Below are 48504 nucleotides of genomic sequence, written 5' to 3' on the forward strand. Positions count from 1 at the left end.
ACCGCCGTGCTGCCGGCTGGGTACTGCGCTCTCCCCGCCAGCAAGACATGCGTCGTCCGAGAGAACCCTTGTCTCACCTGTTCGTTCCATGTGCCAGGCGACGGCGAATTTGACGCGTCACGGAGCACTTACCGCGCACAGCTGGAACGCCGGATCGCTGAGGCCGCAGCTTCTGGACACCATGCGATCGAGGAGATCAACACTCGGATTCTGTCTGCCCTTGATGGCTCTGGCACGCAATCGACCGGAGCTGTTCATGAGTGAAGATCGACTCGACCGAGTTTCGAGGCTCAGCCACGCTGCCAAGGAAAGATCCGACACATCGTTCGCTGCGGCTCAGCGCGCGATCACATCCCTCGACGCTCGCGGAAAGCAGGTGACCTTCACGACGGTGGCAACCGAAGCAAAGGTCTCGCTGAGCTACCTCTACAAGACCGAAGTACTCGCAGATCGCATCAGAGAGCTTCGCGGGAGCCGGCGAGCGACTCGGTCACATGCAGAGGCGCCGTCGAGCGACAAGAGCCTGTTGACCAAGCTGAATGCCGCAGCTCAACGCGTCGCCCAGCTGGAGGCAGAAAACGCCCAACTGCAACGAGAGAATAGAAGCCTATTGTCTCGGCTGATGAACAAGCCGTAGAATCAATCGAAATCGGTTCTGATCAGGGATTTGTGGAGCCACGGGGAATCGAACCCCGGACCTCCTGCTTGCAAAGCAGGCGCTCTACCAATTGAGCTATGGCCCCGTGTCATGGAAAATTCTTTGACAGCTTATCGCTGTATTTATATGGATCTCACGCTCGAACCTGAAGATAAGAATCGAACCCCGGACCTCCTGCTTGCAAAGCAGGCGCTCTACCAATTGAGCTATGGCCCCGAACCGGTTCCTCACGAGGTGAGGATCTGGTGGAGATGTAAGGCTATTCAGTACACAGTGTTTATGTCATACGTGGGGATACCGGGATTTGAACCTGGGACCTCTTCGTTATCAGCGAAGCGCTCTAACCAACTGAGCTATATCCCCCCATTGGGCAGATTTGAGACTACCGGAAACTGGCGGAAAGTCCCAATCGAGGCCGGCAGGCGACCTCGATCGGGCATCCGACGGTCAGTTGTTGGTGAATCCGACGAGCAGGCCTCCGGTGACCTTGACGCTCAGGTTGTACAAAACGGCGAAGATCGCGCCAAGGGCGGTCACGACGACGGTGTTGATGACCGCGACAACCACGGCGAAACCCATCACATTGCCGATCGACAGGATCGTCGTGAGCTCAGAGGCACTCCCGGCGATATCCGTGTACAGCGCGTCGATCTGGGTGAAGATGCCGGTTCCGTTCAGCACCGTGAAGGTGAGGAACGTGGCGACGATGGTGACCACGGCCAGGCACACGGCGATCAGGAAGGACAGTTTGACGGCCGACCAGAAGTCGATGTAGACGAGCTTCAGACGTACCTGCTTGGACGACATTGCACCTCGACTCGACTTTTTGGCCAGTTTCTCGGCAACACTACTCATCTGCTGATTCTACTTTCCCCGGATCGCTCTCGGCTGCAGCCTCAAGTTCGACTACCAGATTGCGCTCGGTGTTCTTCGCGATCGCAATGATCCTGTCTTCGGTCGCGAACTTTGCAAAAACAACGCCCATGGTGTCCCGGCCCTTGGCCGGCACTTCGGCGACGTCAGAGCGTACCACCTTGCCGCTGGCAAGAACCACAAGCACTTCGTCCTCCTCGTCGACGATGAGCGCGCCGACCAGGTCGCCGCGGTCATCGTTCAACTTGGCCACCTTGATGCCCAGACCACCGCGGTTCTGCAGGCGGTACTGGTCGGCGGAGGTGCGCTTGGCGTAGCCGCCCTCTGTGACCACGAAGACGAATCCGTCGTCCGAGACCACCGAGGCGTCCAGCAGGGTGTCCTCGCCGCGGAAGTGCATTCCGATCACGCCGGACGTGCTGCGGCCCATCGGGCGCAGCGCCTCGTCGGAGGCGGTGAACCGGATCGACATGCCCTTCTTCGATACCAGCAGCAGGTCGGAGTCCTCATCGACGAGCAGCGCGGAGACGAGTTCGTCGCCCTCGCGCAGCTTGATGGCGATGATGCCGCCGGTGCGGTTGGTGTCGTATTCGCTCAGCGCGGTCTTCTTGATCAGGCCCTCGCGGGTGGCCAGGGTCAGGTACTGGGCCACGCCGTAATCCCGGATGTCCAGGATCTGGGCGATTTCCTCACCGGGCTGCAACGCCAGCAGGTTCGCCACGTGCTGGCCCTTGGCGTCGCGGCCGGATTCCTGCGCCTCGTAGGCCTTGGCCCGGTAGACCCGGCCGGTGTTGGTGAAGAAGAGCAGCCAGTGGTGGGTCGTCGTGACGAAGAAGTGCTCGACCACGTCGTCCGCGCGCAGCTGGGCGCCCTTGACGCCCTTGCCGCCGCGGTGCTGGTTGCGGTAGTTGTCGCTGCGGGTGCGCTTGATGTAGCCGCCGCGGGTGACGGTGACCACCATCTCCTCTTCGGGGATGAGGTCCTCGATCGACATGTCACCGTCGAAGCCGAACATGATCTCGGTACGGCGGTCGTCGCCGAACTTCGCGGTGATCTCGGTGAGTTCGTCACTGACAATGCTGCGCTGACGCTCGGGGCTGGCCAGAATCGACTTGAACTCGACGATCTGCAACTCGAGTTCGGCGGCCTGGTCGATGATCTTCTGACGCTCCAGGGCGGCCAGGCGGCGCAGCTGCATGGTGAGGATGGCATCCGCCTGCAGCTTGTCGACCGTGAGCAGGTCCATCAGGCCCTCGCGGGCGTCGTCCACGGTGGGGGAGCGGCGGATCAGGGCGATGACCTCGTCCAGGGCGTCGAGCGCCTTGAGGTAACCGCGCAGGATGTGGGCATCCGCCTCGGCCTTGTTCAACCGGAACTGGGTGCGACGCACGATGACGTCGATCTGGTGGGCGACCCAGGCGCTGATGAAGCCGTCCAGGGCCAGGGTGCGCGGGATGCCGTCGACGATCGCGAGCATGTTCGCGCCGAAGTTCTCCTGCAGCGAGGTGTGCTTGTAGAGGTTGTTCAGTACGACCTTGGCCACGGCGTCGCGCTTGAGCACGATCACGAGGCGCTGGCCGGTGCGGCCGCTGGTCTCGTCGCGGATGTCGGCGATGCCGGTGATCTTGGCGTCCTTGACCAGGTCGGCGATCTTGATCGCCAGGTTGTCCGGGTTGACCTGGTAAGGCAGCTCGGTGATCACCAGGCAGGTGCGGCCCTGCAGCTCTTCGATGTTCACCACGGCGCGCATCGTGATGGAACCGCGGCCGGTGCGGTAGGCATCCTGGATGCCCTTGATGCCCAGGATCTGCGCACCGGTGGGGAAGTCGGGGCCCTTGATGCGCTGGATCAGAGCTTCGAGCAGCTCCTCGCGGGTGGCGTCGGGGTTCTCCAGGTACCAGAGGGCACCGGCGGACACCTCGCGCAGGTTGTGCGGCGGGATGTTGGTGGCCATGCCCACGGCGATGCCGACGGAACCGTTCACCAACAGGTTGGGGAACCGGGCCGGCAGCACGGTGGGTTCGAGGGTGCGGCCGTCGTAGTTGTCCTGGAAGTCGACGGTGTCTTCGTCGATGTCGCGGACCATCTCGAGGGCAAGCGGGGCCATCTTGGTCTCGGTGTATCGGGGGGCGGCGGCGCCGTCGTTGCCGGGGGAGCCGAAGTTGCCCTGGCCGAGGGCCAGCGGGTAGCGGAGGCTCCACGGCTGCACGAGGCGCACGAGGGCGTCGTAGATGGAGGAGTCACCGTGCGGGTGGAACTGGCCCATCACGTCGCCGACGACGCGGGCGCACTTGGAGAACGCCTTGTCCGGACGGTAGCCACCGTCGTACATGGCGTAGATCACCCGGCGGTGCACGGGCTTCATGCCGTCACGCACGTCGGGCAGCGCGCGCCCGACGATGACGCTCATGGCGTAATCGAGGTAGGAACGCTGCATTTCCAGCTGCAGGTCGACCTGGTCGATCTTGCCGTGCTGGGTCAGGTGCGCCGCTGCCGCAGCGAGCCCGGCGGCGTCGGGGGCGTCCGGCGTGATGCCGGTGGTGTCGTCAGATGTCAAGGAAACGCACGTCCTTCGCGTTCTTCTGGATGAAGTTGCGTCGGGATTCGACGTCTTCGCCCATCAGGGTGGAGAAAATTTCGTCGGCGGCTGCCGCGTCATCCAGGGTCACCTGGAGCAGGGTGCGGGACTCGGGGGCCATCGTGGTTTCCCACAGCTCCTTGTAGTCCATCTCGCCCAGACCCTTGTAGCGCTGGATGCCGTTGTCCTTCGGGATCCGCTTGCCGGCGGCGGCGCCGTCGGCGAGCAGGGCGTCCCGCTCCGCGTCGGAGTACACGTACTCGTGGGCCGAGTTCGCCCACTTGAGCCGGTACAGCGGCGGCTGGGCGAGGTAGACATAGCCCAGGTCGATCAGCGGGCGCATGTAGCGGAACAGCAGGGTGAGCAGCAGGGTGGTGATGTGCTGGCCGTCGACGTCGGCATCGGCCATCAGCACGATCTTGTGGTACCGCACCTTGTCCTGGTTGAAGTCCTCGCCGATGCCGGCGCCGAACGCCGTGATCATGGCCTGGACTTCGGCGTTGCCGAGGGCACGGTCGAGCCGAGCCTTCTCCACGTTGAGGATCTTGCCGCGCAGCGGCAGGATCGCCTGGGTCTCCGGGTTGCGGCCCTGCACGGCGGAGCCGCCGGCCGAGTCACCCTCGACGATGAAGATCTCGGATGCCGCGGGGTCCTTGCTCTGGCAGTCCTTGAGCTTGCCGGGCATGCCGCCGCCCTCGAGCAGGCCCTTGCGGCGGGCGGTTTCGCGCGCCTTGCGGGCTGCCATGCGGGCGGTCGCGGCCTGCAGGGACTTGCGGATGATCTCGCGAGCCTGAACCGGGTTGCGGTTGAACCAGTCGGTGAGCTGGTCGCCGACGACGCGCTGCACAAAGGCCTTGGCCTCGGTGTTGCCCAGCTTGGTCTTGGTCTGGCCTTCGAACTGCGGTTCGGCGAGCTTGATCGACACGACCGCGGTCAGGCCCTCGCGCACGTCGTCGCCGGAGAGGTTGTCGTCCTTCTCCTTCAGAATGCCCTTTTCGCGGGCGTACTTGTTCACCAAGGTGGTCAGCGCCGCGCGGAAGCCCTCTTCGTGGGTACCGCCCTCGTGGGTGTTGATCGTGTTCGCGTAGGTGTGCACACTCTCGGTGTATGCGGTGGTCCACTGCATGGCCACCTCGAGGGCGATCTTCTTCTCGGTGTCCTCGAATTCGAAGGAGATGATCTCCTCGTTGACCAGTTCGGCCTTCTTGGCCCGGTTGAGGTAGGCCACGTAGTCCATCAGGCCCTGCTCGTACATGAACGTGTTGCTGAGCGGCTTGCCCTCGGCATCGAGGTTGTCCGGGCGCTCATCGGTGAGGGTGAGGCTCAGGCCCTTATTGAGGAAGGCCATCTGCTGGAAACGCGCACGCAGGGTCTCGTAATCGAAGACGATCGTCTCGAAGGTCTCGGCGCTGGGCCAGAAGGTGATCGTGGTTCCGGTCTCGTCCGAGACCTCGTCCTTGTGCAGTGACTCATTCGGCACACCGTTGTGGAAACTCTGCCGCCAGGCGTTGCCCTGCCGGCGTACCTCGACCTCGAGGCGGCTGGAGAGCGCGTTGACGACGGAGCTGCCGACGCCGTGGAGTCCACCGGAGACGGCGTAACCGCCGCCGCCGAACTTGCCGCCGGCGTGCAGCACGGTGAGCACCACCTCGACGGTGGACTTGCCTTCGGCCTTGTGGATGTCGACGGGGATGCCACGACCGTTGTCCTGCACGCGGACGGCACCGTCAGCCAGGATGCGGATGTCGATGGTGTCGCAGTACCCGGCGAGGGCCTCGTCGACGGAGTTGTCGACGATCTCGTAGACCAGGTGGTGCAGACCGCGTGGACCGGTTGAACCGATGTACATTCCGGGTCGTTTGCGAACAGCTTCAAGGCCTTCGAGAACCTGGATGTCTTCTGCACCGTAAGCGTGCTGCTCCGGCTCAGTTTTCGGTTCAATTGTCATGTGAAATTGGGCTCCTGACCGTCGCACAGGCGACCCCTCAGCCTACCAAACCCCCCAAGCCCCATCGGCCAAAACCGCCGTTTGACGCGTTTTATTCGTGGGGTTGACCTGTTTTGGCTACCTAGCCGTAGGTATCGCGTGGACCACGCCCTGGGATTGATCTGGGACCCTTTTTCCAGGAGGGGGCGTTGGGTCCCTGAAATCGAATTGCGGCGATGCCGGCATCCGGGAACTTCTGCATGATCTGAGTCATGATTTCGACGCGCATCATTCGCAGCTGTGTGGCCCAGGCCGTCGACTCGCAGTGCACGGTCAGGATGCCCTCGTCGATGCCGGCCGGGGTGGAATGCTTCGCGGTTTCCTCACCGGCGAGTTCGATCCAGGACGCGAGCAGGTCGGACTGGGCCATTGGGGAGTTCCAGCCCAGTTGGGCGGTCAGTGAGCTGATGGTCTCACCCAGTCCGCGCGGGTCACGACCGGCACCGAACGGAACGCTCGACCCGATCTGGGGACTGGCCTTGCGCCTGGCGCGGATTCGTTTGGCATTGGGGTCGCCGAAGACGTCCTTGAACCGCAGGTACACCTTGGCGGCCTCACTGTGTTCAGCCATGCTCGGCTCCCTGTTCCGCGGCGGGGCCGTCGACGACGGCGCCGGCGTGGATGTGGATGGCGTGGGCGGCGAGCACCGCTGGCACATCTTCGAAGACGGCCGCCGTGATCAGAACCTGTTCGTAGCCGGTCACGGCCTCGGCGAGGCGTCGGCGGCGGGACTGGTCGAGTTCGGCGAAAACGTCGTCGAGGATCAGTACCGGGTCGCCGCTGGTTGAATCGCGCCTGAGTAACTCGGCCGAGGCCAGTTTGAGGGCGAGGGCGAACGACCAGGATTCGCCGTGGCTGGCGTATCCCTTGGCGGGAAGGTTGTTCAGTTCGAACACGAGGTCGTCGCGGTGCGGCCCGGCCAGGGTCATGCCACGGTCCAGTTCCTTGCGCCGGAGGCCCGCGAGCGCGGTACGGAAGGTTTCCGCGGTCTCCGAGCCGGTGCCGCCGGGCTGCCAGGCGGCAGGGGAGGGTGCGGCCTCGTCTTCGTCAGCGCCCAGAATACTCAGAGACGCCACCAGGTTAGGCCCGTGATCGGCGCCGGCCACCGACTTGTACGCGCTGTGCAGCGGCGGCAGCAGCTGAGCGACGAGATCGGCGCGCGCGTCGATCAGTTCGGAGCCGAGGGCAACCAACCGCTCATCCCAGATATCAAGGGTGCCCAGCTGGGTGGTCTTCAAGCCGGATGCCCTGGCCGACTTGAGCAGGGTGTTGCGCTGTTTGAGCACCCGGTCGTAGTCGGTCAGAACCCCGGAGAACCGGGGGTTGCGCAGCACCAACAATTGGTCGAGGAACCGTCGGCGGCCGGAAGGATCGCCGCGCACCAAAGCCAGGTCTTCCGGCGCGAAGAGCACGCTGGAAAAATAGCGGGGCAGTTCGCGGGTTTTGATGACCGACCGGTTGATCTGGGCCCGGTTGAGTCCGGACCGGTTGATCTGCACCTCGGCGAGCAGGTCGCGGCCGTTGTACTCCAGCCGGGCCCGGATGATCGCGGCATCCTGCCCTGAGCGCACCATCGCACCGGTCTGGGACACCCGGTGCGAGCTCAGGGTGCTGAGGAAACCGAGTGCCTCGACCAGGTTGGTCTTGCCCTGGCCGTTGCGGCCGACGATCAGATTGGGTCCGGCGCCGAACGGGACCTCCGCCTGGGCATAGTTGCGGAAGTCAGTGAGGGAGAGGTGTGCGACCCGCACGCGGGATCAGTCTGCCTTCTTTATGGCATGGCCGCCGAACTGGTTGCGCAGCGCGGCCACGGCCTTCATGGCCGGGGAATCGTCTTGACGGGAAGCGAAGCGCGCAAAGATCGACGCGCTGATCGCAGGTACCGGAACGGCGTTGTTGATGGCCTCTTCGATGGTCCAGCGGCCCTCGCCGGAATCCTCGACGTAGCCTTCGATATCACCCAGCTGCGGGTCGTCCTTGAGCGCGAGCACCAGCAGTTCGAGCAGCCAGGACCGCACAACAGTGCCGCGCTGCCAGGCGGTGAAGATGCCGGGGACGTCCTGGATCAGGTCGTCGCGCTTCTCGAGCAGTTCGTAACCCTCGGCGTAGGCCTGCATCAGGGCATATTCGATGCCGTTGTGCACCATCTTGGCGTAGTGGCCGGCGCCCACCTTGCCGGCGTGCACGAAGCCTTCTTCGCGCGGGCCCTCGGGGCGCAACGCGTCGAACACCGGCATCGCCCGCTCGACGTCGGCAGCCGACCCGCCGACCATGAGTCCGAAACCGTTGGTGAGACCCCAGACTCCGCCGGAAACACCGGCGTCCAGGTAGTGGATGCCCTGCTCGGCGAGCAGCGCCTCGTGGGTGAAGTCGTCTGTGAACCTGGAGTTGCCGCCGTCGATGACCAGGTCACCGGGGGAGAGCTTGGTGGCCAGGTCGGCAATCACCGAGGTCGTGATCGCCCCGGCCGGAACCATGACCCAGACCAGCCGGGGAGCCGGCAGCGCCGCCACCAGCTCGGCGGTACCGGCCACATCGGTCACATCGGCATTGCGGTCGTATCCGGTGACGGTCAGGCCGGCTGCCCGCAGCCGGTCCCGCATGTTGGCGCCCATTTTGCCGAGGCCGACGATTCCGATGTGCATGGCTGTCCTTCGTGGTCCGTGTCGTGCTGGTGGAACTGGTGTGTCTAGCGCAGCAGCAGGTTCGGCTGCAGCAGGTACCGGTAGCTGTCGGCGCCCGGCTGTTCACGGGAGGTCTGGCTCGTGATGAGCACCGGTCCCGGCTTGTTGGGGTTTTCGGTCTTGGTGAACGAGATTCGCACGAACTCGGAGTGCACAGCGCCTAGCCCGTCCAGCAGGAACTGCGGCTTGAGCGAGACCACGGTGTCGCCGCCGGCGAGGATCGCATCGATGGTCTCTGAGGCCTGGGCCTGCTCGGAGCCGATCGCTTCGAGCGTGAGGCCGTCGGCCGTGAAGCTGAACCGGAGTGCGGCTTCACGTTCGAGCACCAGCTGCACGCGGCGGGTGGCCTCGATCAGTTCGGCTGTGTTCATCACGGCGTAGTTGTCGACGTTCTCGGGGAACAGGCGACGGACGGGCGGGTAGTTGCCCTTGATCAACAGCGATGTGACGGTCTTCTTGTCGGCGGTGAAGGCGATCAGTTCCCGGTCGTCGGTGTTGGTGATGGCGACCGAGATGGTGCCGCTGTGGCCGAAGGTCTTGCCGACCTCCTGCAGGGTGCGGGCCGGCACCAGCGCGGTGATCGGTTCCTGGGCCTGGTTGGCTCCCGGGTCCCAGTCGATCTCCCGCACGGCAACGCGGTACCGGTCGGTGGCGACGAGGCTGATGCTGTTCTCGGTGATCTGCAGCTGCACCCCGGTGATCACAGGGGTGACATCGTCGCGGGAGGCGGCGACGGCGACCTGGGAGACGGCCGCGGCGAATTCCTCGGCGGGCACAAGCCCGGATTGGGCGCTGACCTGGGGAATGCTCGGATATTCCTCTACCGGCATAGACAGCAGGGTGAAGTTCGCGGTGCCACAGCTCACGGTGATCCGCGACTCGTTGGTGGAGAAACGCACCGGAGCGTTAGGCATCCGGCTGGCGATCTCGGCCAGAAGGCGACCGGAGACCAGGACCTTGCCGGTCTCTTCGACATCGGCTGCGATCTCGGTCTGTGCCGAGACTTCGTAGTCGAAGGACGACAGGATCAGGCCGGTCTCTGTCGCCTCGATCAAGACTCCGCTCAAAATGGGCAGGGTGGTGCGTTGGGGAAGGAGCTTGACAGCGAAAGAAACGGCTTCGCTGAAGACATCCCGATTGGCCTGAAATCTCACGAAGTCACTCCTGTCGGTGGAGACCTGGATACGGCCTCAATGCTAGTCGGGTTTGCCGACGGCCCATTTCTTGTGAGCCGGCGGCGAGTAAAGGTTGTTGGACCTGGAGCTAATGAAGTTAATCGTTAATCTTCTTAACCGGTGTGGAAACTGTGGATAACTCGGTGGATAGCGCTCAGCGACTGGGAACTACAAGGTTGTAACTTGTGGACGTCCTGTGAGCATTAAGCCCAATGAATGACAGGAACTACTTTCTGCAATTCGGAGTTTTCACAAGCGGCGCGTGCGTTTCTACAGGTTGACCCCAGTTGTCCGAGCAGTTTCCACAGGGTTATCCACAGGTATGAAACACAAAAAAATTTTCTCTTACTTGTAGCGGTGATCCTGTTTGATCCGGTTTGTGAGCTCCGTGACCTGGTTGTAGATGGACCGGCGTTCTTTCATCAGTTCGCTGATCTTCTTGTTCGCGTACATGACCGTGGTGTGGTCACGGTTGCCGAACAGCTGCCCGATCTTGGGCAGGGACAGATTGGTCAGCTCGCGGCACAGGTACATCGCGATCTGCCGTGCGGTGGCCACGGCCTGCGATCGGGACGAGCCGTACAGGTCGTCGACGGTGAGTTTGAAGTAATCAGCGGTGTTCGTGATGATGTCCACCGGCGCGATGACGTTGTCTTCATCAAGGGTGATCACGTCCTTGAGCACCGTTTGCACCAGGTTCATATCCACCGGTGTGCGGTTCAGGCTCGCGAACGCGGTGACCCGGATCAGGGTGCCTTCAAGTTCGCGGATGTTGGAGGACACCTTGGACGCCATGAATTCGAGGATGTCGTGCGGCACCTGCAGTTTCTCACTCTGCGCCTTCTTGCGGAGGATCGCGATGCGAGTCTCCAAGTCGGGGGCCTGCACATCCGTGATGAGGCCCCACTCGAAGCGGGACCGCATCCGGTCTTCGAACCCGGTGAGGGCCTTGGGCGGCAGATCGCTGGTGATGACGACCTGCTTGTTGTGGTCGTGCAGGGTGTTGAAGGTGTGGAAGAAGGCTTCCTGGGTCTCCGCCTTGCCCTGCAGGAACTGGATGTCGTCGATCATCAGGATGTCGATGTTGCGGTAGCGGTTCTGGAATGCGGAACCGCGGTTGTTGGCGATCGAGTTGATGAAGTCGTTGGTGAACTCCTCGCTACTGACGTAGCGCACCCGGATGCCGGGGTACAGGCTCATGGCGTAGTGGCCGATGGCGTGCAGGAGGTGGGTCTTGCCCAGTCCGGAGGAACCGTAGATGAAGAGCGGGTTGTACGCCTTGGCCGGAGCTTCGGCGACGGCGACGGCAGCGGCGTGCGCGAACCGGTTGGACTGGCCGATCACGAAGTTGTCGAAGCTGTACTTGGAATTCAACCGAGTGTCGTGCGGGCGCTCGGGGGAGGCGCTCTCGAAGACTGACTGCGGGGTAGCCGGTGTTTCGATGTCGGGCTGGCGCTCGATGGGTTCCTGCACCGGGCGCAGGGATTCCTGTTCGAGTTCTGGATTGACCACGACGTAGAAGGTGGTGACGGCGATGGACTCGCTGAGCTGGCCCATTGCGGTGAGCAGCGGCACCCGCATGCGCACGTTGAGCATGCTCGCGGTGAACTCGTTGGGCACCTCGAGGTAGAACGTGCCGGCGGCGATGCCCTTCGGCTCGACCAGGTTCAGAAAGCCGTACAACATGGGAGTGACGGTGTCGTCGGACTCCAGCAGGGTCAGGACTGACCGCCAGGTTTCGCTGATGGGCTGTTCCCCGTCTGGCATGGTTCCCCACATTCTTTTTTCTCATCCACCGGTTGCCGCGGCGTGGTCATCCATTTTGTGCACACAGGATGGCCTGTCGGGCGATTCATCCACAACGTTATCCACCGCCTGTGGGCAAATAACGACTGGATTCCCAGGGTTTACCCACAACCTGTGGATAACTTGTCCTCACGGTAGTCAATGACCGGCGGTCAGGCCAAATTAGCTTGCAGAATGCCAGCGTGTCTGTACCGGAAATGGGAATTCAATGGGCAGAATCGAGACTTTGGGCCTCGTCAGTTTGACCGCGGGCGAGCGAAGCCGTAGTTTTAATCAGTTGACCCCAGCCCGTGGGCTACCTCACTCTTTCCCGGCCGCTCGTTTAGGCCTGCGGAGATCCAATACGTGGAGATTGAACAATGAGCAAGAGAACGTTCCAGCCGAACAACCGTCGTCGCGCGAAGGTGCACGGTTTCCGTCTTCGCATGCGCACCCGCGCCGGACGCGCCATCCTCGGTGCTCGTCGTCGCAAGGGTCGCACCGAACTCTCCGCGTAAGACCTCCCGTGCTCGCTCACGCCAATCGCATCACGAGCGGGAGCGACTATAAAGCTGTCGTTCGACGGGGTGTGCGGGTCGTTGGCCCACACACCGTGGCGTACTTGCGCCGTAACCCTGACCCCACTCCGGTGCGGTTCGGTTTCATCGTCGCCAAGAACGTCGGCGGCGCGGTTGTTCGCAACCGCGTGCGGCGTCGCATGAAAGCGGCAAGTTTCGATCTCCTTCCTGGCGTTCCCGCCGGGACGGAGGTCGTTTTTCGCGCCCTGCCCCAAGCGGTGGACGCCAGCTGGCCCGATCTTCTGGCCGAGTTGTCGAATGCCCTCACCAAAGGGCAGCGCGCACGATGAACAGGGCGATACTCACTCTGTGGTTGCTTCCCCGGAATCTCGGGGTGCTGCTGCTTCGTCTGTATCGCGCAGTGATCTCACCGTTGTACGGCGATGTTTGCCGGTACTACCCGTCGTGTTCGGCGTACGCCCTTGGCGCCGTTCAAGAATATGGCCTGATCGTCGGCTCTTTTTTCGCCGCACGCCGGGTCTTGCGTTGTCATCCTTGGGCTGAGGGCGGAATCGATGATGTTCCCCTGAAACGACACCGTCGCTTTGCCGTGACGTCGTTTGGATTTGTAGTTCCTTTAGCCACGGAAAGGGCTGACCCGCACGTATGGACCTCATAGGTACTATCCTCTGGCCGCTGAAATGGGCCGTTGAACTTCTGCTCGTCGCCTTCCACTGGCTCTTCTCCAACCTGGGCATGGGCTACAACGACGGCCTCACCTGGGTGCTGTCCATCGTCGGCCTCGTCCTCGTCGTGCGTGCCGCGCTGATCCCCATCTTCGTTCGGCAGATCAAGAGCCAGCGCAAGATGCTCGAGGTCGCGCCGCAGCTCAAGAAGATCCAGGACAAGTACAAGGGCAAGAAGGACCAGTTCTCCCGCGAGGCCATGTCCCGCGAGACCATGGAGCTGTACAAGCGCACCGGGACCAACCCGCTCGCCTCCTGCCTGCCCCTGCTGCTCCAGATGCCGATCTTCTTCGCCCTCTTCTCGGTGCTCAACGACGCCCAGCGGTCCAACGCCGGTGTCGGCCCGCTCAACCAGGCCCTGGCGACGAGCTTCGGAAACGCCAACCTGTTCGGCGTCGCGCCCCTGCACGACACCTTCGCCCAGCAGTGGGCCCTCTGGACCGGCGGCTCGGACTTCAATCTCTCCGTCATGATCATCGCGGCCACCATGGTCGTCCTGATGACCGCCTCGCAGTTCATCACCCAGCTGCAGATCGTCTCCAAGAACATGTCACCGGAGACCAAGGCCAGCCCGATGTTCCGCCAGCAGAAGATCATGTTGTACCTGCTGCCGCTGGTCTTCGCCTTCTCCGGCGTGGCCTTCCCTCTCGGCGTCATGTTCTACTGGCTCACCTCGAACATCTGGACCATGGCCCAGCAGTTCCTCGTCATCCGCAACATGCCGACGCCCGGCAGTGAGGCCGCCAAGGCCCGCGAAGAGCGGCTCGCCCGCAAGGGCAAGCTCATCGCAACGGATGGCGACATCATCGTTGTCGAGGAGCCCAAGAAGCCGGCCCAGCGCCAGCAGCCTGTCGGTAAGAACCGTGCCAAGAAGCAGACCGGCCCCAAGAAGTAAGAGGGATGGACAACGTGACTGAGAACACCGACGTGATCAATGCGGATGCCGCGTCCGACGCTGCGCCCACCATCGGCCAGCTGGAGCAGGAAGGCGACATCGCCGCCGACTACATCGAGGAATTCCTCGACATCTGCGACCTGGACGGCGACATCGACATCGACGCCCGGAACGGTCGCGCGTACCTCTCGGTGAACTCGGCCGAACCGGAGAACCTCCGCCTGCTGTCCAAGCCCGACACAGTGAACGCCCTTCAGGAGCTCACCCGTCTGGCCGTGCAGAACAAGACCGGATCGTTCTCTCGGCTGATCCTCGACATCGGCGGCTCCCGCGAGGCACGTCAGGCCGAACTGACCGACCTGGTCGGCCACGCCATCGAGCGCATCGAAGGCGGCGCAACGGAGGCTTCCCTCCCCCCGATGTCGTCCTACGAGCGCAAGCTCGTGCATGACATCGTGTCGGAGCGCGGCTACGTGTCCGAGTCTCTGGGCGAGGGCCGCGACCGGCACACCGTCATCACGGCAGCGTAACCACGCCCCGCATGACTGAGACCCTCGAGGCCGAACCGGCCGTCGCCGCCGACCTCTTCGGTGACCGCATCGAGGTCGCCAGGGAGTTCACCCGGCACCTCGCTGAGCAGGGGGAGGAGCTCGGGCTGATCGGCCCGCTCGAACTTCCCCGGCTGTGGAGCCGACATATCCTCAACTGCGCCGTCGTTGCGCCGCTCCTGAGGCCTGGGCTGGTCGGCGACGTCGGATCGGGTGCCGGTCTACCCGGCCTGGTGCTGGCCATCGCGCGTCCCGATGTGTCCTTCGTGCTGATCGAGCCGATGGAGCGCAGGGTGGCCTGGCTCACCGGACAGGTCGCCGCTCTGGGCCTGACCAACACGCGCGTGTTGCGCGCGCGCGCCGAAGACATCCGGCTGGACACGCCGCTGGACCAGGTCACCGCGCGCGCTGTAAGCGCTTTCAAGACCCTCATCCCGTTGACGGCACCGCTGCTTCGCGGCGGTGGTGAACTCGTGCTGATGAAGGGCGCGGGCGCTGCGGGCGAGATCGCCAATGCTGCCAAGCCCATCGCGCGGTACCACCTGCGCAATGTGGAAGTTCTCACCCTCGGCGAGGGCGTGCTGCAGGACGTCACCCGGGTCATAAGGGCTACAGTGGACTAACCCCCGGCAACGTCCGCTCGGTTCGAGAGGACAACACCGGGGCGCCCTCACGGGTGGCTCATCAACCGTCGAACGCAAAGGTTTCACGTGAAACATCCTGGTGAAGACCAGCAGGCCGGCTCCACCGGTTCCAGCGTTGACAACAGCACCCCGTTGGCGCGGGAGATCTCAGATCTGACCCGCCGCCGTCAGGTGATCGCCGCGGAACGTCTGCCGAAACCGGACAGCACTCGCGTCATCACTATCTCCAACCAGAAGGGCGGGGTGGGTAAGACCACCACCGCCGTCAACCTGGCCGCGGCCTTGGCTCGTCAGGGCGCGCGGGTGCTGGTGATCGACCTAGACCCCCAGGGCAATGCGTCCACAGCCCTCGGTGTGGAACACCGCGCCGAGACCTCGAGCGTCTATGACGTCATCATCAACGACCTACCGATGGTGGATGTGGTGCAGAAGAGCCCGGAGTTCGGGGCCCTGTATTGCGTGCCGGCCACCATTCACCTGGCCGGGGCCGAGATCGAACTGGTCTCCCTGGTTGCTCGCGAGCAACGCCTTCGCCGGGCACTGGATCTGCACATCAAGGAGATGGCGGACCCGTACGACTACGTCTTCATTGACTGCCCACCGTCGCTCGGGCTCCTCACCATCAACGCCTTTGTCGCCGCGCGTGAGGTCCTCATCCCGATCCAGTGCGAGTACTACGCGCTCGAGGGGCTCAGTCAGCTGCTCAAGAACATCGAGCTGATCGAGAAGCACCTGAACCCCGAGTTGGTGGTTTCGACGATTCTGCTCACGATGTACGACAGCCGCACCAATCTGGCCAACCAAGTGGCGCAGGATGTACGCGATCACTTCCCGAAGCAGGTCCTGGATACGCTGATTCCGCGCTCTGTGCGGGTTTCTGAGGCGCCCAGCTATGGTCAGAGCGTTATCAGTTACGACCTGAACTCCGCAGGATCGCTCTCCTACCTCGAAGCAGCGGCCGAAATCGCCCGTCGGGGCGTTCCACGAACAGGAGATACGCAGTAATGGCGAAACGTACAGGGCTCGGTCGCGGTATCGGCTCGCTGATTCCAGTTCAGGACAACCCGTTGCAGGCGCGGCCCGTCGACGTGTTCTTCCCCTACAACGAGGTGCCGCATGCCGAGGGCACCGCCGGCGCCTCTCCGGTGGTCGGCTCGGCACAGTCCGCAGCGGCGGAGATCGCTGTGGCGCCCGCGGCCGACGATGCGCTTGAGTTGCTTCCGGTTCCCGGTGCGCGCCTTGCCCATCTGAATCCTGCCGATATCGTTCCGAACGCCGTGCAGCCCCGGAGCGTGTTCGACGAGGATGACCTGGCCGAGCTCGTTCACAGCATCCGGGAAGTCGGTGTGCTGCAGCCCATCGTGGTTCGGCCCCTGGCCGAACAGCCCGGCAAATATGAACTTGTCATGGGGGAGCGGCGACTGCGGGCGACCAAGGAAGTCGGCCTCGACAGCATCCCGGCGATCGTTCGGGATACCGCCGACATCGATATGTTGCGCGATGCGTTGCTGGAAAACCTGCACCGCGCCCAGCTGAACCCGCTCGAAGAGGCGTCGGCGTACCAGCAGCTGCTGAGCGACTTCGGGATCACGCAGGAAGAGCTGGCCAGCCGGATCGGTCGGTCGCGTCCGCAGATCACGAATACGCTGCGCCTGTTGAAGCTGCCGGAGGCCGTACAGCTTCGGGTAGCGGCTGGTGTCCTATCTGCCGGCCACGCACGCGCGGTGCTCTCGGTGGGCGACTACGAGGGCATGCTTCGCTTGGCCGACAAGATCGTGAACGAGGATCTTTCGGTGCGTGCTGCTGAGGCCGCGGCCGCGGCCGGACCCAAGCCGGCAGTTGTCAAACCGGCGGCCGGCAAGCGCCAGGGACACCTCAATGAGATCGCCGAACACCTGGGGGATCGTCTGGATACCCGCGTGAAGATCAGCCTTGGTGCAAGAAAAGGCCAGATCACGGTAGATTTCGCCACGATTGGTGATCTGAATCGAATCCTCGGCGTGCTCGGTGAGCCCGGCTTCGGAGCCAACTAGAACTCACTGTTTCACGTGAAACATCGCCGCACTGGCGGCGTGGTTACGCAACAGAAGAGCCTGCCGTACTGTGCCCGACTGCCAGTGCGTTCGACTGTTCTTGTTGCGTGTGCGGAGCACCGCCCCTGTGCACCTGATTCGGTTTGTCGAAAACCAGTGCGCCGTGGTTCTTGACAAGTTCAACCGGCGAGGCGGTGTGGGTCCGACGAGTTCGCACCCATCCCTGCTGATTGAGCCCGTCGAATCAGCTGCCCTCGGTATGTCCAGAGTCGCGACCAGCTTGGGCACCGATGTCGACAGAGACAGTCGGCCCTCCTGATAGTTCCAGGTCTTACGTGAAGGACATAGACCGAGAGTACTCGGTGCCTCATGAGCGCTGTGGGGGCGCAAAGCGCGCCCCGAGCAGTCCGAAACGGCGCCGAAATCGCTATTTTCGGTTCGTTGTACGCCATTCTCCGGGCATGTGGGCGCGCCGGGCGAAGCCGGAATGGCGCAGTGTTCGGCATGTTGACGCTCCCAACGTCATGTTTCACGTGAAACACGGCCCAAAACTCACGAATACTGATGAACACCGCGCGAGCCAGAGCGGCGTATACGGCATCAGCGATTTGCTGGAAGCGACGATGGCCTGAGGAACGAGCATCATCGCCATCCCGAAGATTGCCCTTGTCGAGATCCGGTGGCTTGGTCTCGACAAGCTCGACCGGCGTTGTGGTGAGGTGCACAGGGTTCGTGCCCGTCTCGCTGATTGAGCTTGTCGAAATCAGGTGGGTAGAGTCTCGACACCCTCGGCCGGTTGGCGGGTGCGGGTGCGGGGAGCCCGGGGGCAGGCCGCTGATTGAGCCCGTCGAGGTCATCTGATGTCACGGGCAGCGCGAGTCGCAGCGAGAGGGGGGGAACCGTCGCTGGGGGAGAGCGACGCCCAACCTGCGGGCCGGATGTTTCACGTGAAACGTGACGGCCGGGACAATCGGGCCGGTTTACCGCCATGGGCGGGCTCACGCACCAGCTCTCGAACACGAAATCGGCGTCGATTCAGCCGTTTTCTGCTTGCTGTGCGCCATTCTGTGGGCAGTCCTGCGCGCCGACTGTCGCCATATCGGGGGAGTGGAGGCCTCATTGGTCCTCATGACGCCATGTTTCACGTGAAACATGGCCACAAAACTACCGCAGGCTGGTGGAGGCCGCGCGCGCCAGAGCCGCGTAGACGGTCCCGAGGGATTCGCCCGAGGCTTCGATGGACTGCGGGGCGAGGGAGGTCTCCGTCAGGCCGGGCAACACGTTGGCCTCGAGGAACCAGGCAACACCCTCCGCATCCACGATCAGGTCGATGCGGGAGAGTTGTGCCAGGCCAAGCAGGCTGTGGATAGCGACGGCCGTGTCAGCGACCCGCTGAGCCACCTCCGGTGCGATGCGCGCGGGTGTGAAGAACAGGGTCTCCCCGGCGTTGTAGCGGGCGTCGAAGCTGAACACGCCGCTGACGGGAACGATCTCGACCGCGGGGAGGGCGACGGGCCCGGCCCCGGTGTCGATAACCGTGACGGCGAGCTCGGTGCCTTCGATCTTCGTCTCGACGAGGGCCGTCTCGTCATAGGTGTAGGCGTCCACCATGGCGCGGGGGAGTCCGGCCGGGGTGTCAACGATGGTGACACCCTGGGCGGATCCACCCTGGGCGGGCTTGACCACGAGGGGCGTGCCGAGCGCACGAACCAGATGTTCAAGCACGCTGGCGGCTCCCAGGTCGCGGAAAGTCTCTCGGGAGAGGGCGATCCACGTCGGCGTGGCGAATCCGGCGCGACGTACGAGCTCCTTCGCGGTCGGCTTCGACCAGGCCAGGCCGGCTGCGGTTCCTCGTGGGCCCACGTGCGGGATCCCGGTTGTTTCGAGCAGGGAGAGCAGGGCGCCGTCTTCGCCGGTGGCGCCGTGCAGCACGGGCCAGATGACGTCCGGCCGGCGTGCGGCCAACTCGGTGAGGAGCCCGGCCTGCGGGTCGAGTACTGTCACGGTGTGCCCGAGGCCGGTCAGCTCGTCCGCGACGCGGCGTCCGCTGCGCATGGAGACGTCGCGCTCGTGCGAGATGCCACCAGCGAGCACCACAATGTCAAGAAACTCTGATTCGCTCATGATCTGGGGTTTTCCTTAGCTAGGGCCGGAGAGAAACGCGGGGTCAGTTGATGTCGGGCGGCGGGGCACCGAAGCGCCGGCCGTCATGGGCGGGAAACAGCGAACCGGTCCCGGCGAAGGTATCGAGCAGCTCGAGCTCGTCCCGGATCACGGTGGCGAGCCGGCGAATGCCCAGCCGGATGTGGTCCGGGGTGGGGTAGCAGAACGAGAGCCGGATGTTCTGACGCCCCTGCCCGTCTGCGAAGAAGGCCGTGCCCGGGGTGTAGGCCACGAGTTCCTTGACCGCGCGGGGCAGCATGGCCTTGGAGTCCAGGGTGTCCGGCAGGTTGAGCCAGACGTAGAACCCGCCGTTGGGATTGGTCCAGGTGAGCTCGGGCAGGTACTCCGTCAATGCTGAAAGCATGGCGTTCTTGCGTTCACGATAGACGCCTCGGAAGGTATTGATCTGACCCTTCCAATCCGCAGTGGACAGGTACTCGGAGATGACCAGTTGACTGAACGAGCTGGGGGAAAGGATAGCGGCTTCGTTGGCCAGCACGAGCTTCTCGCGGATGGCGTGCGGTGCCAGCGCCCAACCCACCCGGAACCCGGGGGCAAGGGTCTTCGAGAAGGTGCCCAGGTAGACGACGCCATCCCGCTCGACGGACCGCATCGCATCCGGCGCCTTCTGGTCGAAGTACAACAGCCCGTAAGGGTTGTCCTCGAGGACCAGGATCTCATTGGACTTGGCGATCTCCAGGATCTCCAGACGGCGGGCCCAGCTGAGGGTGACCCCGGCCGGGTTGTGGAAGCTCGGGATCGTATAGAGGAACTTGATCTTGCGACCAGCGGCCTTGAGCCGGGCGATGTGCTCGCGCAGCGCCTCGGGGATCATGCCGTGCTCGTCCATGGGAACGTGGTCAACATCCGCCTGGTAGGACTTGAAGATCACCATGGCGGTGACGTAGCTCGGTCCCTCCGAGATGACCACGTCGCCGGGGTCGAGGAAGAGCTTGCTGACCAGTTCCAGGGCGTGCTGGGACCCGGTGGTGACGACAACGTCGTCGGCGTTCGCCCGGATGCCTTCGAGGGCCATGACCTCGAGAATCTGCTCCCGGAATTGGGGAACTCCCTGACCAGAGCCATATTGCAGGGCTACCGGGCCCTGTTTGCGCATCACGTTCTCCAGGGCGTTCATGACGAGGTCCTGCGGCAGGGCCGCAACATACGGCATTCCACCGGCCAGGGACACAACCTCGGGACGGGAGGCGACAGCGAACAAGGCGCGCACCTCCGAGGCGCGCAGGGCGGCGGCTCGCTCGGCGTAGTGGTGGTACCACGGGTCGAGGTTGTTACCGGCCTGGGAAGTGCCTATCGCTGTCACGTCATGTCCGTTCTGGTGAGGCCTTAATCGTATGGGGTGCGTCCCGCAGTGTACGCATTGCCCGGAATATGCGAAAACACCCGCCCGGCGTCTGCCGGGCGGGTGTTGGGTTCGGTCGAACCTTCCGGCGGCTACTTGAGGTAGGCGGCCAGGTCGGCTTCGAGGGCAGGCTTCGGCTTGGCGCCGATGACGGTCTTGACGACCTCTCCCTTCTGGAAAACCTTCATCGCGGGAATGGAGGTGATCATGTACTTCGCGGCCAGGGCCGGGTGGTCGTCGACATTGAGCTTGACGATGTCGATCTTGTCGGAGTTCTCCGCGGCGATCTGGTCAAGGATCGGGCTGACGGCGCGACACGGGCCACACCACTCCGCCCAGAAGTCCACCAGGACGGTCTTCTCGTTGTTGATGACTTCCGACTCGAAGGTGGCGTCGGTGACGGCGCGTGCTGACATGTAGTGCTCCTTAGTTGGTGACGCTTGCAAATTCGGGGTCGCCGGCAGCAGCCAGCAGGTCCTCGGGAAGGGTAGCCAGGTAGTGCTCGGCGTCCAGGGCCGCCACAGTGCCGCTGGCGGCCGCGGTGACGGCCTGACGGTAGGTGGGGTCGATGACGTCTCCGGCGGCGAACACGCCCGCCTGGCTGGTCTTGGAGGACCGCCCGGCGACGGCGATGGTGCCCTCGCTGGTGAGGTCGAGCAGGTTGTGCACGAGATGCGTGCGCGGGTCGTTGCCGATCGCGACGAACAGGCCGCCGACCGGGAGGCTGCTTTCGGTGCCCGTGACGGTGTCGCGCAGGCGCAGACCCTCTACGGCCTCTTCGCCGTCGATGCCGATGACCTCGGTGTTCCAGACGAATTCGATCTTCGGGTGCGACAACGCGCGCTCCTGCATGATCTTCGAGGCACGCAAGGTGTCCTTGCGGTGGATGATGTAGACCTTGCTCGCGAACCGGGTCAGGAAGGTGGCCTCTTCCATGGCGGAGTCGCCACCACCGACGACGGCGATGACCTTCTCCTTGAAGAAGAACCCGTCGCAGGTCGCGCACCAGGACACGCCCCGACCGCTCAGACGCTCTTCGTCGTGGATGCCGAGCTTGCGGTAGGCGGAGCCGGTGGCGAAGATCACCGAGAGGGCTTCGTGCTTCTCGCCATTGCCCAGCGTCACCGACTTGACGGTGTCGCCGAACTCGAGCTTGGTGACGTCGTCGTAGACGACCTCGGTGCCGAACTTCTCGGCCTGCTCCTGCATCTTGGCCATCAGATCAGGTCCCTGGATGCCATCGGCGAAGCCCGGGAAGTTCTCCACGTCTGTGGTGTTCATTAGTTCGCCGCCGGCCTCGACCGAGCTGGCGATCAGAAGCGGCTTCATGTTGGCGCGCGCGGCATAGATGGCGGCCGTGAACCCGGCAGGGCCCGAACCGATGATGATGATCTGACGCACGCGTAGACTCCTTGAAATCAGTGGGAGAGACGCCCTTCGGCGCCTCACATTCGGGTACAACACATCCTAATCGGATGCTATTCCGCCCTGTCCGGTCCCAGGCCGGTGTGCACAGCCGCCGTTCAGCAAGCGGTCACCTGCCCGTCACCGGCCAGGGTCCGCGGTCAGCGGCGGAGCCGGGCCTTCAGCGGAGCCAGGAAGCCGTGCAGTTCGCTGCTGCGCATCAGGAGCAGGAGCCCGAAGTACAGCGCGGCCATCACCGTGCCGATCAGGATCATGGACAGGATTGCCGGGGCCACGGCCGACACGGCGAAGCCACCGTCAGTGGTGCCGCCCAGCGCGACCAGGACACCCACGCCCGCGGCCACAGGGATGAGGACGGCGACGAAGTACTTCACCAGGCTGCGCAGGATGCGTCGCCCGTCGATGCCGCCGAGCCGCTTGCGCAGCAACCAAGCGGCCAGGATCGCCTGGAGGGTCCCTGAGACGGTGACGACGAGGGCGATGCCGAACGCGATCCACTCGGGCGGAAGCAAAGCGCATCCGAGCACACCCGTGATGACGAGGACGACCTGAAACAGGGTGAAGAAGAACGGGGTGCGCGTGTCGCCGAGGGCATAGAAGGTGCGCTGCACGACGAAGAGCACACAGAATGCCACCAGGCCAAGCAGGAAGGCGATGATCACGTTTCCGATGGCCTGCACCTGCGTGAATCCGGCTTCACCGAAGACCCTGGCGAACGGGTAGGCGCAGACCATGATGACCGCGCTGGCGAGCACGATCAGCAGGGTGGTGCCGCGGATGGCCGAGGAGGCGTCCGTGCGGAGCTTGTCGGTGTCGTCGCGGGAGGCATGCTCGCTCATCCGGGTGAAATACGCGGTGGCCACCGACACCGTGATGATCGAGTGCGGCAGCATGAAGATCAGCCAGGCCGTGCTCATGACCGTGGACGAGGCACCCTCTCCAGAGGCGAGGGTCACCACCTGCGTTTCGACGATGCCGGCGACAGTGGTCAGGATGAGCATGCCGAACGTCCAGCTGGCCATCTTCCCGGCTGCGCCGAGGCCCACACCCCGGAAGGCGAAGTCGGGCCGGTAGCGCAGGCCGATCCGGCGCCAGAAGAAATAGAGCACAACACCCTGCAGCACGACGCCGAGGGTGGCGCTGCCGGCCAGCAGGGCGGTCATGCCCGGGGTGAAATCGGCCGGCGGGCGCAGGCCGTTCGGGTCGACGCCGAACAGGAGGCCGAAGAGCAGAAGTCCGCCGATGGAGATGACGTTGTTGATCACGGGGACCCAGGTGAACGGCCCGAAGGACTTGCGGGCGTTGAGTACTTCGCCCAGCACCGTGTAGAGGCCGTAGAAGAAGATCTGCGGCAGACACCAGTAGGCGAAACCCACGGCAAGGGCAAGCTGGTCGGGGGAGAAGCCCAGGCCGATGAACCGGGTGATCAGCGGGGCGAGCAGAGTCGCGGCCAGAGTTGTGACCGCGAGGATGCTCAGGGCCAGGGTGACGAGCTTGTTGATGTACGCGGTGCCGCCGTCGTCGTGCAGGCTCGCTCGCACGATCTGTGGCACCAGCACCGCGGTGAGCACCCCGCCGGCCACGATCGTGTAGACGGTGTTGGGCAGTTGGTTGGCGACGGTGAACGCGTCGGGTACATTTCCGATCTGGCCGACGATGTTGGCGAAGACAATGACCTTGAGGAACCCGAGAAGCCGGGAGACCATGGTGCCGGATGCCAGAATCGCGCTGGCGCGGCCGACCCCGCCCTGGCTAGCCACGGGGTGCCGGGGGCAGGCTGTCGGGTGCCGCAGGGGGAGTGATGGGCGGCGGGTCGGACGATGTGACCGGTGCGGCGTCGGCGCCGGACTCCAGGTCTGCTGTGGGATCGGCCGCGGCGGCGGCGGCGCCTGCCCGATCGCGGCGGCGGTGAACGATGTTGCGCCAGACCCCGAAGCCGAAGAACAGGACGACCAGCGCCGCGAAGATGCGGGATCCGATGCCTTCCCAGTCCGCGCGCACGTTGACTGAGATCAAGGAGGGCTGGCCCACCTCGGCGCCGGAGGGGGTGTAGAGCGTCACGCGCAGGCTGACGGCGCCGTTGCCGACCGCAGCGGTCACGGGGATCGAGACGGTCTTGGCCGAATTCGCGTCGATGACGGCTTCGACGTCATTCCCCACCACCAGGCGACCGTTGGAGGGAAGGGCCTGCACCCGAACGGAGACGGCCTGGCCGAGCGAGTTGTTCAAGGTGACGGGGATGTCTACCTTGCTTCCGACGACGTTGATCGGTCCCTTGGTGCTCACGGTCACCGAGCGCAGTACCTCGTGTGAGCTCGCCAGGGTGTCACCGACGGAGCTGCGCCACTCGTCGGGAGTCTTTTGCCAGGACGTCCCCAGCAGGGCCAGCACGGAGAGTCGGTACGGTGCGGTGACGGCGGCCGGGTCGGCGAGGGCTCCGGAGAAGGCGATGACCTCGGCTTCCTGGTCGACCAGTCGGCTCGCCTGGTCGACGCTGCCGGGCGGTTCCGATTGCGGCACGAAGGTGACGTCGGTGGCGACAGGGGTCGCGGCGGCCTCGGTGAGGGTGGTTGCGGAGTACCAGGGCAGAGCCGCCAGGCCGTCGATGGTTTGCGACAGTCGTGGCGCGGTCGGCGGCCAGCCGCGATCGAGGGAGGCAAGAAGGGTCCGTGCCTCGCCGGGGTTCGCGGATGCGACGACCGCGATCTGTGATGACAGCTCGGCCATGTATCCGCGCCAGCTGTTGTCGGTGGTGGCCATGACGGCCTTCCGCATAGCATCCGAAATGCCGGAATCGGCGACGAGGCCGAGTTCATTGGAGCCCAGATCCAGCATCGTGCTCGTGCTGGCATCGGCGTCTTCCTGCGCCACATTGCCCGACTGGAGAATCGTGGTGGTGAGACCCGCGGCCGCGAATGCGGCCAAGTCGGCCTGGGCGACTGCGTTGTCGGCGGGCCACGCGATGTTCGTCGCGGTGTAGTCCCAGGCGAGTATCTGCTCAAGGGTCGGCACCGTGCCGCCGTCCTCGGTCTGCTCGGGCAGTGGATCGCCCTCGGTAGATGTCGGTGCGGGAATATTAGGGTCGACGGTGCTCTCGCCGGGCTCGGCGGCCGGGCTGGGCGCCGTCGGGACGAATAGTGCGGGGTCCATAGCGAAGGCGAGCGAGGTCGGTGACAGCGGGCCTGGCGCCCCCGCCTGAACGGCCAGGGACGGGTCGGAGTCTGCATACCCGAGTGGGAATATGTCATTTTCCGCCAGAGCCAGCCGGCTCAGCCATGCCACAGCGGATTCCGGTGCGCTGGTTCCGAGGACCCGGATGGAGGCGATGATCATCGGGTCGATCGCGATGGCCACGGGCCGGTTGACCACCCCGTCCAGCTGGCGGGTGAGGATTCCGGAATCGGCCGTGTAGGCGGCGAGGTCCTCGGCGCTGATGAGGCCGGTGCTGTTCGCGGGGGTGGTGATGGGCATTGCCACCGCGAGGTTGACCGGAGTGACCACGGGAGGCTGGACGACCGAGGCATCCGGATACCAGACGAAGGTGGACTGGCCTGATGCGCGCACCGAGCCATCGGAGCTGAGGGACGCCGCGATGCCGCGCGGTCCCCACGGGCTCCATTCGAAGAGACCCAGCGCGGCGCTGGGTACCGTGACGGCGATCGTGACAGTGCTGTGCGGCTGCACCGGCGCCGTGAGCGGGACGCTGGTCATCAGATCGCCGGCGGCGTCGTCCTCGTCGGGGGTGAGCCAGTTGTCGAGGGCCGTCGAGCTGGTCAGGGCGCGCTCCGCCAGGTAGACGTCGAGGTTGCCGGCGGACACCGCGCTGGCCGAGTCGTTGGTGATGGTCACTGACAGCGCGAGATCCTCGTTGAGGCGCAGGGCGGAGGAATTGCTCGGTGTCACATGCAACGCGACCGTGTCGTCGTTGGTCGCTGCGACGGCAGGGCCGACGGCCGCAGCCGTTGCGGCGGTCGCCGGATTTGCCGTGGCCAGCGCCGGCCAGACTAGTAGAGGGGCGCACAGTAGTGCTGCCACAATGCGACGTCGGGTTCCAGAGAGCGCAGGCCGACGCGCGTGATTGTGATCGGCCAGCATGTACGGGATTCTACGGCGTACCTGATGGAGAACCCTCCGCGCTGGCTGGGCGGCGCGCGGGCACAGCGAGCGAGCAACTACCATTGGGGCATGCAGAGCGTCACGGCAGCCCTCGCAAGACTGGGCGACCTGGCTGCGTCCCCCACGGTGTCCCGTCTGGCGAACTCATTCGCCCAGGCCGGTTTTGAACTGGCCCTCGTCGGTGGCCCGGTCCGGGACGCATTCCTGGATCGCGTCACCAACGACCTCGACTTCACCACCAACGCCACCCCGGATCAGATCCTCAGCATCGTCAAGCCGATCGCCGAGGCGCACTGGGACATCGGGCGGGCCTTCGGCACGATCGGCGCCCAGATCGCGGGGGAGAAGGTCGAGATCACCACCTACCGGGCCGACTCCTACGACGGTCAGACCCGTCGCCCCGACGTGGTCTTCGGCAGCAGCCTGGACGACGACCTGCTCCGGCGCGATTTCACGGTGAACGCTCTCGCCCTGCGGTTGCCGCAGATCACTCTCGTAGATCCGTCCAACGGCATCGACGACCTGCTCAACGGGGTCCTGCGCACCCCCACCGCACCCGAGATCTCCTTCGGGGATGATCCGCTGCGGATGATGCGGGCCGCCCGGTTCACCGCCCAGCTGGGCTTCACCCTCGACATTGACACCGCGGTCGCGATGTCCGCCATGGCCGGGAGCATCAACATCATCTCCGCCGAACGGGTCGGCGACGAGCTCGGCAAGCTGCTGCGCGCAGCCAACCCGCGGGCCGGCGTCGAATTGCTGGTCGAGTCCGGACTGGCCGCCATCGTGCTGCCGGAGATTCCGGCGCTGCGGCTGGAGATCGACGAGCACCACCATCACAAGGACGTCTACCAGCACACCCTGACCGTGCTCGACCAGGCGATCGGCTATGAGCGCAGCCGCAAGAACCTCACCGAACCCGACCTCGTGGTGCGCCTGGCAGCGCTCATGCACGATATCGGCAAGCCGGCCACCAGGCGACTCGAGTCCGGCGGCGTGGTGAGTTTCTACCACCACGATGTGGTCGGGGCCAAGCTGGCCAAGAAGCGGTTGCGGGCATTGCGGTTCGACAACGACACGATCGCCGCTGTCGGCAAGCTGGTGGAGCTGCACCTGCGGTTCTTCGGGTACACCGAGGGTGCCTGGACCGACTCCGCCGTGCGTCGGTACGTGCGCGACGCCGGCGACCAGCTCGAGCGGCTGCACATCCTCACCCGCGCCGACGTCACCACGCGCAACCGGCGCAAGGCCGACCGTCTGGGCTTCGCCTACGACGACCTCGAGCAGCGCATCGGCGAGCTCGCAGCCCAGGAGGAGATGGACTCGGTTCGACCGGACCTCGACGGCGAACAGATCATGGCGATCCTGGGGCTGACCCCGGGCCGCGAGGTGGGCGAGGCCTACAGGTACCTCCTCGAGCAACGCCTTGACGACGGCCCGCTCGGCGCCGAGGAAGCCACCCGCCGTCTGCAGTCCTGGTGGGCGACCCGCACCGCCTGACCGCCTCCGCCTTCCCCCCTCTGCCTGCCCCTTCACCGAGTTGCCCACCTGCGGACGAGTTGCCCCGGCACGGCGGGGCAACTCGTCCGCGGCAGGGCAACTCGCGGGCAGGCGCCCGTCCTCCACAGGCTGGGAGTGCGCGAGTTCTGCACTGTCGTGATGACGGTCGACGCGAGGGCAGGCCGCCGGACGACCCTTGTCGGCATGGACCAACACTCCTCCCGGCTGCCTCAGCTGCAGCTCACCCGCGATCAGCTCGGCCACGACGGTCGCGCCATCCGCCGCGACCGCGCGAACGGTGGCACCGAGCGTCTGCGCCGCGGAATCTATGTGCCGCAGAACATCTGGTCGAATGCCGACGCAAACGCCCGCTACCTGATGCGGATCCACGCGGCTGTGCTCTCCAGGCAGTCCCGCCCGGTGGTGAGTCATCTGTCGGCGGCGCGGGTCTGGGGTCTGCCGATCCTCGGGCAGTGGCCCACCGACGTGCATCTGCAGGGCGGCAGCGGGCAGACGCGGAGTTCGAAGAACTGGATCGCCTGGCATCACGACCCGCTGCCGGATGAGGATGTCACCCAGATCGACGGGCTGCTGGTGACGACGAGACTCCGCACCCTGGTCGACCTTGCCCGCAGTCAGCCGTTCCGTTCTGCGGTGATCAGCCTGGATGCGGGCCTGCAGGAGAACTTCGCGGGGCCGGGAGATGCACGGCTCCCGGCCATCACGCGCGACGAGGTGCTGGACCGGGTACTGCAGCTGGGTTCGGCGCGGGGCACTCGGCGTGCTCGCCAGTCCGTGGCCTTCGCCGACGCGCGGTCGGGATCGGTGGGGGAGTCACTGAGTCGAACGGGGATCTTCCTCGCCGCCATGCCGATGCCGGACCTGCAGGTGGTCTACTCCCACGCCTTCGGTGAAGACCAGGTGGATTTCCGGTGGAAGAGAAGGTTCCACGTGAAACGGATGCCTCTTCTCGGTGAGTTCGACGGGGAGCTCAAGTACACCAGGGGCGAATTCATGGACGGACGCACCATCAGCGAGGTCGTCTGGGCGGAGAAACGGCGGGAAGACCGGTTGCGCGCTCCCGGCCGGGGGATGGCCCGCTGGCTGTGGGCGGATGCCCTCAGGCCCGAGCGTCTCCGAGCGTTGCTCCTCAACGCCGGCCTGCGACCCGACCAATGACCGCGCCCGACGGGTGCGCCACGCGACTTGCCCGCGAACGGACGAGCTGCCCCGGCGTAACGGAGCAACCGGTCCGCAGGAGGGCAACTCGCGGCAGATCTTTCGGTGCGGAGGGCATCGGACGGGATGGTGGCGTTACGGCCGCGGTTCCGGTAGTCTTGGCAGGCTGTCTGTGTGCCGGATTCCCGGCCTCCACGTTCAACACATGCACAACCCTCCTGTTGCAGAAATACTGCAGCCGTTTAGTCCGAAGGAGGTGGGTTAGTCATGCATCAGTACGAATTGATGGTAATCCTCGATCCCGAGATCGATGAGCGCACCGTAGCTCCCAGCCTTGACAAGTTCCTCAACGTTGTTCGCAACGATGGTGGAACCATTGACAAGGTTGATGTTTGGGGTCGCCGCCGTCTCGCATACGAGATCAACAAGAAGGCCGAGGGCATCTATGCCGTCGTCGACTTCACCGCAAACGCCGCAGCAACTGCCGAGCTCGACCGTCAGCTGAAGCTGTCGGAAGCCGTCATGCGCACCAAGGTGCTTCGCGCAGAAGAGGGCATCGCCCAGGTTGCCGTCGCAAGCAAGCTTGCCGCCGAGAAGGCCGCCCGCAAGGCAGCCAACCCGAAGGCTGCTGCTGCTCCGGTCAAGGCCGACGCTCCTGCCGCAGCTCCCGCTGCCAAGGTCGCCGCATCCGCGAAGCCTGCAGCTGCCCCGGCAGCTCCGGTCGCCGTGGACGCTCCTGCCGAGGCAGACGCCGACAAGGCAAGCGACAAGTAGCCCATGGCCGGCGAGACCGTAATCACCGTGGTGGGCAACCTCACCAGCGATCCGGAACTGCGTTACACGCAGAACGGGCTGGCGGTAGCCAACTTCACCATTGCCTCCACTCCGCGCAATTTCGATCGCGCAACGAGTGAGTGGAAAGATGGCGAGGCACTGTTCCTGCGCGCGAGCGTTTGGCGTGAATTCGCCGAGCACGTGGCCGGTTCACTGACCAAGGGTTCCCGTGTCATCGCTTCCGGGCGTCTCAAGCAGCGTTCGTATGAGACCAAGGAAGGTGAAAAGCGCACGAGCATGGAGCTCGAGATCGACGAAATCGGTCCTTCGCTGCGCTACGCCACCGCCTCCCTCACGCGCGCGCAGTCATCCTCTGCACCTCGCGGCGGCGCGCCCGTCGCGCAGCAGCAGGGTAACGACGAGCCCTGGGCACCCAGCGCCCCCGCAGCCAACACTGGCGGCGGAGACGTTTGGAACACCCCGGGCAACTTCAGCGACGAGACCCCCTTCTAAGCCGAACCTCACGGTTGACGGCTGCACTCACACGTTTTAGAAAGTTAGGAAATCATGGCTGGAAAGTCGAGCGGCGACCGCCGCAAGCCGCTCCGCGGTGCTAAGGGTGGCAAGAACGCCGCTCCCGCGAAGTCGATCCGGGTTGGTGTCATCGATTACAAAGATGTCCCCACTCTTCGGAAGTTCATCTCAGAGCGTGGAAAGATTCGCGCCCGCCGCATCACCGGCGTCTCCGTCCAGGAGCAGCGTCTGATCGCGCGCGCCGTCAAGAACGCCCGCGAAATGGCCTTGCTGCCCTACGCCGGCTCAGGCCGGTAAGGAGCCCTCACATGTCGAAACTGATTCTGACGCACGAGGTCTCCGGCCTCGGTACCCCCGGTGACATCGTTGATGTCAAGAACGGGTTCGCTCGCAACTACCTTCTCCCCCAGGGCTTCGCTGTTGCGTGGACCCGCGGTGGCGAAAAGCAGATCGAGCAGATCAAGGCCGCCCGCGTAGCCCGCGAGCACGCCACCCTCGAAGAGGCCCAGGCTCTCAAGGTCACCCTTGAGAACACCAAGGTCAAGCTGGTCGTCAAGGCCGGCGCCGGCGGACGCCTCTTCGGCTCCGTCAAGACCGCAGACGTGGCCGACGCGGTTGCCGCTGCCGGTCTCGGTGCCATTGACAAGCGCAAGATCGAGCTCAGCCCGATCAAGGCGACCGGTGAGCACAATGCTACCGTTCGTCTGCGCGACGAGGTCAGCGCGACCATCAACCTGCAGGTTGTAGCCGCCAAGTAGTCTCGTATCACAGAAGTAGCGGCGGTTTCCGAAAGGAGCCGCCGCTACTCCTTTTTAACGCAAGCGCGTAACCCCCATTCTCGGCACAATATTCGCCGGTTTTGCACCTCTTTGTGCACAGGCGACCACCTATTTCATCAACATTCAATCGAGTATTGAAACTAGTTTTTCCACACACATGTGAATAGATTAATTAGCTGATCAAAGGTCGTTTTCAGTTTAAAACTCGTGAGTTGTCCACAGCCGAGTGCACAGGTTGTGCACAAGTCACGCGGCGTTTCGCGCAGATTACTCACATAGTTATCCACAGGGTGGTTTGGCAGCGTAGAAGAGTCTCTCTAGGGTGGGCAAGCAGGTAGTCGCACCAGTGCGCCCGCGTGCCGGATGATCGCTGTCAGCGGCTCCTGATACACCAGAACCACACCAACACGAGGAGGCTCGGCGTGTCGATAGCTCACCTGGGTTACGCCGATCAACGCGGCTCGGATCAACGAGGCTCCGAGTACCGAAGCAACTCCGAACCCCGTCACTCCGAGCGCACCCCGCCGCACGACCTGCTGGCCGAGCAGAGCGCGCTCGGCGGCATGATGCTGAGCAAGGATGCCGTCGCGGACGTCGTGGAGACCGTGCGCGCCGCCGACTTCTACGTACCCAAGCACGAGATCATCTTCGACGCGATCCTCTCCCTCTACGCGCAGGGTGAACCCACCGATGTCATCACGGTCACCGACGAGCTGACCAAGCTCGGCGAGATCTCCCGGGCCGGCGGCGCCGACTACCTGCACACGCTCACCAGCCTCGTGCCAACGGCTGCGAACGCGGGTTTCTACGCGACCATCGTCGCCGAACGGTCCATGCTGCGAAAGCTCGTGGATGCGGGCACCCGGATCGCCCAGATGGGCTACGCGGGCGAGGGTGAGGTGCTCGACCTGGTCAACAACGCGCAGGCCGAGATCTACTCCATCACCGGCAGCACCGAGACGGAAGACTACGTCCCGCTCACCGACGCCGTCACCGCGGCGATCGAGGACATCGAGGCGGCCAAGCTCAAGGACGGCCAGTTCACCGGTGTCCCCACCGGGTTCGCCGACCTCGATGAGCTCACCAACGGTTTCCACGGCGGCCAGCTGATCATCGTGGCCGCCCGGCCCGCCCTCGGTAAGTCCACCCTCGCGCTGGACTTCGCCCGCGCCGCGTCCATCCACCACGACATGCCGAGCATCTTCTTCTCGCTCGAAATGGGCCGTAGCGAGATCGCCATGCGTCTGCTCGCCGCCGAGGCATCCGTGCCCCTGCAGAGCATGCGCAAGGGCAACGTCGAGGCGCGCGACTGGACCACCATCGCGGCCACCCGCGGCCGTATCAACGACGCCCCGCTCTACATCGACGACAGCCCCAACATGACGCTCGTCGAGATCCGCGCCAAGTGCCGGCGGCTCAAGCAGCGGGTCGGCCTCAAGCTCGTCGTGATCGACTACCTGCAGCTGATGACCTCGGGCAAGAAGGTCGAATCCCGCCAGCAGGAGGTCAGTGAGTTCTCCCGCGCGCTCAAGCTTCTCGCCAAGGAGCTGCAAGTGCCGGTGATCGCCCTGTCCCAGCTGAACCGTGGCCCGGAGCAGCGTGCCGACAAGATGCCCGCCATCTCCGACCTCCGAGAATCCGGTTCGCTCGAGCAGGACGCCGACATGGTCATCCTGCTGCACCGCGAGAGCGCCTACGAGAAGGACAACCCGCGCGCGGGCGAGGCCGACCTGATCGTGGCCAAGCACCGAAACGGCCCCACCCGCACCGTCACCGTGGCATTCCACGGCCACTACTCCCGCTTCGCGGACATGGTGCCCGGCGCATAGCGCTCAGCTGACCGCAGGGTGTGTCGCGGCCCTAGCCCAGGGCAGCGCGGCGCGTCGTGTGCCGGGTGGGTACGGCGGACCAGGGGTCCTCAGGCCAGGGGTGCTTCGGGTAGCGTCCGCGCATCTCCGCTCGCACCTGCGAGTACGGACCTGCCCAGAAGGATGCGAGGTCGTCGGTCACGGCAAGGGGATGCCCGGCGGGGGAAAGCAAGTGGAACAACACCGGCACGCGTCCTCTGCAGATTCGTGGGGTCTCTGCCCATCCGAAGCATTCCTGGAGTTTGACAGCCACAACGGGACGAGCCGACGAATCATCGGCGGGTGGGTAGCTGAGACGGACATGCGAACCGCTGGGAACCCGGAGCCGCTCCGGAACCAGAGCGTCAAGGTCGACCGCGGCGGGCCAGGGCAGGGTACGGCGGAGTGCAGGGGCAAGGTCGATGCGCGCGGCCGGAGTGCCGGCGGCCAGATCGCTCAGCTCGGGGCCGAGCCAGGCATCGAGCGTAGCGAGCAGAGCAGTGTCTGAGACATCCGGCCAGGGCGATCCGAGCTCGCGATGCAGCAGCGCGAGGCGACGCCGCAGAGCGTCCGCGGCGTCTGACCAGATGAACACTCCGAGGCCGTGCGCTGTGACGGCACGGCGGACGGCATCCCGTCCGCCATCGTCCGCCGGTACGCGCACCGGCACGGACGAGCGAGTGATCGCACCGATCCGACGTTCGCGGCGGGCCACGACGCGCCCGTCCACGAACCGTGCTTCGACCCGGTCTGTGCAGAGATGGGGCGCCACCTGCTCCGCCTCGTTCTCGGAGATGACGGCGGCAGAGCGGATGAGTGCTCCGGTTCCCGCGGCCGCTCGTCCCTGTGCGCGAGTGACGTCCGCCACCGCCAACCAGTCGGCACTCGCGAGCGGACCGGTGATCCCTGCACGGGTGCCGGAGGCGAGAAGAAAGGTTGCACCGTTGGGCGACTGATCGACGCGGCGGGCGATCCACTCGGGAAAGGCGAGCGCGATGATCAGTCCGGTCTGATCAGCGCCTCCTCGCGCCGTGTCACTCGCCCCGGCGAAGCGCTCGAGACGGCGGACATCCTGCTCCCATCGGCGGGCATCCGGGCTTCGTCCGGTGCGCAGCGCGTTGAGAGTGGCCTGGGCGTCTCCGTCGTGAACGCGGAGGTCACCTGTGAGCAGCGCGATGACCTCGGCCGCTGTGCGCCCGCCGACCAGGTCACTCCCGGCGCGCAGTGCGTGGGCGAGGCGCGGAGCTGTCGGGATGCGGGCGAGCGCTCGCCCTTCGTCGGTGGCGCGTTCAGCGGCATCGATCGCGCCGAGCCCACGCAGCGCGGCGAGGGCCTCGTCCAGGCTGCCAGCCGGGAGCGGATCGACCAGCCGCAGGCCCACGCCACGTGGGGCGCCCGAGCAGGCGAGGAGCAGGGCTGCATCGGTGAGATCTGCCGCCTGGATCTCGGGGGCAGCGTGCGACGGCGCCGTGGCGAAGGTGCGCTCGTCGACGCAGCGGACCACAACGCCAGGCCCCTGCCGGGTGGCGCGCCCCGAGCGCTGGACGGCGGAGGCCTTGGGCGTCGGGCCGGTGACGAGACCGCTCATGCCGCGCACAGCATCCCGCTGCGGAGCACGAGACAGGCAGGTGTCGACGACCAGGCGTACGCCGGGCACGGTCAGAGATGATTCGGCCAGTGACGTGGTGACGATGATCCGTGCCGCAGCATCGGGGCTCCGCCCACTGATCACCGTATCCTGCTCTGCGGCGGGGATCTGGCCGTGCAGTTCCCGTACGTCGAACTCCGCGGCGAGAGAACGGATGCGTCCGGCGATCTCGGAGACCTCACGCGCACCCGGAGCGAAGACGAGAGCATCGGCGGCCGGATCGGTGCGCACGAGGGTGCGGTGTGCGGCAACCGCGGTGCTCGCGACGTGGTCGAGGAAAGCCCGGGTGACGCCCCGCTCATCCAGCCGAGGTGTGGGAGAGGGCGCCCAGCGCACCTCGAGCGGATGGGCCGGTACGCTCTGGCTCACGATCGGGGCCGGGCACTCATCCGTACCGAGAATTGTCGCGAACCTCTCGGCGTCGAGGGTGGCGGACATCGCGATGAGCACGAGGTCGTCGCGCAGCTCGCGGACCTCGCCGAGCAACCCGATCAGCAGGTCCGTCTCCAAAGACCGTTCGTGCACTTCGTCGATGATGACCGCATCGATCCCGTCGAGACCAGGGTCATCGAGCAGTCGGCGCAGAAGCACGCCGGCGGTCACGAACTCGATCACGGTGGTTGGACTCACCTGACGTTCGCCACGGACGGTGTATCCGACGCGAGAGCCCAGAGCGGATCCGTCCAACTCCGCGAGTCGTCGGGCGGCAGCGCGGGCAGCGACCCGGCGTGGCTGAGTGACGATCACACGACCCAGAACCCGATCGGCGAGGATGGGCGGCACGAGTGTGGTCTTTCCCGTGCCCGGCGGCGCGCTGACGACCACGGTGCGGCTCCGATCAAGCGCAGCAGTCAGATCATCGATCGCCGAGGCGAATGCGAGCCCGCGACCGAGTCTCGACGGATCGAACGGAAGACGGGTCACGTCCTCAGTCTGTCGCGTTTGGGGGGTGTGTGCTCACCTGTCGCAGGTACCGAGCCTCGACTCTGGGCCCACGTGACTTGCCTCAGCGAGCCAGTGGCCCGCTCCGGCAACCGTCGATGAAGGCCTGACCGGTGGGATGATCCCACCGGTCAGGCCTTTTCGGTGTCCGGCGCGTCAGGCCCGGCCGGGCCGGTGCGCCAGACGACTCACGAGGTGCGCGGGTCCTCCGGGTCGGCGTCCGGCGCGAGAGCGGCATCCGGCGTCTCGGCGTCGGGTTCGGCGTGGTCTGCCGCCGAGGACGTGTCTGCCGTGGGCTGCGGGGCCTGCGGCATCAGGTCACCGAGGTCCTGCATCTCCTCCGACGTCGGGTCGCCCAGGTCAGGCCGGTCTTCGAGGGGTGTTGCTGCGCGCGGCCGGCGCGGCCAGAAGGAGCGCCGTTCTCGCGTCTGGACGGACACGTTGCCGGCGGCATCCGTGATCGCGGCGGTGATGCGGCCGTCCATCTGGTCGCCGAAGTGCTCGTCGAAGTTGTTCTCCAAGTGGTTGGTGACGCTCTTGCTGATTCGGCGGGCCATCTCTTCCCGGCGCACCCGGCGTTCGACCTGCACCAGCACCTGGTGTTCGGCGCGGAAGGCGCGATACGTGGCGATGCACATACCGATCATCACCACACTGACGGGGATCGCCGTGAGGATGGCACCGGTCTGCAGCGCGGACAGGCCGCCGGCCAGCAGCAGGGCGATCGCGACGACGCCAACCAGGCTCGCCCACAGGATGCGGCTCCACTTGGGCGGATCCGTCTCGCCGCCGGAGGCGAGCATGTCGATGACGAGGGAGCCGGAGTCGGCCGAGGTGATGAAGAAGATCGCCACGATCACGACGGCGAGCACGGCCAGAACCGGCCCCAGGGGAAGCTGTGCCAGGAAATCGAAGAGCACGTTCTCCGGAACGATCCCCACCTCGGGGTCGACGAGGGCGGCGGGGTTCTCCCAGACCTGCTTGATGACGCTGCCGCCCATGACGGCGAACCAGAGGAAGGTGACGAGCGTGGGAACCAGGAGCACACCGGCGACGAACTCGCGCACCGTGCGGCCACGGGAGATGCGGGCGATGAAGACCCCGACGAACGGTGCCCAGGAGATCCACCAGCCCCAGTAGAAGACGGTCCAGCTACCCTGCCAGTCCAGGCCGGCCGAACCGGTGAAGGCGCTCGCATCGAAGGTGAGACCCACGATGTTCTGGAAGTACCCGCCGAGGGACTGCACAAAGACGCGCAGCAGGTACATCGTGGGCCCGAGCAGCAGAACGGCGACGAGGAACAACGCCGCCCCACCGAGATTGATGTTGGAGAGCCACTTGATGCCCTTGCCGACGCCGCTGACGACGCTGGCGATGGCGATCAGGGTGATGATCACGATCAGGACCACCAGCAGGGTGTTGCTGACCGAGTCGACGACGCCCAGGTGGCGCAGCCCCGCGGCAATCTGCTTCACACCGAGCCCGAGCGAGGTGGCCACACCGAACAGGGTGCCCACGATCGCGGTGACGTCGATCGCGTCGCCGAGACGACCCTTGACCTTGTCACCGAGCAACGGCTCGAGGGCCCACCGGATCGACACCGGCCGGCCCTTGCGGTGAATCGCATAGGCCAGCGAGAGACCGACAACGGCGTAGACCGCCCAGGCGTGGAAACCCCAGTGCAGGAACGTCTGCGACATGGCTGCTGCCGCCAGTTCCGGCTTGCTGCCGTGCACGCCGGGCTTGGGTTCGAGGAAGTACGTGAGCGGCTCCGCGGCGCCCCAGAACACCAGGCCGATACCCATTCCGGCGGCGAAGAGCATCGCGAACCAGGACATCAGCCCGAACTCCGGCGCATCGTCGTCCTGGCCGAGCTTGATGTCGCCGAACCGGCTCAGACCCATCCACACCGCGAAAATGACGAAGAATGCGACCAGGACGACGTAGTACGGGCCGAGGCCCGCCACGACGAGAGTCTGTAGCTGGGCGAGCACAGCCCCGGTGCGCACCGGGAAGAAGATGCTGATGAGGACCACGGCCACGATGATGCCCAGTGCCGGGTAGAAGATGCGTGGGGCCGGCACGTGCACCCCGAATCGGCGGCGCCGGGCGGCTGAGGCGGGTGGTGTGGGCTGAGAAGCAGCAGCGCTGCGAGCGCGTACTGCGTTGTCGGGTTCGGTGGAGCTGATAACGGCAACCAATCAGGTGAGGGCATCCGCTTCGCCGAGCGCAAACAGGCGCGGATGCCGGCGGCGGTGCGGGAATTCTGTGTTCGTCACGACTGGGCCGGCGCAGTTAAACGGCCCAGGCAACCCTCCAGCCTAGGACGTGCGAGCCACCCTTGGCCAACTGGGCAGGGTCTTTGGGCCCTGAAAATCGCCGGGGGCCGGGGGAGCCCGACGGTACGCTACGAAGTGAGATCGCCCTGGGACGCGCGAACGACCCCGTTTGCGCTTGTCCGGTGGCAGATGCGTCAAAGGAGTGGTTGCTCGTGAAAGTTGGCATTGGGCGTGAACGCCGAGACGGCGAAAAACGTGTCGCTGCAACACCGGAAACGGTGACTCAGCTCATCGGTCTCGGGGTCGACGTCACCGTCGAAGCCGGCGCCGGACTGGCCTCCGGGTACTCGGACGCGGCCTACCAGAAGGCCGGCGCGCAGATCGCCCCGGACTTCGACGCCACCGCGTTCGATGTGCTCTGCCACGTGCGACCGCTGAGCCCGGAGCTGGCCGCCACGCTGCCGACCGGAGTCATCACGGTGGGCCTGGCCTCGCCGGCCTCCGAACTGCCCACCGTGGCAGCCCTGGCCGCCGCGAAGGTGACCTCCTTCGCCCTCGAGCTGGTCCCGCGCATCTCCCGGGCCCAATCGATGGACGCGCTCACCTCTCAGGCCCTGGTGGCCGGCTACCGCGCCGTGCTCGAGGCCACCATCCGATTCCCCCGGTTCTTCCCGCTCTACATGACCGCGGCCGGCACCATCCCGCCGGCCCGGGTGCTCGTGCTCGGCGCCGGTGTCGCCGGGCTGCAGGCCATCGGCACCGCCAAACGGCTCGGCGCCCGAGTGTCCGCCTATGACGTGCGCCCGGCCTCAGCCGACGAGGTCACCTCGATGGGCGGCACGTTCATCACGCTCGACCTCGCCGCCGTCGAGGGCGCCGGTGGTTACGCCAGCGAACTGGCCGAGGACCGTGCCGTGCGCCAACGCGAACTCCTGGCTCCGCACGTGGCCAAAGCGGATGTGCTCATCACCACCGCCGCGATCCCCGGCCGCCCCGCCCCACTCCTGGTGACCCGCCAGATGGTCGCGGCCATGCCGGCCGGCTCCGTGGTCATCGACCTCGCCGCCGAAACCGGCGGCAACGTCGAGGGCGTGCAGCCCGGCGTCGACCAGCTGGTGCCCACCACGGCCGGTGACGGCTTTGTCACCCTGGTCGGCATGCAGGACGCCGCCTCTGCGATGGCCTCGGACGCGTCGCGCCTCTATGCCAAGAACGTGGCCAACCTGCTCGCCCTGATGACGAACGACGGCCAGGTCGTCCCCGACTTCACCGACGAGGTCATCGCCGGCGCCTGTCTCACCGCCGACGGTGTGGTGCGTCACGCACCGACCGCTGCCGCGCTGGAAGGAACAAACTGATGGATCCGATTACCCTCCTGACGGTCATCGTGCTGACTGTCTTCGTCGGCTTCGAGGTGGTCTCCAAGGTGTCCAGCACCCTGCACACCCCATTGATGAGCGGCGCCAACGCCATCCACGGCATCATCCTGATCGGCGCGATCATCGTCGCCGGCCAGCTTGACGACCCGTGGTTGATCGCGCTCGCCCTGCTCGCCGTCGCTCTCGCCACCGCCAACCTCGTCGGCGGCTTCGTCGTCACCGACCGGATGCTGGGCATGTTCCGCGGACGCAAGCCCGCCGCCACCCCGAAGGACACCACCAAATGAGCATCCTGAGCGCCGAGTGGACCGCACTGCTGTACCTGGTCGCGGCCGTCTGCTTCATCCTCGCCCTCAAGGGCCTGAGCTCGCCCAAGACCGCCAGGCGCGGCAACCTGATCGGCGCCGCCGGTGCGACACTCGCCGTGATCACGGTGTTCCTGTCGGCCAAGCTCGACAACATCCCGCTGATCCTGCTCGCGATCGCAGTGGGTTCCGCGATCGCGGCGCCCATCTCCCGCCGGGTGCAGATGACCCAGATGCCCCAACTGGTCGCCCTGTTCAACGGCGTCGGCGGTGGCGCAGCGGCGCTGGTCGCGATGCTCGAACTCGGCCACAGCGACGGCCCCTGGATGCTCGTCGCCGTGGTGTTCACCATGCTCGTCGGCGCGGTCTCGTTCGCCGGTTCCGCGATCACCGTCGCCAAGCTCCAGGAACTGATCACCACCAGGCCCGTGGTGTTCCCCGGCATGAAGTGGGTAATGACGCTGGCCGCCGTGGCCGCGCTCGTCGTGGGCGGTTTCGTCGTTGCCACCGGTTCGGCCGGCTGGGCGGTGCTGCTGCTCGTGCTCGGCCTGGCCCTCGGACTGCTGCTGGTGCTGCCCGTCGGCGGCGCTGACGTGCCGATCGTGATCTCACTGCTCAACGCCTTCACCGGTCTCGCGGTCGCCGCATCCGGTGTGGTGCTGGACAACGTGCTGCTCGTGGTCGCCGGCACCCTCGTCGGCGCCAGCGGCACCATCCTCACCCGCGCCATGGCCTCCGCCATGGGTCGCGGTGTCAGCGGCATCATGTTCGGCGCCTTCCGCGGCGGCTCGACGGCCGGCTCCACGGTGCAGAGCGACCGCCCGGTGCGGTCCTCCAACGCCGAGGACGTGGCCGTGATGCTCGCCTACGCACAGCGGGTCGTCATCGTTCCCGGCTACGGCCTGGCCGTCGCCCAGGGCCAGCACACCATCGCCGAACTCGCCACGACCCTCGAGGCGCGCGGCGTCGACGTGGACTTCGCCATCCATCCCGTCGCCGGCCGGATGCCCGGGCACATGAATGTGCTGCTCGCCGAGGCGAACGTGCCCTACGAATCGCTCAAGGAGATGGCCGAGGTCAACCCCGAGTTCAAGAACACCGACGTGGTGCTCGTGGTCGGCGCGAACGACGTTGTCAACCCGGCCGCGAAGACCTCGCCGGGTTCGCCGATCTACGGGATGCCGATCCTGGAGGTCGAGGACGGCCGCCAGATCGTCTTCCTCAAGCGGTCGATGCGCCCCGGGTTCGCCGGTATCGAGAACGAGCTGCTCTTCGACCCGAAGACCACGCTGCTGTTCGGCGACGCTAAGGACTCGCTCACCAAGGTGCTCGGCGCGGTCAACGCCCTCTGACGGAGCGGCTCAGCCGAGCGTGCCCCAGAGGTTGCGCTCGGCGAGCACCGACCGTAGTCGCGCCTTGGTGAGGTTCGACCGCACGATCCACCGGGCATCCGGGTTCTCGCTGGCGCTCAGTCCGTGGAACGTGGCGAGGCCGGCCTCCGGACTCGCCGCGATCGCCACGCTCCAGCCGTAACCCAGGGCCTGGCGCAACACCCGGTGCGCCTCGCGGGCGCGGACCGGGTCGGCCTCTGGCGGTTCACCGCCGAGCAGCAGGGTCGTTGCCCGGTCGCAGACCCGCAGGGCCAAGGTCTGGGCGTCGGCGTCGGCCAGCAGCCTGGGCTCGCAGATCGCGGCCACGGCGGCCCGGGCCAGCCATGCATCCGGCGTGCTCGACCAGTCCTCGACAATGGTGTGCATCAGGGCCGGGTCGGCGTCGCCGATCAGCTGCAATGCCCGGGCGGCGCCCTCCCGCACCCGCCAGCGATCGTCGGCGGCGGCGCGGCGGAGTGCCGTGAGAGCCTCGGGCCGGTCCGGGGCAGAGAGAGCGAGCCGGCCGAGCCCCTCGGCGCCGCAGAAGGCCAGGTACTCATCGGGGGAGTCGGCCAGGCTCCAGATCAGCTCGGCCGGTGCCGCTTCGGCGAAGGCGTCGGCAAGGGGCAGGTTGGCCCGCGGGCCCGGCAGGCCGGAGCGGCTGGTGAGAAAGCCGGGCACGTCACCGGGCGCCCGCGCGAGCAGGTCCGCCAACGCGTCCGCGTCCTCGCCGGGACTGACCCGCACGCTGCCGGCCGGAACATTCGATGTGACCACCATGAACCCCCTTGTCGAGCCTGACGGTAGTCGCGGTTGCCCGAGCCCGCTACGTGCGGGCACCGAACCCGGTCAGATGCGCCGCGTAGACTGGGAGGACTCCCTGCGACGAAAGAGGTGCCCGCGTGGCGCATGCCCCGGTAGGAGCCGTCATCGGTGCCCGGTACTGGACCGTGCCCGTCGCGCGCGCCGTTGTGGCGTTCGTGCCGGCGGCCGTGATCACGTTCAACGCCGACCACTCCGCCGAGTTCGGGCTGGTGGTGTTCGGTGCCTTCGCGCTGGTCAACGGTCTGGTCACCGGGCTGCTCAGCTGGCTGACCGTGACCGACCGGAGAGACCGCAGCATTTTTGCCATCCAGGGCGCCGTCGGCGTTCTCGCCGGCGTGATCGCGCTCGCCCTCAACGCCGGCGGGCTGGGTTTCTTCCTCTACATAGTCTCGGTGTGGGCGGCGATCACCGGTTTCCTCGAGCTGTACCCGGGCATCCGGGTGCGCGGACGCGGCCAGGTCGCCCGCGACTGGCTGGTCGTCGGAGCTCTCACTGCGGTGCTCGCCCTGGTGTTCCTGCTCCTGCCGCCGAACGCCGTCGTCGCGGTGGGCCTGCTCGGCGCCTACCTGGTGATCATCGGGGTGTACCTGGTCATCGCCGGCGTCTCCCTTTCCTCAGCGCCCGCGGATGCGCGGCGCGACCTGGCTTCCTCCCCCACAGATTCGGACACCCCGTGACCCAGAACACCCCGCACAAGCCCACCAGGAGCGAGATTCTCAAGCCCGTTGAGCTGGTCGCCATCTCCGCCGTGATGGGCCTCTTCGTCGGGCTCACCATCCTGCTGGCCACCCGAAACTGGGCGCTGTCATCGATCGCGTTGGGCATCACCTTCATCATCGCCCTGGTCGTCATCGCGATGCTCGCCCTGGGCATGAAGCCGAACGCGGCCGAGAAGAGCGACCTGGACGAACAGAACCAGAACGGCGACCACAAGGGCCATTAGCCCCCAGTCTTGCGCCAGCCCGGTGCTTTAATGGACCCATCGTGGTCCTGTTCCCGGTGTTGCTTCCCCTGAGGGGGCAGCTATGACCACCGATGGCCGCGCGTCGGCCGTCGTGCCGGCGATCCCGGCCCAGCCGTACGCCCGCACCGTCGATGAGGTGTGCGCCGACCTGCAGACCAGCCGGCACGGCCTCGACGAGTCGGAGGCGGCCGAACGGCTGGCCAGGTACGGGGCGAACGCCCTGCCCGTCGTGGCCAAGCAGAATCCGGTGCTGCGCTTCCTTAGCCACTTCAACGACGTGCTCATCTACGTGCTGCTCGGTTCGGCCGTGCTCACGGTGGTGTTCGGCGACTGGGTCGACGCGTCGGTGATCCTGGCCGTGGCCGTGATCAACGCCGTGATCGGGTTCCTGCAGGAGGGCCGGGCGGAAAAGGCGCTCGACGGCATCCGCCGGATGCTGTCGCTGAACGCGAAGACCCGCCGGGGCGGCCACTGGGTGAACACCGACGCGTCCAGCCTGGTGCCTGGCGACATCGTGCGGGTGAAATCCGGCGACAAGGTGCCCGCCGACCTGCGCCTGATCGAGGGCACCAACCTCAGGGTCGAGGAATCCGCGCTCACCGGGGAATCCGTTCCGGCCGGCAAAGATGTCGCGGCCGTCGCCGCGGACGCCGGACTCGGCGACCGGCACTGCATGTTGTTCTCCGGCACCATCGTGGCTGTCGGCAGCGGCCGGGGTGTGGTGACGGCCACCGGACCGGCCACCGAGATCGGACGTATCCAGACCCTGGTCACCGACACCGAGGCCCTGGCCACCCCGTTGACCCGCCAGCTGGACGTCTTCAGCACCCGGATCTCGCTGGGCATCCTCGCCATCTCTGGGCTGATGCTCGTGATCGGCCGTCTCGTGCACGACCGCGGCTTCGCCGACCTCTTCGCCGCCACGATCGGCTTCGCGGTGGCAGCGGTGCCGGAGGGGCTCCCGGCCCTGGTGACGATCACGCTGGCCCTGGGTGTGCGGCAGATGGCCGCCCACAACGCCATCGTGCGAAAGCTCACCGCCGTGGAGACTCTCGGCTCGGTGACCACGGTCTGTACCGACAAGACCGGCACCCTCACCCGCAACGAGATGACGGTGCGCGCCGTCATCACCGGCGCGGCCCGGTACGAGGTGCGGGGGATCGGCTACGACCCGGCCGGCGCCGTCCTGCTGGACGGCCGGCTGGTGACGGTCGCCGACCAGGATGACCTGGCCCGGCTGGTAGAGGTCATGGTGGTCTGCAACGACGCCAGGGTCAGTGCCGACGACGGCGTCTGGAAAGTGGTCGGCGAACCGACGGAGGGGGCGCTCTGCACCCTCGGGTACAAGGCCGGCTTCGACGCGGCCGGCGTCCAGAGGCTGGCCGTGATCCCGTTCGAGTCAGCCAACAAGTTCATGGCCACCCTCAACCGGTTCGATGACGAGCCCGCCCGGATCCTGGTCAAGGGGGCGCCAGCCCGGCTGCTGGAGCGGTGCAGTCTGCAGCTGAATGCCGCAGGCATCCCCGAACCCCTCGACGAGGCGCTCTGGGAGCGGCGGGTCGACGAGCTCAGCTCCACCGGGCTCCGCGTCCTCGGCGCGGCCATGGGCGACGCTCCGGCCGGCCTGAGCTCCCTGCACCTGGGCGACATAGACGACGGCCTGGTGTTCCTCGGCGTGGTGGGCATCGTGGACCCACCCCGGCCGGAGGCCATCGCGGCGATCCGGGTCATGCACGACGCCGGCATCCGGGTGAAGATGATCACCGGCGACCATCACGGCACAGCCGTGGCGATCGCCAGGGAAATGGGGATTGTGACGGGGGTCGCCCGGGTGCTCACCGGCGGCGAGCTGCAGAAACTCTCCCAGGACCAGCTGGCCCGGGTCGTGCGGGACGTGGACGTGTTCGCCCACACCAGCCCTGAGCACAAGTTGCGTATCGTGAAGGCGCTGCAATCGCACGGCGAGGTCGTGGCGATGACCGGCGACGGCGTCAACGACGCCCCGGCGCTCCGCAGGGCGGATGTGGGTGTGGCGATGGGGATCAAGGGCACGGAGGCGACTAAGGAGGCGGCCGACATCGTGCTGGCCGATGACAACTTCGCCACCATCCAGAAGGCCGTCGAAGAGGGCAGGCGCATTCGGGACAATCTGCAGAAGTCCATCATCTTCATTTTGCCGACCACCGCTGCGCAGTCCCTGGTGGTGCTGCTGGCGGTGCTGTTCGGCTTTGCGCTGCCGTTGCAGCCCACCCAGATCCTCTGGGTCAACCTGATCACCGCGGTGACCCTGTCACTGGCCCTGGCCACCGAGCCCGCCGAACCCGGCATCATGCTGCGCCGACCGCGCCCGCCGGGCGGGTCGGTCCTCGACTCCGAATACCTCGGCCGACTGGTCTGGGTGTCTGTGCTGATCACGACGGCGACCATCGGGGTGTTCTTCTACGAGCAGGCGATCGGGTCGTCCCGAGCGGTGGCGCAGACCACGGCGGTGACCATGCTGGTGCTCAGCCAGCTGGTGTTCCTGTTCAACTGCCGGTTCCTGCGCGCGTCGAGCCTCACGCTGGGCGTGCTGCGCGGCAACCGGGCCGTGTGGATGTCGGTGGGCACGATGCTCGTGCTGCAGCTGATCTTCGTCTACACCCCGGTGATGAACGTGTGGTTCAGTTCCACGCCGATCGGCCTGCGCGAGTGGGCCTACACGCTGGGCCTTGCTCTGGTGATCTTCGTTCTTGTCGAAGTGAACAAGCTGATCGGCCGGCGCCGGGCTCGCCGCCGGCCGATGCTTGCTCAGCCCAAATAGTCCACCAGCGGGTCGGCCAGGCCGACATAGCCCGCCGGGGTGAGCTCGAGCAGCCGGGCCTTGGCGGCGTCGCCGATCTCGAGGTCTTGCACGAACGCCACCAGGTCGGCCCGGTTGATCCGCTTGCCGCGGGTGAGCTCTTTGAGCAGCGCGTACGGGTCGGCGATCGTGGACCGGCCGGCGCTGACCTCGGCGCGGATGACGGTCTGGATGGCCTCGCCGAGGATCTCCCAGTTGGTGTCCAGGTCGTGCGCGAGCAGGTCACGGTCGAGGTCGATCTCGCCCAGGCCCCGCACCAGGTTGTCCAGCGCGAGCAGCGAGTGGCCGAAGCCGACCCCGATGTTGCGCTGGGTGGTGGAGTCGGTGAGGTCGCGCTGCAGCCTGGAGGTGACCAGGGTGGCGGCCAGGGAATCCAGCAGGGCGCTGGAGAGCTCGAGGTTGGCCTCGGCGTTCTCGAACCGGATCGGGTTGATCTTGTGCGGCATGGTCGACGACCCGGTCGCGCCGGCCTGGGGCACCTGGCGGAAGTAGCCGATGGAGATGTAGGTCCAGATGTCGGTGGCGAGATTGTGCAGCACCCGGTTGGCGTGCGACACCTTGCCGTACAGCTCGGCCTGCCAGTCGTGCGACTCGATCTGGGTGGTCAACGGGTTCCAGCCCAGGCCGAGGCCCTCGACGAACTCGCGGGACACCGCGGGCCAGTCCACGGACGGATCCGCGGCGACGTGCGCGGCGAAGGTGCCGGTGGCGCCGCTGAACTTGCCGAGGTATTCGTTGGCCTCGATCTGCTTCTGGATGCGCTCGAGCCTGTAGACGAACACCGCCAGTTCCTTGCCCATGGTGGTGGGCGTGGCGGGCTGACCGTGCGTGCGGGCGAGCATGGCGTCGGCGCGGTACTCGGCGGCCAGGCGGCGGAGGGCCCCGATCAGGGCGCGGAGCTTGGGCAGCCAGACCTCGCGCACCGCCGCTGAGACGGTAAGGGCGTAAGCGAGGTTGTTGATGTCCTCGCTGGTGGCGGCGAAGTGGGTCAGCTCGCTGATCGACTCAAGGCCCAGCGGCACCAGGCGGCGGCGCACAAGGTACTCCACGGCCTTGACGTCGTGCCGGGTGACGGCCTCGAGGGTGGCCAGTTCATCGATTTCGGCCTGGCCGAAGTCGGTGACGAGGGCCTTCAGGCCGTTCTTCTGCTCGACGCTGAGCGGCGAGGAGCCGAACAGGCTGCGGTCGGTGAGGGCGATCAGCCACTCCACCTCGACCTTGACCCTGGCGCGGTTCAGTCCGGCCTCAGACAGGTGCTCGCCCAGTTCGGTGACGGCGGCTTGATACCGGCCGTCGAGTGGACTGAGGACCTGCGGGGGTAGAGGACTCATCGGACTCCCTGTCTGATTGCGGGTGCGAGCTGCGCGAAGAGCGCAAAATTGGCTCTCTCAATCATGCCTAAAACGGAGTCAAACAGCGCATCGTCGGAATAGTACGGGTCGGGCACGTCCCGCAGGGCCGCCTGGTCCCTGTCGAAGCTGAGCAGCAGGCGCACCTTGTTACGGTCCCGTTCGGTGGGCGCCCAATTCCGCAGGATGCGCTCCTGCGACCTGTCCAGCACGACGACGAGGTCGAGGTCGTCGAACCAGCCGGCGTCGAATTGCCGCGCCCGATGGTGGCTGCCGTCGTAGCCGCGCTTGGCCAGGGCGGAGACCGTGCGGGCGTCGGCCTGCTCGCCGACGTGCCAGTCGCCGGTGCCCGCCGAGCTCGTCGTGATGAGCCGACCCAGTCCGGAGCGCGTGACCAGGTCGCGCAACATCACCTCGGCCATGGGCGACCGGCAGATGTTGCCGGTGCAGACGAAAATGATCCGGAATGGCGTCGACTCATCTGGACTGAGCGCCGCGAAATTCATGTGTCCATTGTGTTCCACATTCCCCTCCTCCACATCCGCCCCCGGAGGCAACTTTCCCCCGGATCCAGCGCGGGCCGCCACCCTCCCGGCCGACCGGCGCAGTCTGGCCGGAACGAGGAGGCGCGATGGAATCAGCGGGCGGCAGCATCCTGCCGGATGTGAGCGGAGGGCCGGATGCCGAGACTCTGGCCCGCCTCCGTGAACAGCGGTGGCTCCTGCGCGGGGTGCGGGACGCGGTGGAGGTCTCGGGGCGACGGCTGGCCGGCCAGGAGGCGGGGCCGGCGTGGCGGTCACCGGCCCAGCGGGCCTATGGCGCCGGTTTGGGTGAGCTGAGCGCCAACCTGCACGGCGCCTGGCGAGCCCTGGACGACGCGCTGTGGGCCGTGGACGAGGCCATCGGCCGGGTGAAGGCGGCGCCGTGACGGGCCCGGTCGGTGACAGCGGCCCTGGCGGGAACGACGGCGCGCTCACGGTGTCCGGCGGCGGCATCCGGGTGGCCACCGACACTGTGTTCGCCGAGATGGCCGCGCTGCGCCTGCTGCAGGGTGAGGCGGAGCAGTGGCAGGGGCAGATCGGCCGGGTCCGGTCGTTGGGTGTCGGCCCCGCGCCGGCTTGGCAGCCGGATGACCTCGGCGCCTGCGTGTTCGGCGCGTCGGTGGCGATCGACGCCGTCGCCGACCGGAGCGGGCAGCTGGCCGAGGCACTCGAGCAGGCCGCCGAGGAGTACGGCCGCCTCGAGAACGGGTTGGACATTGCGCTTCGGGGCACGGGCGCCTGGATGGCGCACGCCCTGGGGGTTCTGGCGCCGGTTCTGGCGCTGTTGGTGGCGACTCCGTTGGCCTATCTGGCTCTCGGATCGCTGCTGTCCAGTGCCGCCCTGGGTCGCACACCGTCGGTGGTGCCGCCCTGGCTGACCGACTGGCTGCGGGAGAACCCGCGGCTGCTCACCAACCCGGCGACCGTCGCGCTGGTGCGCACTGTGGTGTCGTCGACCGATGAGGCGGCGCTTAGCCGGCTGGGCGTGCCGTACCCGGTGGCCGCGGTGGTGGGCGACGAGGGTGCCGGGATACTCGGCGCCCAGTCCTCGGCGTTCGGACTGCTTGTGGCGGCCCGGGTGGCGGGGCTGCTGCGCGAGTCGCCCGTGCGGGTCAGCCAGGTCGGGTCATCGATCGGCCCACCGGGCGGCGCAGATGACCCGGCCCGGGCGGGACGCGCAGCCCGGGCGGGCCGTGCCGGGGCCGGTGCGGCCGGCGGCGTGCCGTTCGCACCGTTCGGCCCGGCGGCCGTTCCGCTA

The 48504-nt window shown here is 66.1% G+C and carries 41 protein-coding genes, 2 tRNA genes and 3 pseudogenes (1 of these 46 cut by a window edge); 25 read left to right on the plus strand and 21 right to left on the minus strand.

Annotated elements, in window-relative coordinates:
• Together E3T61_RS19445 and E3T61_RS19450 are read left to right on the plus strand one after the other, a co-directional pair.
• Nucleotides 1-264, plus strand: partial view of a tyrosine-type recombinase/integrase gene (locus tag E3T61_RS19445; protein ID WP_166793320.1) — the 3' end only. It extends 1458 nt beyond the left edge of the window; the window shows 264 of its 1722 coding nt (coding positions 1459-1722); the start codon falls outside the window, past its left edge; the stop codon is at nt 262-264.
• Nucleotides 257-637, plus strand: a complete 381-nt coding sequence (locus E3T61_RS19450) for a DUF6262 family protein (protein ID WP_134642499.1) — start codon at nt 257-259, stop codon at nt 635-637. The genes E3T61_RS19445 and E3T61_RS19450 overlap by 8 nt, the downstream gene beginning before the upstream one ends.
• A 33-nt stretch (nt 638-670) precedes the next feature.
• Here the strand turns inward: E3T61_RS19450 and E3T61_RS19455 are convergent.
• From E3T61_RS19455 to dnaA, 10 genes and pseudogenes are all read right to left on the minus strand, one after another.
• A tRNA-Ala gene (locus E3T61_RS19455) sits at nt 671-743 on the minus strand.
• A 204-nt stretch (nt 744-947) separates the two neighbouring features.
• A tRNA-Ile gene (locus E3T61_RS19460) sits at nt 948-1021 on the minus strand.
• A gap of 84 nt (nt 1022-1105) precedes the next feature.
• Entirely contained in the window at nt 1106-1513 is a 408-nt protein-coding gene (locus E3T61_RS19465; RefSeq protein WP_088454787.1) for a DUF3566 domain-containing protein, read from the minus strand.
• The gene (gene gyrA, locus E3T61_RS19470; protein ID WP_241992701.1) at nt 1506-4013 is read right to left on the minus strand and encodes a DNA gyrase subunit A; all 2508 of its coding nucleotides are present in this window, start codon (nt 4011-4013) and stop codon (nt 1506-1508) included. The genes E3T61_RS19465 and gyrA overlap by 8 nt, the downstream gene beginning before the upstream one ends.
• Before the next feature lie 64 nt (nt 4014-4077).
• Nucleotides 4078-6057 (minus strand): DNA topoisomerase (ATP-hydrolyzing) subunit B, encoded by a 1980-nt coding sequence (gene gyrB, locus E3T61_RS19475; RefSeq protein WP_134642501.1) that lies wholly within the window; start codon nt 6055-6057, stop codon nt 4078-4080.
• A 121-nt stretch (nt 6058-6178) separates the two neighbouring features.
• Nucleotides 6179-6667 (minus strand): DciA family protein, encoded by a 489-nt coding sequence (locus E3T61_RS19480; RefSeq protein ID WP_134642502.1) that lies wholly within the window; start codon nt 6665-6667, stop codon nt 6179-6181.
• Nucleotides 6660-7847 carry a DNA replication/repair protein RecF gene (gene recF / locus E3T61_RS19485; protein WP_134642503.1) on the minus strand — a complete coding sequence of 396 codons (1188 nt, stop codon included), beginning with the start codon at nt 7845-7847 and terminating at the stop codon, nt 6660-6662. The genes E3T61_RS19480 and recF overlap by 8 nt, the downstream gene beginning before the upstream one ends.
• Before the next feature lie 6 nt (nt 7848-7853).
• Nucleotides 7854-8750: pseudogene (gene gnd, locus E3T61_RS19490) on the minus strand (phosphogluconate dehydrogenase (NAD(+)-dependent, decarboxylating)); the annotation flags it as partial.
• 35 nt (nt 8751-8785) lie between these two features.
• The gene (gene dnaN, locus E3T61_RS19495) at nt 8786-9934 is read right to left on the minus strand and encodes a DNA polymerase III subunit beta (protein WP_134642505.1); all 1149 of its coding nucleotides are present in this window, start codon (nt 9932-9934) and stop codon (nt 8786-8788) included.
• A 366-nt stretch (nt 9935-10300) separates the two neighbouring features.
• Nucleotides 10301-11722 (minus strand): chromosomal replication initiator protein DnaA, encoded by a 1422-nt coding sequence (dnaA, locus tag E3T61_RS19500; protein ID WP_134642506.1) that lies wholly within the window; start codon nt 11720-11722, stop codon nt 10301-10303.
• Between the two features lie 398 nt (nt 11723-12120).
• Between dnaA and rpmH the strand changes: the two genes are divergently transcribed.
• From rpmH to E3T61_RS19540, 8 genes are all read left to right on the plus strand, one after another.
• Nucleotides 12121-12258, plus strand: coding sequence for a 50S ribosomal protein L34 (gene rpmH / locus E3T61_RS19505; RefSeq protein WP_010204566.1), 138 nt, complete (start codon nt 12121-12123; stop codon nt 12256-12258).
• Between the two features lie 8 nt (nt 12259-12266).
• On the plus strand, nt 12267-12608 hold the full coding sequence (gene rnpA / locus E3T61_RS19510) for a ribonuclease P protein component (protein ID WP_134642507.1): 342 nt from the start codon (nt 12267-12269) through the stop codon (nt 12606-12608).
• Nucleotides 12605-12937 (plus strand): membrane protein insertion efficiency factor YidD, encoded by a 333-nt coding sequence (yidD, locus tag E3T61_RS19515; RefSeq protein ID WP_134642508.1) that lies wholly within the window; start codon nt 12605-12607, stop codon nt 12935-12937. Before rnpA ends, yidD begins: the two co-directional genes overlap by 4 nt.
• Nucleotides 12925-13899 carry a membrane protein insertase YidC gene (gene yidC / locus E3T61_RS19520; protein ID WP_134642509.1) on the plus strand — a complete coding sequence of 325 codons (975 nt, stop codon included), beginning with the start codon at nt 12925-12927 and terminating at the stop codon, nt 13897-13899. The genes yidD and yidC overlap by 13 nt, the downstream gene beginning before the upstream one ends.
• A 5-nt stretch (nt 13900-13904) precedes the next feature.
• Entirely contained in the window at nt 13905-14429 is a 525-nt protein-coding gene (locus E3T61_RS19525; RefSeq protein WP_134642510.1) for a Jag family protein, read from the plus strand.
• An 11-nt stretch (nt 14430-14440) separates the two neighbouring features.
• Nucleotides 14441-15070 carry a 16S rRNA (guanine(527)-N(7))-methyltransferase RsmG gene (gene rsmG / locus E3T61_RS19530; protein ID WP_134642511.1) on the plus strand — a complete coding sequence of 210 codons (630 nt, stop codon included), beginning with the start codon at nt 14441-14443 and terminating at the stop codon, nt 15068-15070.
• A gap of 87 nt (nt 15071-15157) precedes the next feature.
• On the plus strand, nt 15158-16096 hold the full coding sequence (locus E3T61_RS19535) for a ParA family protein (protein WP_134642512.1): 939 nt from the start codon (nt 15158-15160) through the stop codon (nt 16094-16096).
• Nucleotides 16096-17124 (plus strand): ParB/RepB/Spo0J family partition protein, encoded by a 1029-nt coding sequence (locus E3T61_RS19540; RefSeq protein ID WP_134642513.1) that lies wholly within the window; start codon nt 16096-16098, stop codon nt 17122-17124. Before E3T61_RS19535 ends, E3T61_RS19540 begins: the two co-directional genes overlap by 1 nt.
• 1164 nt (nt 17125-18288) lie before the next feature.
• Here E3T61_RS19540 and E3T61_RS19545 read toward each other — a convergent pair.
• The 6 genes from E3T61_RS19545 to E3T61_RS19570 form a co-directional block, all read right to left on the minus strand.
• Complete coding sequence (locus E3T61_RS19545; protein ID WP_134642514.1) at nt 18289-19248, minus strand: D-alanine--D-alanine ligase family protein; 960 nt, start codon at nt 19246-19248, stop codon at nt 18289-18291.
• Nucleotides 19249-19291: 43 nt separating this feature from the next.
• Complete coding sequence (locus tag E3T61_RS19550) at nt 19292-20611, minus strand: aminotransferase-like domain-containing protein (protein WP_134642515.1); 1320 nt, start codon at nt 20609-20611, stop codon at nt 19292-19294.
• Nucleotides 20612-20742: 131 nt separating this feature from the next.
• The gene (gene trxA / locus E3T61_RS19555) at nt 20743-21066 is read right to left on the minus strand and encodes a thioredoxin (RefSeq protein WP_130177653.1); all 324 of its coding nucleotides are present in this window, start codon (nt 21064-21066) and stop codon (nt 20743-20745) included.
• A 10-nt stretch (nt 21067-21076) separates the two neighbouring features.
• Nucleotides 21077-22051, minus strand: coding sequence for a thioredoxin-disulfide reductase (gene trxB, locus E3T61_RS19560; protein ID WP_134642516.1), 975 nt, complete (start codon nt 22049-22051; stop codon nt 21077-21079).
• Nucleotides 22052-22215: 164 nt separating this feature from the next.
• Nucleotides 22216-23835 carry a murein biosynthesis integral membrane protein MurJ gene (gene murJ, locus E3T61_RS19565; protein WP_241992697.1) on the minus strand — a complete coding sequence of 540 codons (1620 nt, stop codon included), beginning with the start codon at nt 23833-23835 and terminating at the stop codon, nt 22216-22218.
• Nucleotides 23828-26110: a DUF6049 family protein gene (locus E3T61_RS19570; protein WP_134642517.1), complete on the minus strand. Its 2283-nt coding sequence runs from the start codon at nt 26108-26110 to the stop codon at nt 23828-23830. The genes murJ and E3T61_RS19570 overlap by 8 nt, the downstream gene beginning before the upstream one ends.
• 150 nt (nt 26111-26260) lie before the next feature.
• Between E3T61_RS19570 and E3T61_RS19575 the strand changes: the two genes are divergently transcribed.
• The 7 genes and pseudogenes from E3T61_RS19575 to dnaB all read left to right on the plus strand — a co-directional run bounded on the left by E3T61_RS19575 (nt 26261) and on the right by dnaB (nt 32786).
• Nucleotides 26261-27691 (plus strand): CCA tRNA nucleotidyltransferase, encoded by a 1431-nt coding sequence (locus E3T61_RS19575; protein ID WP_134642518.1) that lies wholly within the window; start codon nt 26261-26263, stop codon nt 27689-27691.
• A gap of 204 nt (nt 27692-27895) precedes the next feature.
• Nucleotides 27896-28870 carry a hypothetical protein gene (locus E3T61_RS19580; RefSeq protein WP_134642519.1) on the plus strand — a complete coding sequence of 325 codons (975 nt, stop codon included), beginning with the start codon at nt 27896-27898 and terminating at the stop codon, nt 28868-28870.
• 267 nt (nt 28871-29137) lie between these two features.
• Nucleotides 29138-29506: pseudogene (gene rpsF, locus E3T61_RS19585) on the plus strand (30S ribosomal protein S6); the annotation flags it as partial.
• 141 nt (nt 29507-29647) lie between these two features.
• A complete protein-coding gene (locus E3T61_RS19590; protein ID WP_088457765.1) occupies nt 29648-30157 on the plus strand; it encodes a single-stranded DNA-binding protein in 510 nt (169 codons plus the stop codon).
• 54 nt (nt 30158-30211) lie between these two features.
• Nucleotides 30212-30475, plus strand: coding sequence for a 30S ribosomal protein S18 (rpsR, locus tag E3T61_RS19595; RefSeq protein ID WP_035835236.1), 264 nt, complete (start codon nt 30212-30214; stop codon nt 30473-30475).
• 11 nt (nt 30476-30486) lie between these two features.
• Nucleotides 30487-30936 carry a 50S ribosomal protein L9 gene (rplI, locus tag E3T61_RS19600; protein ID WP_134642520.1) on the plus strand — a complete coding sequence of 150 codons (450 nt, stop codon included), beginning with the start codon at nt 30487-30489 and terminating at the stop codon, nt 30934-30936.
• A gap of 443 nt (nt 30937-31379) precedes the next feature.
• Entirely contained in the window at nt 31380-32786 is a 1407-nt protein-coding gene (gene dnaB / locus E3T61_RS19605) for a replicative DNA helicase (RefSeq protein WP_134642521.1), read from the plus strand.
• 31 nt (nt 32787-32817) lie between these two features.
• Here dnaB and hrpB read toward each other — a convergent pair whose 3' ends face one another.
• Nucleotides 32818-35376 carry an ATP-dependent helicase HrpB gene (gene hrpB, locus E3T61_RS19610; protein WP_134642522.1) on the minus strand — a complete coding sequence of 853 codons (2559 nt, stop codon included), beginning with the start codon at nt 35374-35376 and terminating at the stop codon, nt 32818-32820.
• Between the two features lie 206 nt (nt 35377-35582).
• Nucleotides 35583-37478 (minus strand): BCCT family transporter, encoded by a 1896-nt coding sequence (locus E3T61_RS19615; RefSeq protein ID WP_134642523.1) that lies wholly within the window; start codon nt 37476-37478, stop codon nt 35583-35585.
• 407 nt (nt 37479-37885) lie between these two features.
• On the opposite strand from E3T61_RS19615, the gene E3T61_RS19620 reads away from it, so the two are divergent.
• Genes E3T61_RS19620 through E3T61_RS19630 form a run of 3 tightly spaced genes read left to right on the plus strand, consistent with a single transcriptional unit; the run spans nt 37886 to nt 40709 of the window.
• Complete coding sequence (locus tag E3T61_RS19620) at nt 37886-39031, plus strand: Re/Si-specific NAD(P)(+) transhydrogenase subunit alpha (RefSeq protein WP_134642524.1); 1146 nt, start codon at nt 37886-37888, stop codon at nt 39029-39031.
• Nucleotides 39031-39339, plus strand: coding sequence for an NAD(P) transhydrogenase subunit alpha part 2 (locus E3T61_RS19625; RefSeq protein ID WP_130176375.1), 309 nt, complete (start codon nt 39031-39033; stop codon nt 39337-39339). Before E3T61_RS19620 ends, E3T61_RS19625 begins: the two co-directional genes overlap by 1 nt.
• On the plus strand, nt 39336-40709 hold the full coding sequence (locus E3T61_RS19630) for an NAD(P)(+) transhydrogenase (Re/Si-specific) subunit beta (RefSeq protein ID WP_134642525.1): 1374 nt from the start codon (nt 39336-39338) through the stop codon (nt 40707-40709). The genes E3T61_RS19625 and E3T61_RS19630 overlap by 4 nt, the downstream gene beginning before the upstream one ends.
• A 9-nt stretch (nt 40710-40718) precedes the next feature.
• On the opposite strand, the gene E3T61_RS19635 is transcribed toward E3T61_RS19630, so the two are convergent.
• A complete protein-coding gene (locus E3T61_RS19635) occupies nt 40719-41507 on the minus strand; it encodes a HEAT repeat domain-containing protein (protein ID WP_134642526.1) in 789 nt (262 codons plus the stop codon).
• 122 nt (nt 41508-41629) lie between these two features.
• Here E3T61_RS19635 and E3T61_RS19640 point away from each other — a divergent pair, with 122 nt between their 5' ends.
• The 3 genes from E3T61_RS19640 (at nt 41630) to E3T61_RS19650 (ending at nt 45316) form a co-directional block, all read left to right on the plus strand.
• Nucleotides 41630-42229: a DUF308 domain-containing protein gene (locus E3T61_RS19640; RefSeq protein WP_174777052.1), complete on the plus strand. Its 600-nt coding sequence runs from the start codon at nt 41630-41632 to the stop codon at nt 42227-42229.
• Entirely contained in the window at nt 42226-42495 is a 270-nt protein-coding gene (locus E3T61_RS19645; RefSeq protein ID WP_134642527.1) for a hypothetical protein, read from the plus strand. The genes E3T61_RS19640 and E3T61_RS19645 overlap by 4 nt, the downstream gene beginning before the upstream one ends.
• 82 nt (nt 42496-42577) lie before the next feature.
• Nucleotides 42578-45316 carry a cation-translocating P-type ATPase gene (locus tag E3T61_RS19650; protein ID WP_134642528.1) on the plus strand — a complete coding sequence of 913 codons (2739 nt, stop codon included), beginning with the start codon at nt 42578-42580 and terminating at the stop codon, nt 45314-45316.
• On the opposite strand, the gene purB is transcribed toward E3T61_RS19650, so the two are convergent.
• Nucleotides 45304-46686 carry an adenylosuccinate lyase gene (gene purB / locus E3T61_RS19655; protein WP_134642529.1) on the minus strand — a complete coding sequence of 461 codons (1383 nt, stop codon included), beginning with the start codon at nt 46684-46686 and terminating at the stop codon, nt 45304-45306. The genes E3T61_RS19650 and purB overlap by 13 nt on opposite strands.
• Nucleotides 46683-47210 carry a low molecular weight protein-tyrosine-phosphatase gene (locus E3T61_RS19660; protein WP_134642530.1) on the minus strand — a complete coding sequence of 176 codons (528 nt, stop codon included), beginning with the start codon at nt 47208-47210 and terminating at the stop codon, nt 46683-46685. Before E3T61_RS19660 ends, purB begins: the two co-directional genes overlap by 4 nt.
• A 125-nt stretch (nt 47211-47335) precedes the next feature.
• On the opposite strand from E3T61_RS19660, the gene E3T61_RS19665 reads away from it, so the two are divergent.
• Nucleotides 47336-47632 (plus strand): hypothetical protein, encoded by a 297-nt coding sequence (locus E3T61_RS19665; RefSeq protein ID WP_134642531.1) that lies wholly within the window; start codon nt 47336-47338, stop codon nt 47630-47632.
• Nucleotides 47629-48504, plus strand: a pseudogene (locus E3T61_RS19670) (hypothetical protein); the annotation flags it as partial. The gene E3T61_RS19665 and the pseudogene E3T61_RS19670, both read left to right, overlap by 4 nt.

It is taken from the genome of Cryobacterium lactosi, assembly GCF_004403945.1.
Classification (GTDB): domain Bacteria; phylum Actinomycetota; class Actinomycetes; order Actinomycetales; family Microbacteriaceae; genus Cryobacterium; species Cryobacterium lactosi.

Excerpts from the sequence above, each read along its gene's own strand:
- E3T61_RS19450 (WP_134642499.1), top strand. The coding sequence starts at position 257 with ATGAGTGAAGATCGACTCGACCGAGTTTCGAGGCTCAGCCACGCTGCC.
- E3T61_RS19465 (WP_088454787.1), bottom strand. The coding sequence starts at position 1,513 with ATGAGTAGTGTTGCCGAGAAACTGGCCAAAAAGTCGAGTCGAGGTGCA.
- gyrB (WP_134642501.1), bottom strand. The coding sequence starts at position 6,057 with ATGACAATTGAACCGAAAACTGAGCCGGAGCAGCACGCTTACGGTGCA.
- E3T61_RS19480 (WP_134642502.1), bottom strand. The coding sequence starts at position 6,667 with ATGGCTGAACACAGTGAGGCCGCCAAGGTGTACCTGCGGTTCAAGGAC.
- dnaA (WP_134642506.1), bottom strand. The coding sequence starts at position 11,722 with ATGCCAGACGGGGAACAGCCCATCAGCGAAACCTGGCGGTCAGTCCTG.
- rpmH (WP_010204566.1), top strand. The coding sequence starts at position 12,121 with ATGAGCAAGAGAACGTTCCAGCCGAACAACCGTCGTCGCGCGAAGGTG.
- yidD (WP_134642508.1), top strand. The coding sequence starts at position 12,605 with ATGAACAGGGCGATACTCACTCTGTGGTTGCTTCCCCGGAATCTCGGG.
- yidC (WP_134642509.1), top strand. The coding sequence starts at position 12,925 with ATGGACCTCATAGGTACTATCCTCTGGCCGCTGAAATGGGCCGTTGAA.
- E3T61_RS19525 (WP_134642510.1), top strand. The coding sequence starts at position 13,905 with ATGGACAACGTGACTGAGAACACCGACGTGATCAATGCGGATGCCGCG.
- rsmG (WP_134642511.1), top strand. The coding sequence starts at position 14,441 with ATGACTGAGACCCTCGAGGCCGAACCGGCCGTCGCCGCCGACCTCTTC.
- E3T61_RS19540 (WP_134642513.1), top strand. The coding sequence starts at position 16,096 with ATGGCGAAACGTACAGGGCTCGGTCGCGGTATCGGCTCGCTGATTCCA.
- E3T61_RS19545 (WP_134642514.1), bottom strand. The coding sequence starts at position 19,248 with ATGAGCGAATCAGAGTTTCTTGACATTGTGGTGCTCGCTGGTGGCATC.
- trxA (WP_130177653.1), bottom strand. The coding sequence starts at position 21,066 with ATGTCAGCACGCGCCGTCACCGACGCCACCTTCGAGTCGGAAGTCATC.
- E3T61_RS19575 (WP_134642518.1), top strand. The coding sequence starts at position 26,261 with ATGCAGAGCGTCACGGCAGCCCTCGCAAGACTGGGCGACCTGGCTGCG.
- E3T61_RS19580 (WP_134642519.1), top strand. The coding sequence starts at position 27,896 with ATGGACCAACACTCCTCCCGGCTGCCTCAGCTGCAGCTCACCCGCGAT.
- E3T61_RS19590 (WP_088457765.1), top strand. The coding sequence starts at position 29,648 with ATGGCCGGCGAGACCGTAATCACCGTGGTGGGCAACCTCACCAGCGAT.
- rpsR (WP_035835236.1), top strand. The coding sequence starts at position 30,212 with ATGGCTGGAAAGTCGAGCGGCGACCGCCGCAAGCCGCTCCGCGGTGCT.
- rplI (WP_134642520.1), top strand. The coding sequence starts at position 30,487 with ATGTCGAAACTGATTCTGACGCACGAGGTCTCCGGCCTCGGTACCCCC.
- E3T61_RS19625 (WP_130176375.1), top strand. The coding sequence starts at position 39,031 with ATGGATCCGATTACCCTCCTGACGGTCATCGTGCTGACTGTCTTCGTC.
- E3T61_RS19630 (WP_134642525.1), top strand. The coding sequence starts at position 39,336 with ATGAGCATCCTGAGCGCCGAGTGGACCGCACTGCTGTACCTGGTCGCG.
- E3T61_RS19635 (WP_134642526.1), bottom strand. The coding sequence starts at position 41,507 with ATGGTGGTCACATCGAATGTTCCGGCCGGCAGCGTGCGGGTCAGTCCC.
- E3T61_RS19650 (WP_134642528.1), top strand. The coding sequence starts at position 42,578 with ATGACCACCGATGGCCGCGCGTCGGCCGTCGTGCCGGCGATCCCGGCC.
- purB (WP_134642529.1), bottom strand. The coding sequence starts at position 46,686 with ATGAGTCCTCTACCCCCGCAGGTCCTCAGTCCACTCGACGGCCGGTAT.
- E3T61_RS19660 (WP_134642530.1), bottom strand. The coding sequence starts at position 47,210 with ATGAATTTCGCGGCGCTCAGTCCAGATGAGTCGACGCCATTCCGGATC.
- E3T61_RS19665 (WP_134642531.1), top strand. The coding sequence starts at position 47,336 with ATGGAATCAGCGGGCGGCAGCATCCTGCCGGATGTGAGCGGAGGGCCG.